This window comes from Pseudomonas sp. MH9.2 (genome assembly GCF_034353875.1).
Taxonomy (GTDB): Bacteria; Pseudomonadota; Gammaproteobacteria; order Pseudomonadales; family Pseudomonadaceae; genus Aquipseudomonas.
Genome location: NZ_CP133784.1, coordinates 173,015 through 229,177 on the forward strand (window position 1 = coordinate 173,015; position 56,163 = coordinate 229,177).

General features: G+C 56.6%; 51 protein-coding genes and 11 pseudogenes (2 of these 62 only partly in view). 30 read left to right on the forward strand and 32 right to left on the reverse strand.

Annotation, left to right across the window (positions count from 1 at the left end):
* Positions 1 to 189, reverse strand: the beginning of a protein-coding gene (locus tag RHM55_RS00790) for a GNAT family N-acetyltransferase (protein WP_322179065.1). The gene continues 240 nt to the left of window position 1, outside the view; the window shows 189 of its 429 coding nt (coding positions 1-189); it begins with the start codon at positions 187 to 189; the stop codon falls past the left edge of the window.
* Between the two features lie 255 nt (positions 190 to 444).
* On the opposite strand from RHM55_RS00790, the gene RHM55_RS00795 reads away from it, so the two are divergent.
* Entirely contained in the window at positions 445 to 885 is a 441-nt protein-coding gene (locus RHM55_RS00795) for a GNAT family N-acetyltransferase (RefSeq protein WP_322179066.1), read from the forward strand.
* An 83-nt stretch (positions 886 to 968) separates the two neighbouring features.
* On the opposite strand, the gene RHM55_RS00800 is transcribed toward RHM55_RS00795, so the two are convergent.
* Both RHM55_RS00800 and RHM55_RS00805 read right to left on the reverse strand, forming a co-directional pair.
* Positions 969 to 1,361, reverse strand: coding sequence for an NUDIX domain-containing protein (locus RHM55_RS00800; protein WP_322179067.1), 393 nt, complete (start codon positions 1,359 to 1,361; stop codon positions 969 to 971).
* 128 nt (positions 1,362 to 1,489) lie between these two features.
* Complete coding sequence (locus tag RHM55_RS00805) at positions 1,490 to 2,278, reverse strand: glycosyltransferase family 2 protein (RefSeq protein ID WP_322179068.1); 789 nt, start codon at positions 2,276 to 2,278, stop codon at positions 1,490 to 1,492.
* A 296-nt stretch (positions 2,279 to 2,574) separates the two neighbouring features.
* Between RHM55_RS00805 and RHM55_RS00810 the strand changes: the two are divergent.
* Together RHM55_RS00810 and RHM55_RS00815 are read left to right on the forward strand one after the other, a co-directional pair.
* Positions 2,575 to 2,771, forward strand: a pseudogene (locus tag RHM55_RS00810) (IS5/IS1182 family transposase); the annotation flags it as partial.
* 118 nt (positions 2,772 to 2,889) lie between these two features.
* A pseudogene (locus RHM55_RS00815) lies at positions 2,890 to 2,991 on the forward strand (AAA family ATPase); the annotation flags it as partial.
* 234 nt (positions 2,992 to 3,225) lie between these two features.
* Here RHM55_RS00815 and RHM55_RS00820 read toward each other — a convergent pair.
* From RHM55_RS00820 to lldD, 3 genes and pseudogenes are all read right to left on the reverse strand, one after another.
* Positions 3,226 to 3,567, reverse strand: a pseudogene (locus RHM55_RS00820) (transposase); the annotation flags it as partial.
* Between the two features lie 121 nt (positions 3,568 to 3,688).
* Entirely contained in the window at positions 3,689 to 4,705 is a 1,017-nt protein-coding gene (locus tag RHM55_RS00825; RefSeq protein WP_322179069.1) for an FUSC family protein, read from the reverse strand.
* A gap of 8 nt (positions 4,706 to 4,713) precedes the next feature.
* Positions 4,714 to 5,856 carry an FMN-dependent L-lactate dehydrogenase LldD gene (lldD, locus tag RHM55_RS00830; protein WP_322179070.1) on the reverse strand — a complete coding sequence of 381 codons (1,143 nt, stop codon included), beginning with the start codon at positions 5,854 to 5,856 and terminating at the stop codon, positions 4,714 to 4,716.
* A 132-nt stretch (positions 5,857 to 5,988) separates the two neighbouring features.
* Between lldD and RHM55_RS00835 the strand changes: the two genes are divergently transcribed.
* Positions 5,989 to 6,873 carry a LysR family transcriptional regulator gene (locus RHM55_RS00835; RefSeq protein WP_322179071.1) on the forward strand — a complete coding sequence of 295 codons (885 nt, stop codon included), beginning with the start codon at positions 5,989 to 5,991 and terminating at the stop codon, positions 6,871 to 6,873.
* 59 nt (positions 6,874 to 6,932) lie between these two features.
* Here the strand turns inward: RHM55_RS00835 and RHM55_RS25765 are convergent.
* Together RHM55_RS25765 and RHM55_RS00840 are read right to left on the reverse strand one after the other, a co-directional pair.
* Positions 6,933 to 7,007: pseudogene (locus RHM55_RS25765) on the reverse strand (hypothetical protein); the annotation flags it as partial.
* 301 nt (positions 7,008 to 7,308) lie between these two features.
* A pseudogene (locus RHM55_RS00840) lies at positions 7,309 to 7,848 on the reverse strand (electron transfer flavoprotein subunit alpha/FixB family protein); the annotation flags it as partial.
* A gap of 71 nt (positions 7,849 to 7,919) precedes the next feature.
* On the opposite strand from RHM55_RS00840, the pseudogene RHM55_RS00845 reads away from it, so the two are divergent.
* Positions 7,920 to 8,210: pseudogene (locus RHM55_RS00845) on the forward strand (IS630 family transposase); the annotation flags it as partial.
* 246 nt (positions 8,211 to 8,456) lie between these two features.
* Here RHM55_RS00845 and RHM55_RS00850 read toward each other — a convergent pair.
* From RHM55_RS00850 to RHM55_RS00890, 9 genes are all read right to left on the reverse strand, one after another.
* Positions 8,457 to 9,497 carry a GGDEF domain-containing protein gene (locus tag RHM55_RS00850; protein WP_322179072.1) on the reverse strand — a complete coding sequence of 347 codons (1,041 nt, stop codon included), beginning with the start codon at positions 9,495 to 9,497 and terminating at the stop codon, positions 8,457 to 8,459.
* Between the two features lie 182 nt (positions 9,498 to 9,679).
* Positions 9,680 to 11,359 (reverse strand): APC family permease, encoded by a 1,680-nt coding sequence (locus tag RHM55_RS00855; protein WP_322179073.1) that lies wholly within the window; start codon positions 11,357 to 11,359, stop codon positions 9,680 to 9,682.
* A 216-nt stretch (positions 11,360 to 11,575) separates the two neighbouring features.
* Positions 11,576 to 13,918, reverse strand: coding sequence for a DUF1989 domain-containing protein (locus tag RHM55_RS00860; protein WP_322179074.1), 2,343 nt, complete (start codon positions 13,916 to 13,918; stop codon positions 11,576 to 11,578).
* A 29-nt stretch (positions 13,919 to 13,947) separates the two neighbouring features.
* Complete coding sequence (locus RHM55_RS00865; RefSeq protein WP_322179075.1) at positions 13,948 to 15,315, reverse strand: NAD(P)/FAD-dependent oxidoreductase; 1,368 nt, start codon at positions 15,313 to 15,315, stop codon at positions 13,948 to 13,950.
* A gap of 62 nt (positions 15,316 to 15,377) precedes the next feature.
* Positions 15,378 to 16,244 (reverse strand): formyltetrahydrofolate deformylase, encoded by an 867-nt coding sequence (purU, locus tag RHM55_RS00870; RefSeq protein ID WP_322179076.1) that lies wholly within the window; start codon positions 16,242 to 16,244, stop codon positions 15,378 to 15,380.
* A gap of 39 nt (positions 16,245 to 16,283) precedes the next feature.
* A complete protein-coding gene (locus RHM55_RS00875) occupies positions 16,284 to 17,414 on the reverse strand; it encodes an aminomethyltransferase family protein (protein WP_219059846.1) in 1,131 nt (376 codons plus the stop codon).
* A 53-nt stretch (positions 17,415 to 17,467) separates the two neighbouring features.
* Positions 17,468 to 18,484, reverse strand: a complete 1,017-nt coding sequence (locus tag RHM55_RS00880; protein ID WP_322179077.1) for a DUF3445 domain-containing protein — start codon at positions 18,482 to 18,484, stop codon at positions 17,468 to 17,470.
* Positions 18,485 to 18,493: 9 nt separating this feature from the next.
* Positions 18,494 to 19,435, reverse strand: coding sequence for a PDR/VanB family oxidoreductase (locus tag RHM55_RS00885; RefSeq protein WP_322179078.1), 942 nt, complete (start codon positions 19,433 to 19,435; stop codon positions 18,494 to 18,496).
* On the reverse strand, positions 19,432 to 19,977 hold the full coding sequence (locus RHM55_RS00890; protein WP_322179079.1) for a dimethylamine monooxygenase subunit DmmA family protein: 546 nt from the start codon (positions 19,975 to 19,977) through the stop codon (positions 19,432 to 19,434). The genes RHM55_RS00885 and RHM55_RS00890 overlap by 4 nt, the downstream gene beginning before the upstream one ends.
* A 281-nt stretch (positions 19,978 to 20,258) precedes the next feature.
* On the opposite strand from RHM55_RS00890, the gene RHM55_RS00895 reads away from it, so the two are divergent.
* The 7 genes from RHM55_RS00895 to RHM55_RS00925 all read left to right on the forward strand — a co-directional run bounded on the left by RHM55_RS00895 (position 20,259) and on the right by RHM55_RS00925 (position 28,652).
* A complete protein-coding gene (locus RHM55_RS00895; RefSeq protein WP_407074646.1) occupies positions 20,259 to 21,416 on the forward strand; it encodes a sensor histidine kinase in 1,158 nt (385 codons plus the stop codon).
* Positions 21,385 to 22,050: a response regulator gene (locus RHM55_RS00900; protein ID WP_322179080.1), complete on the forward strand. Its 666-nt coding sequence runs from the start codon at positions 21,385 to 21,387 to the stop codon at positions 22,048 to 22,050. The genes RHM55_RS00895 and RHM55_RS00900 overlap by 32 nt, the downstream gene beginning before the upstream one ends.
* A complete protein-coding gene (locus RHM55_RS00905; protein WP_322179081.1) occupies positions 22,050 to 22,808 on the forward strand; it encodes a PAS domain-containing protein in 759 nt (252 codons plus the stop codon). The genes RHM55_RS00900 and RHM55_RS00905 overlap by 1 nt, the downstream gene beginning before the upstream one ends.
* A gap of 247 nt (positions 22,809 to 23,055) precedes the next feature.
* Positions 23,056 to 24,960: a sigma-54-dependent Fis family transcriptional regulator gene (locus tag RHM55_RS00910; protein WP_322179082.1), complete on the forward strand. Its 1,905-nt coding sequence runs from the start codon at positions 23,056 to 23,058 to the stop codon at positions 24,958 to 24,960.
* Complete coding sequence (locus tag RHM55_RS00915) at positions 24,960 to 26,678, forward strand: ABC transporter ATP-binding protein (protein ID WP_322179083.1); 1,719 nt, start codon at positions 24,960 to 24,962, stop codon at positions 26,676 to 26,678. The genes RHM55_RS00910 and RHM55_RS00915 overlap by 1 nt, the downstream gene beginning before the upstream one ends.
* Before the next feature lie 7 nt (positions 26,679 to 26,685).
* A complete protein-coding gene (locus RHM55_RS00920; RefSeq protein ID WP_322179084.1) occupies positions 26,686 to 27,360 on the forward strand; it encodes a S8 family serine peptidase in 675 nt (224 codons plus the stop codon).
* Positions 27,357 to 28,652, forward strand: a complete 1,296-nt coding sequence (locus RHM55_RS00925) for a tryptophan 7-halogenase (protein ID WP_322179085.1) — start codon at positions 27,357 to 27,359, stop codon at positions 28,650 to 28,652. Before RHM55_RS00920 ends, RHM55_RS00925 begins: the two co-directional genes overlap by 4 nt.
* A 40-nt stretch (positions 28,653 to 28,692) precedes the next feature.
* Here the strand turns inward: RHM55_RS00925 and RHM55_RS00930 are convergent, their stop codons facing one another.
* From RHM55_RS00930 to RHM55_RS00940, 3 genes are all read right to left on the reverse strand, one after another.
* Positions 28,693 to 30,186, reverse strand: a complete 1,494-nt coding sequence (locus tag RHM55_RS00930) for an aldehyde dehydrogenase family protein (protein ID WP_322179086.1) — start codon at positions 30,184 to 30,186, stop codon at positions 28,693 to 28,695.
* A gap of 222 nt (positions 30,187 to 30,408) precedes the next feature.
* Complete coding sequence (locus RHM55_RS00935) at positions 30,409 to 31,518, reverse strand: phage integrase Arm DNA-binding domain-containing protein (protein ID WP_322179087.1); 1,110 nt, start codon at positions 31,516 to 31,518, stop codon at positions 30,409 to 30,411.
* Positions 31,499 to 31,741, reverse strand: a complete 243-nt coding sequence (locus RHM55_RS00940) for an excisionase (protein WP_322179088.1) — start codon at positions 31,739 to 31,741, stop codon at positions 31,499 to 31,501. The genes RHM55_RS00935 and RHM55_RS00940 overlap by 20 nt, the downstream gene beginning before the upstream one ends.
* A gap of 126 nt (positions 31,742 to 31,867) precedes the next feature.
* Between RHM55_RS00940 and RHM55_RS00945 the strand changes: the two genes are divergently transcribed.
* Positions 31,868 to 32,155, forward strand: coding sequence for an excalibur calcium-binding domain-containing protein (locus RHM55_RS00945; protein ID WP_322179089.1), 288 nt, complete (start codon positions 31,868 to 31,870; stop codon positions 32,153 to 32,155).
* 45 nt (positions 32,156 to 32,200) lie between these two features.
* On the opposite strand, the gene RHM55_RS00950 is transcribed toward RHM55_RS00945, so the two are convergent.
* The 6 genes from RHM55_RS00950 to RHM55_RS00975 all read right to left on the reverse strand — a co-directional run bounded on the left by RHM55_RS00950 (position 32,201) and on the right by RHM55_RS00975 (position 35,013).
* Positions 32,201 to 33,094, reverse strand: coding sequence for a phosphohydrolase (locus RHM55_RS00950; RefSeq protein ID WP_322179090.1), 894 nt, complete (start codon positions 33,092 to 33,094; stop codon positions 32,201 to 32,203).
* 68 nt (positions 33,095 to 33,162) lie between these two features.
* Entirely contained in the window at positions 33,163 to 33,552 is a 390-nt protein-coding gene (locus RHM55_RS00955) for a hypothetical protein (RefSeq protein WP_322179091.1), read from the reverse strand.
* Positions 33,549 to 33,830 carry a hypothetical protein gene (locus tag RHM55_RS00960; protein WP_322179092.1) on the reverse strand — a complete coding sequence of 94 codons (282 nt, stop codon included), beginning with the start codon at positions 33,828 to 33,830 and terminating at the stop codon, positions 33,549 to 33,551. The genes RHM55_RS00955 and RHM55_RS00960 overlap by 4 nt, the downstream gene beginning before the upstream one ends.
* Positions 33,827 to 34,096 carry a hypothetical protein gene (locus RHM55_RS00965; protein ID WP_322183142.1) on the reverse strand — a complete coding sequence of 90 codons (270 nt, stop codon included), beginning with the start codon at positions 34,094 to 34,096 and terminating at the stop codon, positions 33,827 to 33,829. The genes RHM55_RS00960 and RHM55_RS00965 overlap by 4 nt, the downstream gene beginning before the upstream one ends.
* A 381-nt stretch (positions 34,097 to 34,477) precedes the next feature.
* Positions 34,478 to 34,612 carry a hypothetical protein gene (locus RHM55_RS00970; protein ID WP_322179093.1) on the reverse strand — a complete coding sequence of 45 codons (135 nt, stop codon included), beginning with the start codon at positions 34,610 to 34,612 and terminating at the stop codon, positions 34,478 to 34,480.
* Entirely contained in the window at positions 34,609 to 35,013 is a 405-nt protein-coding gene (locus tag RHM55_RS00975) for a hypothetical protein (protein ID WP_322179094.1), read from the reverse strand. Before RHM55_RS00975 ends, RHM55_RS00970 begins: the two co-directional genes overlap by 4 nt.
* 95 nt (positions 35,014 to 35,108) lie before the next feature.
* On the opposite strand from RHM55_RS00975, the gene RHM55_RS00980 reads away from it, so the two are divergent.
* A complete protein-coding gene (locus RHM55_RS00980) occupies positions 35,109 to 35,387 on the forward strand; it encodes a hypothetical protein (protein ID WP_322179095.1) in 279 nt (92 codons plus the stop codon).
* A 58-nt stretch (positions 35,388 to 35,445) separates the two neighbouring features.
* Here the strand turns inward: RHM55_RS00980 and RHM55_RS00985 are convergent, their stop codons facing one another.
* Positions 35,446 to 37,260, reverse strand: coding sequence for a DNA cytosine methyltransferase (locus RHM55_RS00985; RefSeq protein WP_322179096.1), 1,815 nt, complete (start codon positions 37,258 to 37,260; stop codon positions 35,446 to 35,448).
* Between the two features lie 48 nt (positions 37,261 to 37,308).
* Between RHM55_RS00985 and RHM55_RS00990 the strand changes: the two genes are divergently transcribed.
* From RHM55_RS00990 to RHM55_RS01010, 5 genes are all read left to right on the forward strand, one after another.
* Positions 37,309 to 37,791, forward strand: a complete 483-nt coding sequence (locus RHM55_RS00990) for a hypothetical protein (RefSeq protein ID WP_322179097.1) — start codon at positions 37,309 to 37,311, stop codon at positions 37,789 to 37,791.
* A 105-nt stretch (positions 37,792 to 37,896) separates the two neighbouring features.
* A complete protein-coding gene (locus tag RHM55_RS00995; protein ID WP_322179098.1) occupies positions 37,897 to 38,175 on the forward strand; it encodes a hypothetical protein in 279 nt (92 codons plus the stop codon).
* A gap of 372 nt (positions 38,176 to 38,547) precedes the next feature.
* Complete coding sequence (locus RHM55_RS01000) at positions 38,548 to 38,682, forward strand: hypothetical protein (protein WP_322179099.1); 135 nt, start codon at positions 38,548 to 38,550, stop codon at positions 38,680 to 38,682.
* A gap of 210 nt (positions 38,683 to 38,892) precedes the next feature.
* Entirely contained in the window at positions 38,893 to 39,267 is a 375-nt protein-coding gene (locus RHM55_RS01005) for a hypothetical protein (protein ID WP_322179100.1), read from the forward strand.
* A 1-nt stretch (position 39,268) separates the two neighbouring features.
* Positions 39,269 to 39,817 carry a hypothetical protein gene (locus tag RHM55_RS01010; protein WP_322179101.1) on the forward strand — a complete coding sequence of 183 codons (549 nt, stop codon included), beginning with the start codon at positions 39,269 to 39,271 and terminating at the stop codon, positions 39,815 to 39,817.
* 1 nt (position 39,818) lies between these two features.
* Here RHM55_RS01010 and RHM55_RS01015 read toward each other — a convergent pair.
* From RHM55_RS01015 to RHM55_RS01025, 3 genes and pseudogenes are all read right to left on the reverse strand, one after another.
* A pseudogene (locus RHM55_RS01015) lies at positions 39,819 to 40,636 on the reverse strand (DUF2303 family protein).
* A 40-nt stretch (positions 40,637 to 40,676) separates the two neighbouring features.
* A complete protein-coding gene (locus RHM55_RS01020; protein ID WP_322179102.1) occupies positions 40,677 to 41,024 on the reverse strand; it encodes a hypothetical protein in 348 nt (115 codons plus the stop codon).
* A 94-nt stretch (positions 41,025 to 41,118) separates the two neighbouring features.
* Complete coding sequence (locus tag RHM55_RS01025) at positions 41,119 to 41,433, reverse strand: hypothetical protein (protein WP_322179103.1); 315 nt, start codon at positions 41,431 to 41,433, stop codon at positions 41,119 to 41,121.
* Positions 41,434 to 41,562: 129 nt separating this feature from the next.
* On the opposite strand from RHM55_RS01025, the gene RHM55_RS01030 reads away from it, so the two are divergent.
* The 3 genes and pseudogenes from RHM55_RS01030 (at position 41,563) to RHM55_RS01040 (ending at position 43,964) form a co-directional block, all read left to right on the forward strand.
* The gene (locus RHM55_RS01030; protein ID WP_322183144.1) at positions 41,563 to 41,820 is read left to right on the forward strand and encodes a hypothetical protein; all 258 of its coding nucleotides are present in this window, start codon (positions 41,563 to 41,565) and stop codon (positions 41,818 to 41,820) included.
* Positions 41,821 to 42,142: 322 nt separating this feature from the next.
* A pseudogene (locus tag RHM55_RS01035) lies at positions 42,143 to 42,292 on the forward strand (DUF2514 family protein); the annotation flags it as partial.
* Positions 42,293 to 43,394: 1,102 nt separating this feature from the next.
* Positions 43,395 to 43,964, forward strand: coding sequence for a YceI family protein (locus RHM55_RS01040; protein ID WP_322179104.1), 570 nt, complete (start codon positions 43,395 to 43,397; stop codon positions 43,962 to 43,964).
* A gap of 392 nt (positions 43,965 to 44,356) precedes the next feature.
* Here RHM55_RS01040 and RHM55_RS01045 read toward each other — a convergent pair.
* A pseudogene (locus tag RHM55_RS01045) lies at positions 44,357 to 44,473 on the reverse strand (IS110 family transposase); the annotation flags it as partial.
* Between the two features lie 21 nt (positions 44,474 to 44,494).
* Between RHM55_RS01045 and RHM55_RS01050 the strand changes: the two are divergent.
* From RHM55_RS01050 to RHM55_RS01075, 6 genes and pseudogenes are all read left to right on the forward strand, one after another.
* A pseudogene (locus RHM55_RS01050) lies at positions 44,495 to 44,716 on the forward strand (transposase domain-containing protein); the annotation flags it as partial.
* A gap of 463 nt (positions 44,717 to 45,179) precedes the next feature.
* A complete protein-coding gene (locus RHM55_RS01055; protein WP_322179105.1) occupies positions 45,180 to 45,614 on the forward strand; it encodes a hypothetical protein in 435 nt (144 codons plus the stop codon).
* Complete coding sequence (locus tag RHM55_RS01060) at positions 45,611 to 47,071, forward strand: ATPase domain-containing protein (RefSeq protein WP_322179106.1); 1,461 nt, start codon at positions 45,611 to 45,613, stop codon at positions 47,069 to 47,071. Before RHM55_RS01055 ends, RHM55_RS01060 begins: the two co-directional genes overlap by 4 nt.
* Positions 47,072 to 47,080: 9 nt before the next feature.
* Positions 47,081 to 47,263, forward strand: a complete 183-nt coding sequence (locus RHM55_RS01065; RefSeq protein ID WP_322179107.1) for a hypothetical protein — start codon at positions 47,081 to 47,083, stop codon at positions 47,261 to 47,263.
* Positions 47,264 to 48,083: 820 nt separating this feature from the next.
* Positions 48,084 to 48,476 (forward strand): helix-turn-helix transcriptional regulator, encoded by a 393-nt coding sequence (locus tag RHM55_RS01070; RefSeq protein WP_322179108.1) that lies wholly within the window; start codon positions 48,084 to 48,086, stop codon positions 48,474 to 48,476.
* A gap of 1,290 nt (positions 48,477 to 49,766) precedes the next feature.
* Positions 49,767 to 50,051, forward strand: coding sequence for a hypothetical protein (locus RHM55_RS01075; RefSeq protein WP_322179109.1), 285 nt, complete (start codon positions 49,767 to 49,769; stop codon positions 50,049 to 50,051).
* A gap of 675 nt (positions 50,052 to 50,726) precedes the next feature.
* Here the strand turns inward: RHM55_RS01075 and RHM55_RS01080 are convergent.
* Positions 50,727 to 52,747, reverse strand: a pseudogene (locus tag RHM55_RS01080) (acyltransferase family protein).
* Positions 52,748 to 53,775: 1,028 nt separating this feature from the next.
* On the opposite strand from RHM55_RS01080, the gene peaA reads away from it, so the two are divergent.
* Together peaA and peaB are read left to right on the forward strand one after the other, a co-directional pair.
* Entirely contained in the window at positions 53,776 to 55,356 is a 1,581-nt protein-coding gene (gene peaA, locus RHM55_RS01085) for a quinohemoprotein amine dehydrogenase subunit alpha (RefSeq protein ID WP_322179110.1), read from the forward strand.
* Between the two features lie 107 nt (positions 55,357 to 55,463).
* Positions 55,464 to 56,163 carry the start of a quinohemoprotein amine dehydrogenase maturation protein gene (gene peaB / locus RHM55_RS01090; protein WP_322179111.1) on the forward strand. 731 nt of this gene lie beyond the right edge of the window, so the window shows 700 of its 1,431 coding nt (coding positions 1-700); the start codon lies at positions 55,464 to 55,466; its stop codon lies beyond the right edge, outside the window.

The following is a 56,163-nucleotide window of genomic DNA, read 5'->3' on the forward strand; positions in this document are numbered from 1 at the left end:
CCAGCCCATCCCGAAATGGCCGAACATGCCTCCTATTACCTGGCCGCCGCTATCGCGGGCATAGAGCTGGAAATCCTCGTAGGCGTAGGGGCCTATCTGCTCCACATTGAAGCGTTCCAGACCTTGGCGCACCACAGCCATGGCCTCGGCATCAGCGCCTAAGCTGAAACAGTAAGGGGTATCGGTCATAAGTTCTCCTGTGCGGCGTTGTCGGCAGAAATCAATACGCGGCATGATTGTAAACGCTGGATGGCGATGCTGCTTGCGCGACGACTCGCTTGCAAAACGCCGCGATCTCCAATGGATTGATCGGCCGACACGACTAATCCCCCTCGCAACTGATATTCACCCTGCAACTTTCCCGCAGGTTGCGCTCATGCATCAATAACCATTAGGGTTGACGACAACTGAGTCGCCCGGCGTGAATTACCCAAGGAGAGTTTTATGTCGTTCACCATTAATTCAATAAGTGCCGCCGACACAGACCAGGCAGCGGCGGCCTTATGTGAGTTGTGGCCGCGATACTCACCGGCTGAGATTACTTCGACAATCGACGAGTTACTTCGCCCCAATGGCTACAACCTTGTCGGGCTTTGGGAAGATGGTTCGACCTCAGCTGTAAGTGTATTGAGCTATAGGATTCAGTTTTCTCTCTGGTTAGGAAAGTCTTTCTACATAGTGGACATTGCGACCCTGCCTCAGTGGCGCGGCAAAGGCCATGCCTCGAAATTACTCGATTGGGCTGAGGCCGAAGCAGTGCGCCTGGGTTGCTCGGCCGTGCATCTTGACTCTGGGGTTGGCACGGATAGGAGCGCAGCTCATCGACTCTACATGCAGCGCCACTATCAGATTTCCTGCCATCACTTTTTGAAACGGCTGGCCTGAAACGGCCTGTGTTTTTCTAGCCTTCTGAATGAACCGCACGGGCTGTGTGAAAGCGCACAGCTTGGTGATTGGGGGTAACCCGGTCATTTGATGAGGGGCAGAACGTGATCTCGTGTCAATGGCGCCAGCTCCAGGATCAGGGGTTGGTGTGCATCAACCCACACAGCTTCCTCGATTTCGGCAGCGGGTATGACATCGCCCTCGATCCTGACCTCGAACAGTTCGCAGCGTACTTCGAAGCCAGGTTCGTTGGCGGCGGGCGCGCTGAATCGCCCGAGATACCGGGTGCTTGCAGAATCGATGGTTATTCCCAGTTCTTCATTCAGTTCACGCACCAGGGCCTGCTCCGGACGTTCGTTGGGTTCAATCTTGCCACCGGGTTGCATGAAGGCGGTGGTGCCGCGTTTTCGCACCAGCAGGGCTTTCCCTTGTGGGTTGAGTAAGAGAGCGGCTGCAATGTGGATAACGCTTGGCATGTCATGTCCCCTTGGGTAAGCACGATCAGAGCAACATTGCTCAAGGCGGGTGTTGATTTTAAAAATTGGAGTTTTGCAATATTCAGGGTGAATCGTCGGATTATTATCGTTATCTGAGTTGTAAGTTTTTAAAAAAGAGGTTTCTCTTTAGTCAGTTGATTATACATCTTTACTCTTCGGTGACTGCCCGCATAACCGCCCATGGCTGAAATTGTCCCACCCTGGATATGATCAAGGTAGCTGAATATTTTCCGTGGGGACAAAAAAACAATCTGATATCCCCACGCGGCCATTCTATCTTGTAGTTCATAGCCGGGGTTGCGATCGTCCGTCAGGAAGTGCAGCCCGTGCTTTTTAATCAATCGCACATTCCACAGGGTACAAAAGCTCTTTAAATGTTTTTCTCTGAACGGTTTCGGTTCTTTTGCGTTCAGGCCCAACGCTCGCAAGCTACGCCGAACGTAGTGTTTGATAAAACGGGTAGCCAAGCGCCAGGCCGATCGACCCATGCCTCGATTCAACTGTTCTACACATCCAACAGCCGCAACCTCACGTGGACCCGTACACTGGCCGATCATCATGGAAAAAACATTCAGATCATAAATGAGCGTATCGGTATGCAACAAAAATACGTATTCAGTATCGATCTTATCCAACGCAGTATCCAGCGCCCGACCGTGGGCAACGCTTCCGGCCTCAGGCGTGGTTTTTTTGCGCTCAATCAGGTTGATCCAGTTCAACGTGCGCAGGTACTCACTGCTCGCGTCGTCCGAGTAGTTATCCACGACCCAGACGGGTGTTCCAGAATCTTGCAACCCCTGGCGCAACAGGTCCAAACACGCCTTGGTAAGCTCAAGTGATTTGTAATTAACCAACACAACACTGTAGTTTGTCTTGGTTGGAGTGGAATGGGACATTGTTCGTCAAACCTCTATCACTTTATTTTTTGTTACCGATGGCTTGGCCGTTTTCAATACACCTCTGGCCAACGTGTTTGTCTCCGTGAGTGCATTAAGCGTCACCGCCAAACGCGCATCAAACAGTCGACTCAAGGCAGATTTCCGATACAGCGCCTAACTCCGTTGATAGGGAGTATCAAGCAAGCGGTGAACATTAATGTCAGCGATTGGTAAAGTATCAGTAAAGAGGCGGTCACTTGGAATCGACCACAACCCTGTCCAATGCCCACTGAGGCCATCGCCAAGTCACCTGGGTGCCGGACTGTTTGGACGATTACGTGGCGGAAGAAAATTCGGTGCGTATGGTCGATGTTTTTGTCGATGAACTCACCTTGGGGCACTCGGGTTTGAGGGTGTCGATCCTGCTGCAACTGGTCGTCGGGCTAACCACCCAGCGGTCTTGCTGAAGATCTATATCTACGACTATCTCAATCGGATTCAGTTCAGCCGTCTGGATGCGGTTGTGGCGGTGCTGATTTGTACCAGCGGATAAACCAAGCGGCGAGCGGCGTCCACATTTGCAAAACCATTCGTGGGCCATTGCGGGCAATATTTCAGGGTTCTAAACAGCAATTCTGAGTAGGGGTGTCATTGCTTACCGCATTGAACTCAAAGGCGAATCGATGCGCAGGCGCTCGACGAAATTGACGACAGCGGGTACTTCAGGTTAACAATGCGAACCTGCGTCGCTGCGACTGCCTGTCCACGTGAATGTGGAACGAGTGCCCATGTGGCGTGGAATCCGCAGGTGGAAACCGGGGCCGACTTTTTCAGGCTGCGAGACTTCGAGGTTAGCAGTCACTTCAGAGCTTATTTACCACGTTGAGTGGTTATTCGGTTCTGCGTTGACCGGTGCAGCTTTGTCAGTGGGTTGATTGGAGGTTTTTTGGTAAATTCAGGCACACCTATCCCGTAGTTGGCGGCCAGTGGGATTTCAGTTTGGCCAGCCTTCTCAAGTTTTGTATCGCTGCCGCTAACGTGAACTCATCGCTCGCACCGCTCATACCTCGCAATCGCAAGCGATCCACTTTCAAGATTCGCTCGAGGTGAGCGAACAACATTTCGACTTTCTTCCGTTCGTGGCGGGAGCACACATATTGCGGCGTCGCGGCTATTCGCCGAGCAACATCGCGCGCCTCTTCATTCCATTGAAAGTCGGTACTCGAGAGACTGCCGTTTTTACGCTCGGTTTTGTCCCAAACCGGCACATGTGGCTCGATATCTTTTTCCTCCACCATCCAAGCCAGCCGGCGCCTTGCCTAGCGCTGCAGTGATGAACGGCATTACCTTGTTGTGCGGCGGTGTGCTTCTTGTAGCGCGTATTTTCCGCCAACAGAGGTAGGGTAGTGGTCGCAAGAGGAAGGCTGCTCAGCGCCGCCCACACCACGGATAAACCAACAGTGAAATCCCGACAGCCAGCAATGCCCCACCAAGGCTGTTACAGACCCGAAGAATGCTCAGCCCCAGTTCCGACGCAGACGGCTGGCCCAGCTCTGCAACGAGAATAAAGTGCGGTGTCAGAAACAGTATGTAGGCTCTGTAACTGATGGATCGCCCTGCCAGCGTGCCAATCGAGAGCGGCAGGATCAGCGCTGCCAATAACAGGGGCGAGTGAATGAACGACCCCAGGGCGGCGGCCAACAGGCTGCCGAGCAAGGTGCCTGCGACCCGTTCAAGCGAGGTTTTCAAGGTGCCGGAAAACTTGGGCTGCATGATGAAAAATACCGTCAAGGTCATCCAGTAGCCATGGTCCAGCCTCCAGTATTGGACGAGCCCCACCGAGATCGCCGCCGCCAAGCCGACACGCAGCCCGTGAAGGGTGAGGTCAGACGTAAGCGTGAAGCTCGCTTGGGCAGCCTCTGTTATTGAAGTTGCATGGGGCTTTTCAATGCGCCACAGCAGCAGGGCAAAGCCCGTGGCCCACAGATTGCCGTAGAGAAAGTAAGTGGCGTAGGTCATGCCGTGGGCAAAGTCTTTACCGGGGAAAGCGGTTGAAACCGCGAAGGCCGTCGCCGCCAACAGGGCAGGCAACCCGATTCGCGTTCCGCCGCCTTGGGCCACGGCGCCGCCAAAACCTGTGATCGCGGCGAGCACGATCACGACGGGCGGATAGGCGACCGTCCAGGCGCCGAGCCCCGAAGCCAGGGCGCCCGCGACACCGAATGATAGGGCGAGTGACAGTCGCGTCCAAAAGCCTCCAGTCACCAGCGACAGGTAGGTCCAGAAGGCGGCAATCGCTGACCAGCTGAACAAAGGGTTATGCAGATAAGCCGCCAGCAACGCGGGAGCGGTACAGACAATACCTCCGCACACGACCTCGCCCACAGGGATATCGTGCAGCCTACGCAGTGATTGGAGCGCTTTGGCGGGCAATGAATGCTGCATGGCGGCCTTCAAACGGCTGCTTGAACCAGGGTACTTGCGTCGATCTGCTCAATCGACGTCACCCCGGTCAACGTCATGGCCACACGCATTTCCTTGGCAAAAATCTCCAGCATATTCTCTACACCACGCTGCCCATCGGCGGCCAGCGCATAGACCGTCGAGCGCCCGAGCAACACGCTTTTGGCGCCTAGGGCGAGCATGCGCACCACATCAAGACCCGAGCGAATACCGGAGTCGACTAACACCGTCAGATCACTGCCGACAGCCTGGGCAATCGGCGGCAACGCCTTGACCGTGGACAGCACGCCATCCAGCTGACGGCCACCGTGGTTGGATACCACAATGCCGTCCGCCCCGAAGCTCACCGCATCCTTGGCATCCTGCGGGTCGAGAATGCCTTTGATGATCATCGGGCCTTTCCAGAACTCGCGTATCCACTCCAGATCTTTCCAGCTGATGGACGGGTCGAAGTTGTTCGCCAGCCAGCCCACGTAGTCCTCCAGCGTGGTGGCCTTGCCCAGGTATTTGGAGATATTGCCCAGATCATGAGGGCGACCGAGGAGGCCAACATTCAACGCCCAGTCCGGTTTGGTCATGGCCTGCAAAATGCGCCGAGGTGCGGCGTACGGCCCGGACATACCGGAGTGAGCATCGCGATAACGGGCGCCGGGCGTCGGCATATCGACCGTGAACACCAGCGTTTTGACCCCGGCAGCCTTAGCACGCTCCAGAGCGTTCTTCATAAAGCCACGGTCTTTGAGCACATACAGCTGAAACCAGATCGACTGCGCGCTCTGCGACGCTACTTCCTCAATGGAGCACACCGACACCGTCGACAGGCAGAACGGAATCCCCTTTTTCGCCGCTGCCTTGGCCGCCTGCACCTCACCCCTGCGCGCATACATGCCGGTCAGGCCTACGGGGCTGAGGATAATCGGCATATCAAGTGGTTCACCAAAGAGCGTGGTTTCCAGGCTCAAGTTGTCGACATTCTTGAGGATGCGCTGACGCAAACTGATATCGGCCAAGTCCGAACAATTGGCTCGTAGCGTGTGCTCTGCATAGGCACCGCCATCGATGTAATCAAACAGAAAACGCGGAAGTTTGCGTTTGGCCGCTTCGCGGTAATCAGACGCCGACGAAATAATCATGACGGTTTTTCCTTGGGGAAGAAGTCTACTAAACGAGGCCGCAAGGCATTCGCTGTAGGTTCAGAGTAAGGAAATATCGACTATGATAATAACAACTTTTACAACTACAATTAAGTCGGAAATGGAATGCTCATGAACCTTCGAACATTACGCGCCTTTGTCGAAGTTGTGCGCCAAGGTGGCTTCTCCCAGGCTGCCGAAGTGGTCTCTCTTACCCAATCCACCGTCAGCAAGGCCGTCAAGACCCTGGAAGATGACCTAGGCACGCCGCTGTTGAACCGCATCGGCCACCGAAGCGAACTAACCGCCGCCGGCGCAATCGTATATCGCCGCGCCCTCGTCCTACTGGCCGAACACAACGATCTCATCGCCGAAGTCAACGACCTGCGCGGTCTCAAAGGTGGCGTACTGCGCATCGGCCTGCCACCCGTGGCCAGCGGCGTACTCTTCGCCGCAATGTTCACCGAATACCGCGCCCGCTATCCGAATATCGAAATTCAACTCATTGAACACGGCGCAAGGAAACTGAATGAATGCCTGAAGTCGGGAGAGGTAGACCTGGCTGCGCTGTTAAAGATGAAATCGTTTAACGAAGAGTTCGATTACCAGGATGTGCGCATCGAGCCACTGGTGGTCGTTATGGCAGAGAACCACCCAATGGCCGAACGCAACAGCGTCGACATCGCAGACTTGGCCGATACGCCGTTTATCCTTTTCGAGGAAGGGTTTGCACTGAATACCATGATTCAGGTGGCGTGCGACCGCAAGGGCGTTACGCCCAAGGTGACAGCACGCAGCGGTCAGGTCGACTTTATTGTGGATCTGGTTTCAGCGGGGCTGGGTGTGGCGTTTTTGCCGAGGATGCTGGCGCAGAAGCACTATCACGGCGGGATTCGGTTGGTGGCGCTGGATGAGCCGGATACGGATTGGTATATCGCGTTGGCGTGGCGCAAGGACGCGCATTTGTCGCCTGCGGCGGGGGCTTGGTTGGCGGTGGCTAGGGCAATGAGGGAGTGACCAGACCAGACGAAACGGCCCTGGTTCAAGCGACGAGCAGCCAGCCAAATCCAAAAGCCATCGTGAACCAAGACTTTCAACCGATTGGCGCGGCGGTTGGCGAAAAGATAAGCACTGTGCGGTTTCAGTGCCATCGCGCGCGTCCATGGGTTCGACGGCAAGCCAGATCGCGTCGATGCGAATCATCGCAGCAGGTCTCGAAGGAAACCTGCGCAGGCACCTGGCCTCTCGACTGGCCAACTTACATCTACGGTGCCACGAGCATGTGGAACTTCGATAGTGGCGTCGGGTTCGAGGCACTCCTGGATGACTTGGGCCTTGAATGATTTGAGATAGGAGAGGCGTTTTGGCTGCATGAGGAATCGGCTTAAATAGAGCTAGAAATGGTGTCCACTTAATTTGATCTGACCCCGAAATGTTGGGCGCGTTATAGATTTCTTCATCCCTGTTGATCGCCACTATCACTGTGGAGTCTTTCATACCGGCCAGGTGCTGGATCGCACCGGAAATACCGACGGCGATGTACAGCTGGGGCGCAACGATTTTGCCGGCCTGACCGTTCTGCATACCGCGACCGCCGGAAACGACGATCTTGGCAGCGGTCAGTTCCGGCCGATAGGACTTGGCCAGTTCTTCCCCGACGAAGCTGGAAATTTCCGCGTCGTGAGCAGCCGTCACCGCTTCGACAGCCGCCGAACCACCTTCACCAGCCACCGGGTCAAAACCGGTGGCACGCACGGTGATGACCTTGACCGCTGCGTTGGACTGTACGGTGGCAATGGCGTTACCAGCGTAGATCGGGCGCTTGAAGGTGTCAGTGCTTTCAACCGAGATGATCTCGGATATCTGGTCGACGTCCAGCTGCGCAGCAACGCGCGGCTGGATGTTCTTGCCGTTGGACGTAGCCGAGGCCAGGACATGGCTGTAAATTGTGTGTTGTTCGAGCATCAGGCTAGTCACTAGCGGCGCAACATTCGAAGCATGGCCCGTGCCGCTGGCATCTCGGCGACCACCGTCCACAAGCTATGGGCTGCCAATGACTTGACAAGCATGCAAAGGTGAAGGCCTTGCTCGCGAAACATCCGCGCGTCCATGTGTATTTCACACCGATCTCCAGCTCCTGGATGAACATGGTCGAGCGATTTTTCAGGGACATTACCGTGTTCTTACGCGACGGCAGTTTCGGCTGCGTACGCGAGCTGGAAAGCTCGATTACCACCTTCCTGGCATTACGAAACGCGCAACCGACCCGGTACGTTTGGAACGCAAAGGGAGAGGAGATTTTGAGCAAGATTCGGCGAGCACGCGATGTGATGGAAGCGCAGATGAATGGGTAAGCTATTTTGAAAACAGTACACTAGATAAATGTTTTTCAACGATGTTGGCCGATTGTTGCCTGTAGTGACTGCCTGCAAAGGCTCGAAATCTGACCCTCTCTGGTCACTTCCCGGCAAAGCCGGCTTTGCCGAAATGAACCACTGGATGCTACGCCCTGGCTTTAGCAGACGTGAGCCTGCCAAACAAACTAACCCCGTCGCTCGATATGAGCGTCGCGGCTAAGGCAACCGCTCGCCGAGGGTTGATTACCGGTGCACTCGGTTACGCCCATTGCGTTTGGCTTGGTAAAGCGCGTCATCGGCACGAGTGACAAGGCTTTCCAGGGTGTCATCGGCTTCGAAGAGTGCGACACCAAAGGAGGCCGTTATCGTGTCGAGTACTTTGTCAGCTTTACGAGCCTTGATCCGTAATGACTGGATTTTCAGGCGCAGTTGCTCGGCGAAGGCATGGGCGCTGCCGAGATCGGTGCACTGGTTCAGGATGACGCAGAACTCTTCACCGCCGTAGCGGGCCGCCGCAGCGTGAGGGGGAAGTGAGTCCCGTAGCACCTGGCCGACGTGTTGGAGCACGCGGTCACCTAAAGGGTGACCGTACTGGTCATTGAATTGCTTGAAGTGATCGATATCCAGCATGACCAAGGCCACAGTCTGGGGCGCGTTGCTTAGCGCTTGCTCCAGCAGCCGGGTGAAGGTATCCCGGTTGAACACCTGGGTCAGACCGTCCAGCGTCGCGGCCAGCTGGGCACGTTCAAGCTTGCCTCGCAGGTTCTTGATTTCACTTTGAGCAGCATGCAGCTGGGACAGGAAAAGCTCTTGCTGATCCTGCATGAGCTGGGTGCTCTGTTGCAGCTCGCTGAGTATGCTGGGTAATCGATCATCGATCGGCTCATCAAGCATTTCTAGGCAATACCCAAGGCTCGCCTGAAAGTTGATATTGCCCTTCACGTTATGCGAAACGTCGCGCTCCATGCCGTCTACCAGACTGATCGCTTGTTGCTGACCGATGCGGGCATCCTCCAGTTCGTCGTGGATGATGTATTCGCGAAAAAGCTTGGCAGCGGACTCCGGGGGGAAATAGTCGAAGTCTCGGACAACCCGATCCAGGTGGCGATTGAGTTCTGGTGCCTGGCCTTTGCTGTAGGTGTACCAGAGGGCGTAGTGCACCGGGTTGGGCGCAATGTTATGACGCACCATCAAAGGTACAGCTTGCTTCAGCAGGGCCGCTGCCTCGCGGGTATCTTCTGGATAGAGTGCCAGGGCAGTCGCACGCTTCTTTGATGGGTTCATAACGTCACTGTTGTTGTTTATTTTTGGCGAATATACAGCAAGGTTCCACCGTTCGCGACGACTCACAAAACAAGCAGGGTTTTGTATAAATAAACAGGCCCGGAAGGCTCATCTACAGTACGTAGATTGCACCTCCAGGCCTGTCTCTTCGCCCGTCACTCAAGGTTCAGCGGCTCAGTCCTTCACGCCAACAACCGATGGCAGAAGTACACCACCAGCACACCCGCAGCCAACGTCACATACGGCAATATGCCTGCGCGCCTGGCGCCGTCATCTGCCTGGATATACAGGTCGGTCATCATGGCGGCCGGGAAGCGGCCCTTGTCTTGTACGTAGTGCCGATAGAAGAACACCGGGATGATCAGCAGCGCCAGCAGCACGCCGGTGAACAGGGTGCCTGCGCCCCAGATGTCGGCGCCAAGGCCCATGCACGCGAGGTTGACGAAGCTCAGTACGCCCCCCAGGACCAGCAACACGGTTGGCGCTTTGTACGGGCGCACCCAGTCCGGGCGGTCCATGCGGTGGATCCAGCCGGCGTTGAGGTTGAGGAAGTTGAAGATGATGTAGCTGACGTTGGACGCCGCGAGGACGAACACGTAGTCGGACATCAGCAACAGCAGCAGGTTGAACGACAGGTCGGTCCACATGGCTGCGGTGGGGGCACCGTGTTCGTTGGTGCGGCCCAGGTATTTCGGCAGCCAGCCATCCACGGAGGCCTGGTACAAGGTGCGCGACGAGCCGGACATCGAGGTCATGATCGCCAGCAAGGTGGCGAGGATCAGCATAATCAGGACGATATTGGCGACTAGCTTGCCGCCACCGATGCTGTCGGCCATGGCCTGACCCACGCCCATGCCACTGTAGATAGCCGGGGACAGCAGGCCGCTGTAGACCGCTGGGGTGGTGATTACGCCGTTGGCATCCACCACCGCCGCGCTGACCAGTTGACCGAGACCCAGGCTGCCCTGAAATGCCATGGGCACTAGGGTGAACACCAGAATGCACAGCAGACCGGCATAGAAAATCGCCTTGAAGGTGTCACGCTTAGGGTCTTTGAACTCGCGGGTGTAGCACACGGCGGTCTCGAAACCGTAGGTCGACCACGCGGCCATGAACAAGCCACCGGCCATCAACGACCAACCGGAAATGTCCCAGGCGCCATCAATGACCAGCCCGCCAGCATCGTGAGCCAAGGGATACAGCGGCAGGAAGTTAGCGTGGGTGGCATCGCCGGTCAGCAACGGCACCACGCCGACCAACAGCAGCGGGATCAGTGAGGTGACGCCGAGGATCAAGGTCAGGCGCGCCGAGCGCAGGATGCCGCCGTGTTGCACCGCGAACACCCCGAGCAGAATCACCACGCCCACGAGGAAGGTTGCGTTCAGGCGCAGGGACAACCCGCTTTTGATCCAGCCAAGGTCCAGCAGCGTTAACTGCCACGTATTGATCAGTGCATCGGGTGCAAACAACGCAGTGAGGATATAGCCGGCCGCCAGCCCCGAACCAATGGATAGCACCGGCGACCACGCCAGCCAGTTGCACCACACGGACACCGGGGCGATCAGCTTGCTGTAACGCACCCAGGCCACGGCACCATAGACCGATGCACCACCGGATTTATGCGGAAACAACCCGGCGATTTCGGCGTAGGTGAAGGCCTGGATAAAGCCGAACAGGATCGAAATGATCCAGACGATCCATGCCGGTTTACCCACCGTTGCGGCAATCGCACCAATGGAGAACAAGACCAGTGCCGGTACGCCGCTGGCGACCCAGAACGCACCTCTCCAGTCAATTTTGCGATGCAGGCTGCCGGCCGTCTGGCCTTCCTGCGGTACGGTCTCGAACGTAGTCGCTTCCATTTCTGTTATCCCATGTGTAAGTAGAGTTGTCGGGGGCAGTCGGAAGTTGAACCAGCATCCCCTCCGTCGAGCCGGAACAGCGTATTCGGCAGACGTCAGGGTGCCGGTCAGCGAGTGCTTGCGGTCTTGTTTAAAGACTCTTGGTCTCGCTGGTTGGCAACGCAGTAACAGTGTTCGATTAACAGTGTTCGGTGCTGCAATGACGTGTTCTATCGCTTAACTGCGCACCCGGCTTTTGTCCGGGTCGTAGAAAATCGGTGCCATGACCTGGGCGTCGATACGCTTCTGCAAACCATCGACCTTGCCCACTTGCAGCGTTGTGCCCACGTCGGCACAAGCGACATCCACCCGGCACAACGCGATATTGCTGGCCAGCAACGGTGAGCGGCAGGCACTGGTGACCACGCCGACCTGCGCGCGGCCGCTGTACACGCCATCGCCGTGATGCGCGCCTTCGTTGCCACTCAATTGCAGGCCTACCAGCTTGTGCATCGGATTGGCACTGCGTCGCAGCAGGGCGTCGCGGCCGATGAAGTCGTCGGTTTTGCTCTTGAGTGGCACGCTGAAGCCGATCCCTGCTTCAAAAGGATCGGTCTGGTCGCTGAATTCGTACCCGGCAAATATCAGCCCGGCTTCGATGCGCAGCATGTCCAGCGCTTCAAGGCCCAGCGGGACGATGCCCAGCGGTTCGCCCAGTTGCCAGACGCGATCCCAGACCCGCTCGGCGTCTTGCGGCTGACACCAGACTTCATAGCCCAGCTCGCCGGTGTAGCCGGTGCGGGAAATCATCAACGGGCAACCGTCGTAGTTGTCCAGCCGACCAACCAGAAAACGGAACCAGCCCAGTGCTTCCACGGTCGGCTGAGTGGCTGGGGTCCAGACCATTTGTTTGAGCAACTCACGGCTCAATGGCCCTTGCACCGACAGGTTGTGAATCTGCTCGCTGGCAGACTTGACCCAGACTTTCATCCCGAGTTTTTGCGCTTGCTCACGCAACCAGACCCCGGCGTAATCCTCGCCACAGATCCAGCGGAAGTTGTCCTGCCCCAGACGTAAGAGGGTGCCGTCGTCGAGCATGCCGCCGTGTTCGTGGCACATCGCCGAATACACCACTTGGCCGATGGCCAGGCGCCGGACGTCGCGGGTCAGGCAGTACTGGAGCAGGGCTTCAGCGTCCGGGCCGATGATTTCGAATTTGCGCAGGGCGGTCAGGTCCATCACCGCCACCCGTTCGCGGCAGCCGTAATATTCATCGATGGCGCCGAACCCGTCATAGCGCAGCGGCAACCACCAGTTGCGGTAGTCGGTGAAGCTGCCGGTGAGGGCGCTGGTGCGAGAGTGAAAGCCAGACTCACGAGTCAGCGTCGGGTCGGCATCAGCAGTTTTTCGAGTGGCCATGGCGATAGAAAAGCGCTCCTTGTCGGAATAGACACGAATCTGGATGTCGGTCGGGTTCCAGCCGTTGGCCGGGTCAATGTCATCCGGGCACGACGAACTGGCGCAGACCAGATCGGTCATGGCCCGCAACAAAACGTAATCTCCCGGTCTGGACCAGGGTTCATCCAGGGTCATTTGCTGGTGGGCATCGATCCCTGTGTTGAAGAAAAAGTTGATGGCCGGCCAACCGCTGCGGGCTTGTACCCCGAAGGATTCCAGCGCGCGACTGATGTTGTCACTGCAGTTGTCGTGCCCAAAATAGCCGTGACTTTCGTAGTAGCGAGCGGCGCACGCCAGGGCAAAGGAGTCATGGCGGCCCACGGTGTCGCGCACCACTTCCAGCATGGGCTGCATCTGCCGGTCGAAAAACTTGGCGAACAGGCCCGGAGCGGGGTAGGCGTTACCGTTGAGGGTCCGCGTGACGGTTTGGTCCAGGTCCAGCTCTTGCTGGCGATCCAGTGCCCGGCGATTGAGGGCGACGAAATCCGAGCATTGCCGTCCGGCAACGTCAAGCACCTGGATGTACTGGCCCTGGCGCACGGTGTAGCTGTGCGCAGTGCCCGCGCGAACGGTGAACTCCTGCAGCGGCTCACCTAACGGCTCGGGCAGGGGCGGGACCAGAATCGACGAGGGATTGGCCCGCTGCACGATCAGTCGCAACTCGCTGGCCGTCTGTTGCAGATCGACCGCGCCGGGCTCACTCGGCGCAGCGACGATGACCAATAATGATTCGCCCGCCACGAAGCTGCGGCTGTACCCGGCAGGTGAGTCTTCGTCCCACAGCGAAGCCGAATCGGGAAGTCGATGCGGATCGACGCCGCGCTTGCCCAGCGCTTGCACAATGCGTCGGGTTTGCAGGCTGGGTTCAGCGAGCTGCGTCGCGATAAACCGGCACCCCCATGTAGCCACCAGCCCCAACGCCGCCAGGGTTGTGCGCCCTAGTCGGTCGAACGCCAGCAGCTCGCAGGGTTGCAACCCTTCGATATCGATCACTTGCAGGGTGTCGCCGGGTTCCAGGGCGATCAGCGTCAGGCCGCCACCGGCTACCCGATAGCGCTCAATCGCGGGCGCCCGGGCAAACAACCCCGGTTCCCAAGGGTGCGAAACACTCGGTGCACTCATGCGGATGCTCCTTTATCTGGCGTACAGGCTCAGCCGACGGATTTGATGGCAGTGGGCACATCGCCCAGATACGCGGCCATGGAGTCGTCCAGTGCTTCGAGCCAGGGCGTGTGATGGGGCGGTGATTGGGTGCCGGTCATCAGCGAGCGATAGGACTTGTCGCGATACCCCATGATGTTTTCGGCTTTGTCGTGCTTCCAGTTCAGGAAGGTGTCGTTGACGGCGGGGATATCGAAGCTCGGGTAGTCAGTGGCATCCACCAGTTGCTGAATGTATGAGCCTTGGAATTCGAACATTTGCGGGGTGGTTTCCAGCGCCAGCTCACGCGCTTGCGATTGTTTGCTGTCAGCGATCATGTGGGTCTGATCGGGCAGGTCGATGCGTTTCAGAATCACGTCGCGGGCATACCAGGCCTGAGCGTCGAACATGTTGAACGAGTACCACTGGTCCTGCATGCCGAGGTACATCATCTGCGGGTTGGATTCCCAGAAAATGCCCTTGTACAGGTTCATCGGCCACAGACGGTTGTCGGTCTTGAGGCACAGTTCGTCCGGCAGGAACGGGAAGTTATGTTTGTAGCCGGTGCAGAGGATCACCGCATCGATGTGCTTGTGGCTGCCATCGATGAAGTACGCGCGGTTTTTCTCCAGGCGTTGCAGCAGCGGCTTTTCTTCCCAGTTGGCAGGCCAGTCATACGCCATCGGCTCGGTGCGGTAGCAACTGGTAATGCTGCGGGCGCCGTATTTGTAGCATTGCGAGCCGATATCCTCGGCCGAGTAGCTGCTGCCGATCAGCAACAGATCCTTGCCCTTGAATTCCAGCGCATCGCGGAAATCGTGAGCATGCAGGATGCGCCCGCCGAAATGTTCGAAACCGGGAAAATACGGCATGTTCGGCGTCGAGAAATGGCCGCTGGCGTTGATGACGTAATCGAACTCTTCCGAGGTCCGGGTATTGCTGTTGTGGTCTTGGGCGACGACTGTAAAGCGCTTGCTTTGCGGGTCGTAGCTGACGTGGCGCACCGCGTTATTAAAGCGGATGTAATCGCGAACCCCGGCCTTTTCGACGCGGCCCTTGATGTAGTCCCATAGCACTTCCCTTGGTGGATACGAGGCGATAGGGCGGCCGAAATGCTCCTCAAAGGTGTAGTCCGCGAACTCCAGGCACTCTTTTGGGCCGTTGGACCACAGGTAGCGGTACATGCTGCCGTGGACCGGCTCGCCGTTTTCATCCAGGCCGGTGCGCCAGGTGTAGTTCCACATGCCGCCCCAGTCTTGCTGTTTCTCGTAGCAGACCAGCTCGGGAATTTCTGCTCCCTTGTCCCTGGCCGATTGAAAAGCCCGGAGTTGCGCCATACCGCAAGGGCCAGCGCCGATGATTGCAACGCGTAGGGTCATGTTCGTGCCTCGTGTCTTGGGTCTGTCTGAAATGGGCGATGAGTCGTTTAAGCCTTGGCTCATCAACGAAAAATTACCGTCTTGTCCTGGTTGATGAACACGCGGTGTTCCAGGTGGTATTTCAGGGCTTTGGAAAGTGCGACGGTTTCGGTGTCGCGACCGATGGCGACCAGCGCATCGGGCAGATAGGTGTGGTCCACACGCTGGATTTCCTGCTCGATGATCGGGCCTTCGTCCAGGTCGGAGGTGACGTAGTGGGCGGTGGCGCCGATCAGCTTCACGCCGCGCTCGTAAGCCTGGTGATAGGGCTTGGCGCCTTTGAAACCGGGGAGGAACGAATGGTGAATGTTGATCGCGCGGCCGGACAACTGCTTGCACAGGTTGTCCGACAGAATCTGCATATAGCGGGCGAGGACTACCAGGTCGGTCTCGGTCTCTTCGACGATTCGCAACAGCTCGGCTTCCTGGCTGGATTTGCTGTCTTTGGTCACCGGCAGATAGATAAAGCGGATGCCCTCGCGTTCGGCCATCGGCCTCAAGTCCAGGTGGTTAGAGACAATGGCGGTGATTTGCATGTCCATCTCGCCTTTACGGTGGCGATACAGGAGGTCGGTCAAGCAGTGGTCGAACTTGCTGACCATCAGCAGTACGCGGGCCGGCTTAGCCGAACTGAACAGTTGCCATTGCATGTCGAAACCACCCGCCAGTTCGGTCATGCCCTGGCGTAACGCAGCGGTGTCACCGACCACGTTCTTGTTGAAGCGAAACACCGCACGCATGAAAAAACGTCCGGTGAATTCGTCATCGAACTGCGACAGTTCGCTGATATAGCAAGCCTGTTCGGCCAGCCAGGACGTGACCGCTGCAACAATGCCTGAGGCGGCAGGGCAACTGATCTTGAGGATGTAATGCTCGTGTGACGTGTCCATCAGGGTCTCCCTCGTAGTTGAAGTGGCGCAGGCGGTCGATCAGCCTTTGGCAGTGCGTTTGGTTTTTTCCGGGTCATCGAAGGGCAGGGCGTGGGTCATGGCGCTGGCCTCCAAACTGCCGCGCACCTGTAGGGCAACGCCTGGCGCCGCGCAGTCAACTGCAATGCGGGCGATGGCCATGGAGCGTTTGCTCAGGCGTGAATACATGCCACAGGTGATGACGCCGACCTGTTTGCCGTCGTGCCACAGGGTGTCGCCGGCATCAGCAGCGCGGGCGCCTTCGATCAGCACGCCGGCAATCTTGAAGCGCTCTTGGCCGCGCAGACGGAAGTGTTCGTGGGCGCCGCGGAAGTCCTGTTTCTCCGGGGATACGGTGAAATCCAGACCCAACTCCCACAACGTGTCGCCGGCCTTTTGATCGGCGAAGGGGTACATCTGCGAGTTGTCATAGGGGAAGAACATCAGCGCGCTTTCCACCCGCAACCAGTCAAGGGCGGTGAAGGCGCACGGAATGATGCCCATGCTCGCGCCCTGTTCGAGGATCTCGTCCCACAACAGCGGGGCATCAGCGGCTTTGCAAAAGATTTCGTAGCCACGTTCGCCGGTATAGCCTGTGCGGGAAATCATCACCGGACGGCCGAACAACTTGGTTTGCAGATGGTGGAAATACGGCAGCTGACGGATGCCCGGTACGTGTTCGGCGAGGAAGTCCACTGCCAGCGGCCCTTGCAACGACAGGTCATGCAGGTCGTCGTCGAACAACACCGCGACCTGACGGCCTTGTGCTGCGCGTACCAGCATCTCGTAGCCAGTGCCTGCGCCGTGGACCACCATGAACGCATTGGGGCCGGTACGGTAAACGATGCAGTCGTCGACAAACTTGCCGTCCTCATCAAGCATCGAGGCATACACCGATTTGCCGGGGTAGAGTTTGGCGATATCACGGGTGGTCGCCCATTGCAGCAGGCTTTCTGCGTGAGGGCCGACGTAATGGACCTTTTTCAGTCCCGATACATCCATCAGGCCAGCGCGTGTGCGGATCGCCTGATGGTGGTCGGCGAGGTCTGTGGCATAGGTCCAGGCGGTGCCCATGCCGTTCCAGTCTTCAAGCTGAGAGCCAAGCGCGCGGTGACGTTCAGCCAATGCGGAGATGCGCCATGAATGGGCCATGTGGTGATTCCTTGTCTGGAAAAAGGGCAACGAAAAGTGTTCGGGTCAGCTTTTCAGGAGTGGGTATCGAAGCGGCTTAACCACTCGACCAGGGTTTGCCGATAGCGGGTCATGCCCTTGTAGTCGGCGATGGGGTCGGGCAAATCACGCAACACCCGGTGCAGACGGCAGCCCCAGCCGGGGTGGCTGACCAGTTCGTTCATGCTGATCAGGTAGGTGCGAATGCTGAACATCAGGCCGTTGCTGCGGGGCAAACGCGCCATGAATTGCAGTTCCACACGCAGGTGCACGAGTTGCCCGACGTTGTCGGCAGTGACACTGCCGCGTTCGGCACCCCATTCGTGAAAGGTCTCGGGCGAAGAGTCCAGGCGCGGATTGATGGTCAGCGTCCAGTTCAACCGACGCACGGGGTGATCCACTTGAATGTTGAGCAGATGCTTCAGCGCCCGCTCGAAAATACCCATTTGGTTGGCCATCGGAACCGGTGAGTGCCATTGCTTGAAGCTCATCCCTGCGTCGAAAGCCAGGGACCAGTCAGCCGGGTTGGTGACCATTCCTGCGTCCATGAACAGATCGCCGTCACGCTGGTCGAGCAAGGCGATGTCGCCTTGTACCTGACGGGTGATGAACTCCAGAGGTTCGCAGGGCAGGGTCGAGGCATCGCCGAAGGTAAACGCCTGATCAATGTCCAGCGCCTTGTTACGCCAATGCCAACGATCCCCGTTGCAGCTCAGTTCGAACCACTGCGGGTAGTCGGCGGACAGATGCTCCATGAACATTTGCAAGGCATCCCAGGCCGCTTCCTGCATATGCGGCATGACCAGATAGCGGGTTGGGTCTCTGTCCAGAACCAGGGCGCGCTCGGCCATTTCCGAACGGTAATGCTCGTCGATGTCGAACCAGTGCTGGTAAACCGACCCCGATTCTTTGGCACGTGCCGGTTCGATGTTCACCGAGTACATGTAGCTGTCTTCGATGAACGGAAAGGGGAATCGCTCGATGGCGAATGCACTGTTGCGAAAGCTGAACGTATCCCGGTAGCTTTCCAGAGGGCTGAATTGAACGGTCATGGTCGACTCCTAGAGGTCCAGCAAAACGGAAGAACCGCAGGCGCGAGAGACGCAGGGCATAAGGAATTCAGCCTGCTCGGCAGCGCTGAGAACATGGTCGCGGTGTTCAATATCGCCCTTGAGGTGGCGCGTGGCGCACTGCCCGCAGACCCCGCCACGGCACAGGTTGGGGATTTCCACACCGGCTGATTCCAGCGCCTCGAGCAGGCTTTGCTCGGCGCTGACCTGAATCCGCCGTCCGCTGCGCGCCAGCTCCAGGCTGAACGGCAGGCCCGGCTCCGCACCGCTAAAGGCTTCCCAATGCACTCGGCCCTCCGGCCAGCCAAGGGCTTTGGCCTGTTCCTTTACGCCCATCAACAAGCGTTCCGGGCCGCAGACATACACATGACTGCCCAATGGCCGCGCGCTGAGCACTGCCGCCAGATCCAGGGTTTCGCCAGCGCTGCGGTCATAGCCATGCAGACACGTACCCAGGCGTTGTTGCAGTTCGTCGGTGTAGGCGTCGGTCAGGCCTTTGCGGTAGGCGTAATGCAGCTCGAAATCGGCGTTACGTTGTTCCAGCGCAGTGATGTAAGCCAGGAACGGCGTGATGCCGATGCCGCCAGCAATCAGGATGTGCTGGCGGGCGGCTGAGTGCAGGGCAAACAGGTTGGCCGGGGGCGAGATGCGCAGGCTGTCGCCGACCTGCACCTGTTGATGCAAAAACCGAGAACCGCCACGGGAGTCGTCCTGCAAACGCACGGCGATGCGGTAGTGGTGGAGGTCGGCAGGGTCGCTGGTCAGCGAGTAAGCATTGCGCAGATTGCGTTCACCTAACGGCAGATGGACCTGCACGTGACTGCCCGCGGAAAACCCCGGCAAGCGTCCGGAAGGATTGACAAACGTGAGCTCGCGAATCACTGGGGTCAGCATTTTTGCGTCGGTTATCCGCACCTCCAGAACCGAGCTCATGGTCGTGCTCCTGACTTGGCTTGCGAGTAGGGCTGATCGGGGTTTTCGCAGACGCCCAGGTAAGCCCCCAGACGTTGGGAAAAATGCTCACGCACACCCAACAGGACGTGGCAGTGGACGCAGGTCACCTGGCCTTCGGGACCACTGTCCTGAAGGCTGGCGCAGTGCACGCAATACACCCGGCGTTTTGTCGGTCCGGATTCGATCAGGTCGATTTCGTCGTCGTGCATTCCCGCCGCGTGAGCTATGCCGTGGATGTGCCAAAGAAACGCTTCGTCTCCGAGGATATAAAGGTGGGTGCCGATCGCTGCAGCATGGAGCAACCCTTTTAGTTGCTGCTCAAATCCATCTACTCCGGCGCAGAGCACTCGGGGGGCGGGCAGCGTGGTGTGATCAAAGTGCTGGATCAAGTGCCCGAGCGCTTTTGAAGTGGCGGACTGCGTCACCAGAATGTGATGCAGTGCATGGGTACGCAGCATCGGTTCGCGGTACACCGGCACACTATGCGGTCTGTACGGCGCAGCGCTTTGTGTCTCAGTCATTGCAGCCCTCCTGGTGGTTCAGTATTTCAAAATCGGTCGATTGAACGTCCTGATCTGGTGCGCAGGCCGGGCGTTTGGCCTTAGCCTGGTGCGCTGCTTTTCGGTGATTTACCGTGCGCAGGATCGGTGTCGTTGTTTCCTGGTGGGGAAGATAGTTTCCCAAAAGGAATTACTGCTCAATCTAGAAAAAGAGATATCTCTTTTGGAGTAGTCCGCCGCTAATCACCGCGAAGGCATGGAAGTTGCTCGGCAAACGCCATAGATTTCCAAAGGGCAGGCGGATGTCATTGAAAGCTCCAATGCGACCCGGGTGGTTGGGCCAATGGTTCCTGCGCACGCGACCACGTCAGGTGGACGACGTGCGCGCCTTGCTGGCCAAACTGCCGCTATGCCTGGCACGCGCAGACGATGCTTTGCCCCATTTTCTCGACCGATTCGAAGCGCTGAACCCTGGTAGCAAGCTGGGGGTGTTGTTGCCTGGCGAAGACTTCGGTCCCAAGCGCCGGGCGATGGTCAGCCCGTGTGATGAGGTCTCCAGTTGCCCGTGGCGCGACGGCGAGATGGCTGAAGCACCGTTGGCGTGTCCGGCGTGCCAGCGCCGCGGGCGTCATCGATTGCTGACCGCTCTGCCGGGCACTGCACCCGGCAAGCGCGGAGTCTTGTTGCTGGACACGCCATACCCTGCCAGTCGCGGGTTTCATGGCTTGTTGGGGGAAACGGCACGGGTGGTGGGGGTGACGATGCAGTTGCTGTGTCACAAGCGTGAGCAGCAACGCAAAGAGGCAACGTTCCAGCACGGTGCATTGGCGCGCGAACTTCACGATTCGGTTGCACAACAATTGGGCTATCTGTCGTTTCAGGCCAGCCTGATGCAGGCAGCACTGCGTGAGCCCGAGCAGGCTGCCGTTCTGCTGACCGATTTACGCGGCGGGTTGAGCCAGCTTCAACGCCAGGTGCGCGAGCTGATCACCAGCGCTCGCCTGACCATGGATGGACGCTCGCTGCGTCAGGCATTGGCTGATTCCGTGGCCGAGTTTTCCCGACGCTGCATCATCGTGTTCGAGCTGGACAATCGTTTGACCGAAGATGCGCTGTACCCGGAAACCGAATTGCAAATTTTACAGATCATCCGGGAAGCATTGGCCAACGTGGTGCGGCACTCCCACGCCCGGCATGTGCGGATCGAACTGCGCCAGACGCCGCAAGGCGAGATTTCGGTGACTGTCGAAGATGACGGCATCGGCTTGAGCCCCGCGTCGCTGGAGGAGAATCATTATGGCCTGGCGATCATTCGTGAGCGCGCCTCGACCATCGGCGCACAGCTGTCCATCGAAACTATCCGTCCTCACGGCGCTCGCGTGCACCTGAGCCTTATCCAGAACAATGACGACCCACTGAGGCGCTTCGATGAGCAGCACGACCTTATTGTTGATCGATGACCATCCCTTGTTCCGCAAAGGGCTGGCGCAATTGTTTGCCGCCAGCGATGACTTCGATGTGGTGGGCCAGGCCGCCAGCGGCAGGGAAGGGATCAACCTGGCCCTGCGCCTGGCGCCCAAGCTGGTCCTGCTGGACCTGCATATGCCGGGCTTGAGTGGTTTGCAGGTGCTCGACGAGATGAAGCAGTTGGGGCTCGAGTGCCAGATTGTGGTCTTGACCGCTTCGATGGATCGCGGCGAGTTGCTGACTGCCTTACGCCTGGGCGCCAGCGGCTATGTCTTGAAGGAAACCGAGCCGGAAGCGCTGCTGGCGTACATGCGCAATTGCAGCAAAGGCGCGATTGTCCTGGATGACTGTCTGGTCTCGCTGCTGGCCGGGCACAACGACATCAGTGCCGATGCAGCGCTGGACGGGGTGGAAGACTGCGGCCTGACTGATCGCGAGGCACAAACGCTGGCATTGATCGCCTCGGGCATGAGCAATAAACAGATAGGTCGTGAGCTGGGTATCAGCGACGGCACGGTGAAAATCTACGTGAAGAACCTGTTGCAGAAGCTCAATCTGCGTTCGCGACTGGAGCTGGCAGCCTGGGTGCACAAGGCTGCATCAATGAGAAAAGAGGAGCGGCATTGATGGCCGAGCACAGCGCGACAACGCTTGAGTCAATATTCACCCGCCAGGCACTGCAGTATCTGGATGTATTCCCCATCGCCTTGCTCGAACTCACTGACAAAGGCGAGATCACCCACTACAACGCCGCCTGGGCCGACCTGATGGAGTTGCCGGGTGATGAACGCAATATGGTTGAATACGTGCATCAGGAAGACCGTTCCCTGTGGCGGCAGGCGTTGTATGAATTACGCCGCCGCCCTGATATTTCCTTCAATCAGCGCCTGCGTTTCGTGCATCCCCAAGGTGAGCTGCGTTGGTTCGACATCAGCCTGAAACGGCGTGATGTCAGGTTTTATCTGGTGGTCAACGACATCACCCAGCACAAGCGCCGGGAGATTGCCTTGCAAGCCAGTCAGCGCAGCGCCCTCAGCCTGCTGGACAGCATGCCCGGCCTGATTTATCGCGGCCGCAATAACCACGACTGGACCATGGAGTTCGTCAGCGCCGGCTGTCTGCAGCTCACCGGTTATCCCGCCGAGCGCTTGATGGACAGCCACGACTGCACCTACAACAGCCTGATCCACCCCGACGATGCGGATTACGTCTGGCGTGAGGTTCAATACGCCTTGTCCCGGTACCAGCCCTACGAACTCAGGTACCGGATTCGCTGCGCAGACAACTCGATCAAGAACGTCTGGGAAAAAGGCGTCGGCATCTATTCGGACAGTCGCGAGGTGTTGGGTATCGAGGGTGCGATTTTTGAAATTGTCACTCCATAGGCAGACCCGACGTGAAGGGCTGTTAGCCGGTACTTGCTATTACCTTTACGTTAACGTAAATAATGAGCTACGTGCTTTTGCCAGTGGCTCAGGTTTTGCTCTTTGCAGAGAACACCTGCCTGACCGGGCAAACTTTTCTTTACTGCCACCTGAACCGGGTGTAGACATTCTCAACAGCTTGCGTGTCTCGTCGCCAGCTCCGGGAGTGGCTCGGGGATGCACTGGGCGGACCGATTCGGAGCGCTGAATGTCGCTAATAAAAACAATAAACGCTGAGTTACAAAGCGAAGCCCGGCTGGCCCGGGAGACACTGCACGGCGAAGGTGAAGTGCCCGATGGGGTGCTGCGGGCCGAAATTGATGCCTCATGGCGGCGCAGTCTTAGCCACGGTGTGCATTTCAATAGCAAGCACGAACTCGCGCTGGAGTCGACGGCCAGTCTTGAGTTGCTGTTGGCGAGCAATCGCTTGCTTATCGACGCTGCGACGCCGGAGATCGACTATCTGGCGGCTCAGCAAGGCAAGGAAGGGCTGATTATTCTGGCCAATGCCGACGCCACCATTCTCGCCCTTGAGGGGCGCGCCGATGACCTTAAAGGCAGCGGCTTGCAAGACATCGCCCTGGGTGCCTGTTGGAGTGAGGCGGCTCGCGGCACCAATGCCTTGGGCACTGCGCTGGTCGATGCTCGTCCGACGTTGATCGATTGTGGTGAACACTTTCTGGATCGCTTGAGCCCTTTCTCGTGTACGTCTGTGCCGATTCACAGCCCCCATGGCGAGCTGCTCGGTGTGCTTGACCTGACCCGCGAAGGCCCTTTAGGGCGCGTTCAGGACAGCACTGCGCTGTTGTGCATGGCTGTCACCCAGATTGAAAGCCGGGTGTTCAACGCGACCTATCCGGATCAAATCGTCCTGGCCTTCCACAGTCGTCGCCAATACCTTGAATCCGCGTGGCAGGGTCTGCTGGCATTGGATTTGACCGGAAAGATTCTGGCGGTCAGCGCGCATGCCTGTCAGTTGCTCGGTGTGCCTCGGGCAGGGTTGGTGGGGCGGCGCTGTGAAGAGTTTCTGGGCATCGATGGTCTGCAACTGCTCGCGCGTCTGCGGCAAGGCAGCATAGGCAGCTTGCAAACCGCCAAGGGCGAGTTTTTCTATAAAGCCCTGCGCGCGCCACAACGCTCGCCTAACGTGGCCAGTGTGGCTCGGGGCGCGCCTAAAGCGGCCCCCGCGCAACCCAATCTCGAGGCGCTGGCGGGAGGTAACAGTCGGTATGCCCGCGCGCTGCGCATGGCACGCCAAGGGCTGGCGAACGAGCTGCCCGTTTTGCTGCTGGGCGAAACGGGGACCGGCAAGGAGGTTATCGCCCGGGCCCTTCACCGGGCGGGTGTGCGCGGTGATAAACCGTTTATCGCGGTGAACTGTGCAGCCATCCCTGAAGGGTTGATCGAGTCCGAATTGTTTGGTTATCGCGAGGGCGCTTTCACCGGCTCACGGCGTGGCGGCATGATCGGTCGCCTGCAACAGGCCCACGGCGGCACGCTGTTCCTCGACGAGATCGGTGATATGCCTTTGGCACTTCAGGCCCGCCTGCTGCGGGTGCTGCAGGACCGTAAGGTCGCGCCATTGGGCGCAGGCGAGGAACAGGATATCGATGTCGCACTGATCTGTGCCACCCACCGCGATCTCAAGCGTCAGGTTGAGGAAAAGCAGTTCCGCGAGGATCTTTTTTACCGGGTGAATGGCATCAGCGTGATGTTGCCCGCCTTGCGTGAGCGTGACGATTTTGATGCGCTGGTGAGCAGCTTGCTGGGCAAATTGGGCAATGTGACGGTCAAACTCTCCAGCGACTTGCAATCATTACTGGCGGGCTACCACTGGCCGGGCAACATACGTCAGTTGGAGATGGTGCTGCGCACAGTGTTGGCCATGCGCGACGAGGGCGAAAGCGAGCTGGGGCTGGAGCACCTGCCCGACAGCATGCTTGATGACCTGAGCGCCTGTGACCGTCCTCAAACCGGCCGTATCCGCGAGAATGAACTCGAGTTGATCCGCAACTCTCTGGACAGTCATCAGGGCAACGTTTCGGCCGCCGCTGACGCGCTAGGCATCAGTCGGGCGACGCTGTACCGCAAGCTCAAACAGTTGCGCAGCTGATGCAGCGGTTGATTGTCAGGCTGGTCGACAGCAAGGACCCGCAGGCACTCCACGACGCGTTGACATGGCTGTACGGCTTCGTCCGTCCACATCGCCTGGCCATTGGCGGTTTGTTGGGCCTGTCGCTGTGCGCTTCCTTGCTGGTGCTGGTGCAACCCTGGCTGACCAAGTTGCTGATTGACGATGGCTTGCTGGCGCGTAACTTTTCGATGCTGACGCTGATCGCCGGATTGATGATCGGTGCCGGGCTGCTGGGCACGGTGTTATCCGGGATCAACCGTTATCTGTACACGCGACTGTCCGGGCGGATCCTGTTCGCCTTGCGTGACGAAATTTATCGGCATTTACAGACACTGTCGCCGACGTTCTATGGACAACGACGCATTGGCGACTTGATGTCCCGGCTTGATGGCGATGTCGCGGAGGTCCAGCGCTTTGCCGTCGATTCACTGTTCTCGGCGGTCTCCAGCATCATTGGTCTGGTCTTCGCCGTGGCGATGTTATTGGCCCTGTCCTGGAAACTGTCACTGCTGGCCGTGGTGTTGATTCCTTTGGACATCCTCTGGCTGCGCTGGATGCGGCGCAAAGTTGCGCATGAGGTCAAACAGTTGCGCGAGCGTTCGGCGGACGTGTCGTCCTTCATGGTCGAAACCCTACCGGTGATGAAGTTCATCCAGGCGTCCGGTCAGCAGCAGCGCGAAGCACGCAGGCTGGAGTCCTTGGGGCAGGGCTACATGACTCAACTGCTGCGCCTGCAAGTCACCGAATTCTTCACCCAGGCGGTGCCCGGCACCTTGACCTCATTGTCTCGGGCCTGCGCGTTCCTGATCGGTGGTTATTGGGTGGTGCAGGGCACTTGGCAGCTCGGCGCGTTGATCGCTTTCTCTACGTACCTGGGCATGGCCGTCGGCCCGGTGCAGAGCCTGCTCGGGCTGTATGTCGCCCTGCAGCGCATGACCGTGAGCCTCGGCCGGGTCATGGAGTTGCGCGGTGAAAAGCCGGGAGTCAGCACGCCGGAGCACCCGCTGCCGATGCCCACCACGGGCGAGGTGTGGTTTCAGTCGGTGCACTTCAGCCATCCGGGGCGTCCGGCGATCCTCAAGGGCATTGATGCGCGTATCCCTTATGGCCTGAAAGTCGCCTTGAGCGGCGGCTCCGGGGTGGGCAAGTCGACGCTGATCGATCTGCTGCAACGCTTCCAGGACCCGCAAGCCGGTCGTGTCTTGCTCGACGGCTGTGATCTGCGTGATCTAGACCTGTTCGAGTTACGTCGGCGCATCGCGGTGGTCAGTCAGGACATTGTGCTGTTTCGAGGGAGCCTGGCGGACAACCTGTCCTACAGCTCGCCAAACGCCAGCCGTGCGGCGATTGCCGAAGTCGCTCATCTGGCTCAATTGGACAGCCTGATCGAGTCCCTGCCCGAAGGCCTCGACAGTCCGCTCGGCGAGCGAGGACAGCAGCTTTCCGGTGGGCAGAAACAACGAATCGCCATCGCCCGCGCACTGTTGCAAGACCCTTTGATTCTGGTCCTCGATGAAGCCACCTCGGCGGTAGACGAAGCCACCGAGCGTGAAGTCATTTGCGCCATTGACCAGCTGTTTGCCGGACGAACACGGATTCTGATCAGTCATCGTCCGTCGACGCTGGCGGATGCAGACCTGCGCTTCCATATGGTAGACGGCGTGCTCACGTCGTCGACAGTCGTCCATGAGGTCTGAGTCTCTTATGCGGCCTGTGCGCATTGGCATCGTTGACAGCGGCCATTCACCCGCGCAACAGCCTAGAGTTGTTGCCAGCCGACGCTTCTTGCTGGTGGAGGAGGGGCTGCTCGAGGACGAGGTGGAGGGGGATGAACTTGGGCATGGCAGTGCGATCATCGACGCTATTTGCCGACGCGCACCCGAGGCTGAATTTTGTGTGGCCCAGGTCTTCGATAAACGTGGGGTCACCAGTGCGATGCAAATCTCAAGCGCGATCGATTGGCTGGCTGAACACGAAGTTCGCCTGATCAACTTGAGCCTGGGGATGCGTCAGGACCGAAGTCTGTTGCGTGAAGCCTGTGCGGCGGCGCTGAAACGTGGGGTATTGCTGTGCGCCTCAAGTCCGGCTCAGGGCGAGGCAGTATTTCCGGCGAGTTACCCGGGTGTCGTGCGGGTTACCGGTGATGCACGCTGTGGTGAGCAGGATTGGTCGTGGCTTAACAGCGCCCAGGCGGATTTCGCCGCGTGCGTGCGTGGCACGTTGGCCGGGCAGTCCGGTGCCAGCCTGGGTTGCGCGGCCTTGAGCGGGCATATCGCCGCGTATCTGGCTGAACAACCGCACGCCTCTAACTCGGAGATCATCGATTGGCTAAGGGCCTATGCCCGTTACCGTGGTCCTGAGCGGCGGGTCGGGCCATGAGTACGATTCTGATTTTAGGCGCCGGGCCTGCGGGCGCGGCGGTCGCATTGGGCCTGCGCCGGCTCGGTTACCCGGTCTCGATAGTCAGCGAGTGGCGACGCTTCCCCGCACTGGAAGGTGTATCGCTGAGGGTGTTGGAGGCGTTGCGTGCGGCGGGCCTGGAGCATGCGCTGGCAGATGCTACGCTGCCGTCCCAGCGTCAGGTGTCCTGGAATGGTCAGCAGCACGCACAAAATATTGAATGGCTGCTGGATCGCCCACGGTTTGATCGCGGCCTGCGCGAGGATCTGCAGCGTGCCGGTGTCGAGCTGATCGAGGGGCGTGTGCTGGCGGTACAGTCGACTGCCTCGGGGCATCGGGTGCAGATTGAAGGCCACGCCGATCTTCAGGCGGACTTTTTGGTCGAGTCACGCGGTCGTCAGGCACCCGCGCTGGGTAAAGGTCTGCGCGGGCCGGAAACCGTCAGTCTGCTCAACCGCTGGCAGGGCGTGCCGGGGGCGACCGCGAGTGCGGTCGAAAGCATCGAGCAGGGTTGGGTCTGGATGGCGCGCCAGGCCGATGGGTGTTGCTATTGGCAACTGACGGTGGACGTGGCCAGCGCCGAATTGCCGGGTAAAGCCCAGCTACTCGACTACTGTCGGGAGAGGCGCCAGGCATCGGCGCTGGCGACGGCATTTTTTGCCGACGGCACCGAGGTTGATGTGCACCTGCATGCCCGCAGCAGCACGGCCATTCTTTGCCCGCAGGTGTGCGGTGACAACTGGATTCGGGTCGGTGATGCCGCCATGGCGGTGGACCCGCTGTCGGGCAACGGTATCTTCCAGTCACTGTCCTCGGCGCTCCAGGCCCCGGTGGTGATCAACACCTTATTGCGAGCGCCTGAACGTGCGGCGTTGGCCCAGCAGTTTCACCGGCAACGGGTCGAGCAGTTGTTTTTACGGTTCGCCAGGATCGGGCGTGATTTTTATGCCGATGAGCAGCGTTGGCAGGATCAACCTTTCTGGAAGGCGCGTCGCCAATGGCCGGACGCTGATCTGGCGCACAAACCGGCTGATTTCGCGGCCATCAGCCTGCAGCGGGCCCCGGTATTGCGCGACGGTCTGGTGGATGAGGCTGAAGTGGTGGTGACGGCGGATCAACCGCTGGGGGTCTGGCACTTGCAAGGCATCGAGCTAGCACCGTTGGTCCTTCGCCTGCAAACAGAGCCCGCGCAGCAGGTGCTGGCGGATTTGTCGAAAGAACAGGAGCATCTAGTGCGCAGTTGGCTGCTCAGCCAGGGCTACCGTCCTTAAACACCCTCCGGCAGTGAGCCTGTCGGAGGGTGTTGCTGGCTTACAGTTTGATCAGCACGGATTTCAATTCGGTGTAGTGCTCGATGGCGGCGTAGCCCATCTCCCGGCCGACCCCGGACATTTTGTAGCCACCGAAAGGCAGCGCCGGATCGAGCGCGCTGTGGCAATTGACCCACACCGAGCCGGACTTGATCCGGGGGATCATCCGGTGCACGACTGCCAGGTCGTTTGACCAGACGCTGGCGCCCAGCCCGTAGGGACTGTCGTTGGCCAGACGCAGGGCATCGGCTTCATCATCGAAGGGAATCGCCACCAGTACCGGTCCGAAAATTTCTTCCTGGACCAGCGGGTTTTTCTGATCGACACCGACGATCACGGTGGGCTTGACGAAGAATCCCGGCCCGAACTGTTCGCCGCCACAGGCGATGGTCGCACCGCCCTCACGGCCCATCTCGATGTAGCGCGACACCCGCTCTTGTTGCCGGGCCGAGATCAAGGGGCCCATGTCCACGCTAGGGTCTAGGCCGTTACCCAGCTTCATCGCATTGGCGATATCCGAGATGTCGGCGACCACGTTATCGAAGTGCTTGCGCTGCACATACAGCCGCGAACCGGCACAGCACACTTGGCCCTGATTGAAGAAGATGGCGCTGGCAGCCCCGGCGGCAGCGGCCGCGAGGTCCGCATCACCCATGACGATGGTCGGTGACTTACCGCCCAGTTCCAGGGTGACACGGGTCATCGAATCCATCGCGATCTTGCCGATCTGCTTGCCGACGGCGGTGGAGCCGGTGAAGGTCAGTTTGTCGACCAGTGGATTGTGCGTCAGGGCGGAGCCGGCAGTGATGCCGGTGCCGGTCACCACGTTGAAGACCCCGGCCGGGTAACCGGCTTCGAGTGCCAATTCCGCGAGCTTCAGGGCGCTCATTGGCGTTTCGTCAGCGGGCTTGAGTACCACGGTGCAGCCCGTCGCGAGGGCTGGGCCGAGCTTCCAGCAGGCCAGCAGCAGCGGGAAGTTCCAGGCAACGATAGCGCCCACCACACCCACGGCCTCACGGCGGATAAAGCTGTGAAACTGATCGTTGGGCATCAAGGGCATCGAAACTTCGACGCTGGAACCTTCGATTTTGGTCGCCCAGCCGGCCATGTAGCGCAAGAAGTCGATGGACAGCTGCACATCCATGACCCGCGCTACCGCCGCGCTCTTGCCATTGTTCAGACATTCAAGCTGGGCCAGTAGCTCGGCATCGCGCTCCAGCAGGTCGGCGAGTTTCCACAGCAGGTTCTGCCGCTCACGGGGCCGGGTCCGGCTCCAGGCCGAGTCATCAAACGCGTGGCGAGCTGCGAGTACCGCGCGATCGACATCGTCCGGCGTCGCGCAGGGCACAGTGCAGAGCACTTCACCGCTGGCGGGGTTATGCAACGTCATGACGTTGCCGTCGGCGGCCTCGACCCACTCGCCATTGATCAGCATGCGGGGTACACGTTTTATAAAGGCAACAGTGGCGGGTAGCAGGGATGAATGGTTCAGCATAGGAGTGACCTCTTGTTATTCGAGTGGATGCGAGGTCTTTCGCAACGGCTGTGCCAAGTCGACTTGACGGGTTAACTGATTGATTTAAATAATTATTATTTGATCGGTTGAAAACGGTGGGCAGTTTGAGTGTCGCAAACTGCGACAGATGATTAAATTTAAGACCCTGATTTTGCTGGGCTTTAGGTTTCTCCCCAAAACCTCCCCAAAACTAAATCCCATCTATGCAACTTCGATCCACTCAGATCCGCGACTGTCTCGGTACAAATCAGTCATGGTTGATGATCGGTGCCCGAGTAGTTTCTGCGGATCCCTTCCTTCAGCAGCATGCAGCCTGGCCGACAGGGATCGCATTTCATGGAAGCTCGGTGGTTGCTTGCCAAACTGGATGCCAAGCCTCAGTGCGGCCTTGTCTCGCGCCTCCGCAAAGGCTGTAGTCAGGGAGGCCAGATTCACCTTTGACCCCGCCCCCACAGTGCTGAAGTTTTTTACATGGTGTACCAGGTGTTTTGAAATAACGTTATTGCGGCACCTTTTTATGACTAATGAAAGATCCAAAGAAACCGCATCAAGTCGCAACTCCGTACTGATGCGCAGTCGTGCACCAGTTTTCGCTTGGACGACATGCAAAAAACCATCAGACACATCCTTGAATAGCATTGACCCGATATCATCCCGCCGCTGCCCGGTCAGCACTGCCAGTTCCATGGCGCGCTTCAGCCATGGCTTGCTTGCCTCTTCGTATGTTGCCTTCCAGAGCTCCAGGGTAAGTCGCTCACGCTTGATCTTGATCTTGGCTGTGCGAGTTATATCGACAGGATTCTTATCACACCACCCCGATGCAATCGCCTCCATGAACACGTCACGAAGAAGCGAACGCATGGCCCTGGCCATCTGCCCTTTACCTTCCGAAGAAAGCGAGGACAGATACGTGGCAATTTCCATCGTCACCATCTGATTGATAGGCCTCGCGCCAAACTGAACATCAAGCCTGTTCAATCGCATGCCCGTGTTCTTCAGTGTTGCAGGGGCAAGCCCGCGTTTTGCATACAGGCTTCTGTACTCTTTTATCCAGTCAGAAAAAGACTTTGTGGGTGCTGATACAGGTAGTGGCGCATTTATCCTGTCGATAAGTGCTGGGCGGGCTTGGTCGGAATAGTTGGCCGCTACCGCTTCGCGAATAGCTGCCTCCTTGTCCTTGCCAAGTCCAAACACATGACCACTCACTGGATCGCGGTAGGTGTAGTAAGTGACGCCGTTTCGGGCGTCGGTTTTGCGGTATAGGTTTGGTGGAAGATCCTTTGACCCGGTATTACGCGGCCTGGGCGCCATATCGTGCACTCGCTATTTTGCTGATCAGGCCCCCGCCGGTAATCCGTTCGGGCTGTTTTTTCGGTTCACTGTAGTGCGCATCGGATTCTACATAATAGCTCCGGCCATGCTTAATAGGCGCTGGGGCGATACGGCCTTCACGCGCCCACTTACGAAGTGTATTAGCGCTTGGAGGCGTCTTGAATTCGGCAGCCGCCCACTCATCAAGTGTTACTTTACTCATGTCTTTCTCCATGCCGCCCTATGGCGGAAGAAGGTGGTAGAGGGTGGTAGAGGGGGATTTGCATCGGCAGGCGGGCAAAGAGAGAATACGGTCTCTCCCTTATTGCGCTCATCACGGATGAATTGAATGAAACGGATTTTGGTATTGATTGTTATCGGCTTGGTCGCGTGGAAAATTTCAACTTGGCCGGTTTTTCTGGGATGGAGTGGAAATTACCTTTCGGGACTGCAAGGGACGTCCACTGCCGCGGCTGTTTCACCGTCTTCTGCTCCGCCATTCAAATGCGATGGCCGTAAATACTGCTCGCAGATGAGCTCGTGCACAGAGGCCAAAGGTTTTCTGCAGAATTGCCCGGGCGTGGAAATGGACGGCGATAACGACGGTGTGCCGTGTGAATCGCAGTGGTGCCAGTGACTAGTTGCCATTCACCGGTAGACTGTGTGGTTCTGGGAGGGGGGGTTATATGGCCAGGATGTGGCCGAACGGAACGCGGAAACCTGCGGCGTTGCGATGACCTCCACCACCGTACTGCAGAGCGATTGCTGAAACGTCCTCGCCGGCGTCAGAGCTGCGAAGGCTGAAGGATCGGCCTTCCGGCGTGTCCCAGTAGCAGGCGGCAAAGGGCTCGCCCGCAGACATCAGGTGCCCGGCATCACTGGTCAGCGTGTACGGCAGGTTTGCCGCTGGCACGTCATGGCCACCGATCATCATCCGGCGCTTGGTCACTCCAACCAATTCCGCGACGTCCTTGTGGTGCTTGCGCTCGATTGCACGGCCATCCGAACGCAAGGCGCTGACGTCGGCGGCGAACAGGCCGTCCCAAACTTCGAAGTCATACGGGTAGCTGAAGACGCTGGCCTGAATCTCGCGAGTGCCTTCCAGCTTGAACAGCCACAAGTCACGGTCCTCAATGTGGCTGATCAGTGCGGGGCGGGGCGAGCCTGGAAAGAAGAAGTCCCAGGCGATTCCGGCGCCCGATCGGTTCATGTCGAAGAGCGCGCCGATGTGGGGTGTGTTGTTGCAGTGGCACTCTGCTTTGCAATCGCTCTGGAAGTTCTTATAGGTAAGACCTGCCCAAAATAAATTCTTCAGGTCTTCGTGCGCAGTTTTGTGGTGGTCAAGGATCAGCAACGATGCCGCTTCGTAGGACATCTGGACGAGGGTGTCATAGGGGTAGGAGAAATCGACGATGACGACATTCTTGCCAGTAACGTCCGGCACCGGCTGGCCGTAGGTCGCTGCATGAAACTCGATGTCGGCGCCCAGGGCTTTGCGAACCACCCAGGCTGCGCCGAAGCCGTCGGCACAGTTGCCGTGGTAAATGCAGATGGTGGAGTGCTGATTTGTGGACATGGGTGATCCTCGGCGGCCGGTATCGGCAGCATTGATTACAAGGGGAAGGAGGAGTGGAGTTATCGGGGTTACGGCGCTGACTTCCACTTGAATGACAGTGGTGTGGGCGGAAAGAACAGATGACGCATGTTGGCGACGTTCACGATGTCGCGATCTGCCGGGAATACCTCAAGCGCGTCCAGATCACCGCGTCCGCATTCGCGCTTGAGGCGCATCAGTTCATCCCACGTTACCTGGTCGACCCAGCGGTCACCATTGTGCGTCGTACGATTCACACTCAAGCGCTGATAGCCGTCGGGCGCGGTGTAGATCTGCACCAGGAAGTCGCGAGAGCGCCAAACCTCGGCTAGGTCTTTTGGTTGGGTCGGCCAGGACCGCATTGGTACTTGCTGCAGCACCTGTGGGTGCTGTGCGTTTTGCTTATCCATCAGGCGCCGCTGGTTTCTGGTTGGCGTCATGGCGTTACCTTCAGGCCTGCGGCTTCGATGGCCTTGAAGCAAGCATTGCGCATGCGGATAGCGGCTTCCGGCGCTTCCGGCTCAGTACCAACCGTTGGCAGATCAACCACCAGCGCGGCGCGGGACTCCTTCCAGAAGTGCCAGTAGGCATCGATCGAGCCGTCGTAATAACCATCACCAGACCGGCCCAGGCACTCCACGCGTATCTCGACTTCGAGGAACCCACTTTCTTTCATGCGGGTAATGACAGCGGCTTCGAACTGTTCGCGCAGGCTCATGGCGTCACCACCCGTCGAGCCCACCAACAAACAGGACCGTCGTCAGCGTCGTGGATCGCTAGGCAGAACCAGCCTTCACCATCAGGAGGCTCTGGATCCCAGTAGCTGCAATCCTGGTCATGCGATTCAAAATAGCGATCGGCAATCGCTTGAGATGCATATTCAAGGCTGACCATTTGCACTTCTAGCCCTTGCTCTGCGATCCACGCCTTGCATTTATCTCCATCTTCCTCATCGAAGTCAGGCAGGTCGGGGTGCTGGAACATGCCGTTTTCATCACGTTTGACCGGCCAGTGGCGAATCAAGCCAAGTCGGTCTACGCGCTCGATTTCGGCCAGTAGCAGAGCAGCGGCCTTCACGAGATCCCGGCGCCGGTCCGTGCTTGGCTTGAATGTATGCTGCCCCCAAGGCCATGCGGTACTCATGCTTCCAACTTTACCGGCAAGGCTCGCGTACGTGGATGCCGCTTCGGCCATCTCGCCTTTCACGTACAGATCATCGCGATACAGTGAGTAGCCTTCGGCAGACATTTGGCGCTGGCGCTCTGCAATGACGTCGCGAGCTGCGCGGTTGAGGTGGAGGGGGGGTTCTTCAGGCATGACTTCGTCCTTACCGCTATAGCGGCTGACTTTGAAATGGGGGAGGGGTTACTTGATTCGGTCAGCGCTGGGCGCAGGCATGTACATCCCGTTGCAACGCCATACTCCGAACTGATCGACTGTGCAGGCGTACCAGCCGCCGAGGTTGCCGTATTGCGGAGGAAAGTAGACTTGATGGGTCATAAGCACACCAGTTGCGTCGGCCGCTCATAAAGCATCTCAGCCCACCCCCGTTGCGGCTCGGCGAAACGCGGCCTACCCCATTGCCCACCTTGCGGGATCCTTCCGACTTCACTCGTCTCCGGCTTATTCTCGTAAAACACCCAGTAACCGGTTGCGTCGAGACCGATCCAGCTGGCCCATCCAGGCCATGTCGAAACGGCCGGATAGATAAGCTTTTCTGGCTCACCCAGGCACCGGACGATGCGATCAACAGCCCGATCAATAGCGGCCTGAATGAATGGAGGCGGCGCCGTGTTAGCTGGCGGAACTAGACCGGTGGCGGTGGCTATCATGCCGATCAGGGCCTCGGTGACGATCGCGCGGATATCAGTTGATTCTGTATTACTGTTTTCTGTGGGCATGGGGCGTCCTATGCCGGGTCATGCCCGGACTGGCGTGATTTTACGTTGTGGTCTATTGATGTAATTCAGATTGGATCCATATTAGGGAGATCGATATGCATTCAGATGCAGCAAGGCCTTATCCAGTGGATTACATCCACCCAACTGGAGAGCAAGCAAGGATTGACTTCACTTGGGGAGCACCACAAAAAGTGGCGCCTATCGGAATTATTATTTGGGTCAAGGATGGAGAGGGTTACGCAAAGCTCGGCGAAACGACTGGCGAGTGGCAGACCTTCAGAGATGCAAAGCTGCACGGTATTGAGCTGGCATCCAAGTTGATTAGTCTCTATGCCGGTCTTTCTGATGTGCTTAGCTGGGTAGAGGCTAGGTAGTTGCGTGATTCGTTGAAGCGGTAGTGCTCCGGCGTTCAGCGCAATAGGTGAGGTCGGGTTAGGCGGCGAGTTTTCGGTACAGTTCGATCAGTTCTGCGGCATTGGCACCAACAAGCGCCGCCGCCTCGTCTGGACAGACACTATTACCGATCAGTCGAACTTGGTCCGTCTTATTGATCGCACGCCACTCCTCGGCGCCGGTTGCAGGGTCAACGAATAGACCTCGGTCGATGATGTAGCTTTCCGGGAAGCCCTGAGCTCGCTTCAGCTCCGGCGGCTGCAACATGCGCAGCGTGATGTCGGTCAGCACGTAACCGCCAACCATCACCATCTCGGCCGGGTCTTTGAAATGCTCGGGCAGATATTCATGCATGAAGACGGCGCAGCGGCGGGCGCCTTCCATCTGCTCAGGTGTCAGCATGTCCGGTACCTGCACCACTTCGATCAGTGCTACTCGATCCTTGGTCGGAAGCGTGTGCATCGGCTCGGTCAGCGATATGCCGTCCTTCTCGTTGCCGTAGTACTTCACTAGGTAAGCGCTGACCAGTCGTTGATTGGCGCCTGATCCGCAGATGGTCGAGATCGGCACATCAGCAGCGCGGCCGTCACCTTTATAGAACCCGCCATTGGCTTGCTCGAAGAAGGCCGAGACAAGCGCCTGTTCTCCGCGATGAGCGCCGGTAATAGTGCGCATCGCCTCATCTGCCGGGTAACCGCTGCGGTCGCCGTGATGCGTCAGATGCGTGATGTGCGCCGAGACAACGGCGAAATGCCCACCCTTAACCTGTGCAACCTGCGTGCGCGGCGGCTCCTGTACGTCGAAGTTGCGTTGTGATGATCCGTTGGCACACTCGGTCAGGAAGGGCGCCACCGCTGGAGTGACGAGGGCGTGATGCGTGCCGCCTGCGCTGATCGTCGACAAGGCCTCATCTACACCGTGCGTACTGGTGTGTGATTCCGACGTTCCGCGCATTGGGACAATGAAAGGCTTGGCGCTGGTCAGTACGTGGCGCCACAGCCCTTTGGCAACCCGTCGCATCGTGTTGGACGCCATCGGCTTATCTCGGAAGATCGTGCGACCAAGATTGCTCCAGTCGATACATTCAGCCGCGCCGCGCCAAGGGAGTTGCTTGCCGATTGGTTTCTTATAACGAACCGGCTCAGGCCAGACGATCGGCTGACCGTCGCTGCGGGCTACCAGGTACAAGCGCTTGCGAATCGTCGGTGCGCCTGCGCTGGCTGCGATGCGTTCACTCCATTCGACGTTATAGCCAAGCCCGCGAACCAAGGCCGCGAGCGGTACGAAATCGCCGATTGAATCCTGAATCTCTTGCATGTCCGGGTGGTCAGCGGGCAATCCGGTACTGAGCGCGGCAATGAACGCCCGAAAGGTACGCCCTTCTTCTGACTTAATGGGGTAGCCCTCGTCGTCAACTGGCCCCCACTTGCAGAACTCTTCGACGTTTTCGAGGAAGAGCAGCCGCGGGCGAGTGGCGAATGCCCAGCGGATCACGACCCATGCCAGGCCGCGAACCTTACGATCACGTGGCGCGCCACCCTTTGCCTTGCTGTGATGGCGGCAATCTGGCGATGCCCAGAGAATGCCTACCGGCTGACCACCCGTTGCCAGTACCGGATCAACCTCGAACACGTCAGCGACGTAATGCTCGGTGCCTGGGTGATTAGCACGGTGCACGGCCAGTGCAATCTGATTGTGGTTTACCGCAACGTCCGGTTCCCGGTACACCCGGGCAATACCGGTACTGGCGCCGCCGCCACCCGCAAACAAGTCGACCACCAGTTCTTTCTGAAAGGGCAGGCCCATGCTTGGCTGGCCATGGATGAACTGGGGTTTCTTCTGTTGTGCGGACATAGGGGATCCTCGCCGGTATAGTTCCGGGATCTTCAGGGGAGTGGGTTTATGAGCTGGACAGTCGTGTCTTGCTGGATCGAAGGGCATCCTGGCTTGGCGTCATGGGTTCAGGCTTTTGGCTCAATTGCCGCTCTTGGAATTGCTATCTGGATTGCATCGTCACAGCGGCGCGTTCAGCTGAAAGCTGATAAAGAAAAGTCCCGGTTGCTTCTTGGTCTGGTAGTTACGCTGGCTGGGCGCGCTGAGCGCGCGGTGGTTTTCGAAAGCAAAGAGGCAAGCAGTATTCGAGCAAATCTCAATCTGATTAAAGGGTTGTGTCATACCCTTGATGCGGTTGATCTGATGCAGTTGCCTCGGGTCGAATTGATCGAGCCGATATGTACTTTGCGAGATTCTCTAAGGGCGTTGGAGGCCGGAATGAGCGACGCTGATAAGCACCAATACCTTCCGACCTGGCTGACGCTTTCGGAAGCCACGTTATGGGTCGTGCTTGTAGTCTCATCTTCTAAGCAAATATCTAAGCTCGGCTGAGTTTTGAATTTGCGAGCATGCACGCCTCCTCGTCGGCTGGCGTGATTCGTTGAAGTGGGGTATTTGTGCTTGGCCTGACATGGGGTCGGGGTTAAGGAGAGTTGTGTGGGTTACGCGCCAGTTTTGAATGCTGCTTCCTTTGTTGCTGGGTTTATTTCTGCGGCATGTTGGGTAGTTGCTGCAGTGGTGAAGGTTGAACCGCCGGAAGAGATGAAAGGAAAACCGGACGGTTTGTATTTCGGGTACATCATTTCCAGCGGTGCGGATTTGATACCTACTGTGAAAGCTCAGGCTAAATGGAACAGTGCAGCTGCAATCACTGCGGCTGTGACAGTTCTCCTGCAAATTGCAGCGAATTTTCTTACCGTGAGTTCAGCGCAATAGATGAGAGGATAGCAGGTGACCGCTAGGCTTGAGCACCCGAAACGCTTCGGACGCCCACTCAAGACTGAATGCCTGGAAGGCGCGCATGCCGTTGGGTGTGAGGTCATATTTGCCGGACTCATGGGCCCACAGGCACTTTCGTAGGAGGACATGCTGGCGCGGTAGGCGGCACGATCTTCGATGTCTTGATCGTCCCAGCTCTTGCCCATGAAGCGAATGCCATAGGGCGGATCAGTGACGACGCTGACGATGGAGTCGGCAGGCATGCCGCGCAGCACCTCGAGGCAGTCGCCTAGGTGTAGTTCATATGTCATGGACGGATTCCATGGGAGAGGATATTGGCCTACGCTTACCACTCCACTGGAGGGAAGGATGAGCGAAGACAGGGAAAAGATGATGGCGCTGAAGGTGGTGCTGATTGCAGCGCGTGACCAGAGCCTTGACGCTGATGCGTTGTGCAAAGCGGTCGTTGGATCGATACTCATCGACATCGTGTATGACATCTAGCGATGTCGTTGAGGCTGTCAATGCTATTGAGGTGGCGGCTGATACGCTGGTGTAGCTTTGATCGGTTTAGAGAAAAAGCGCTTTGCTGATTCGTAGCTCAGAGCCTAGGAAGGCTGGTATCGTATCGAGCCGACAAAATTTTTAGTCTCGGTATCTTATAGAAATTATAGTTTTCTATCTCGGCCGCTGACATTCCAATGGAGCAGAGTTATGGCATTAGATACAGGTAAATTATTAGCTGCCTTGGCTGGAATTAGTGAGGGCGCTGTTAGTGTTCCTCCGCCTCCAACAAGCTTGCCAAGCGCTCCGCCGCCACCGATTGTAAAAGGACTTTGGTACCAAAATAAAACTATAAAATTAGATGGATGGACATTTGAATCATGCCGTTTTGATAGTTGTGTGCTTGTCGTAAATTCACCGTATTTTACGATCAAAAATTGCTTCATTGATAAGTCAAGTGTCATTCAATACGGTGAACTTATCATCAAAGTTGTCCAGTTGTTCAATCATCATGCGAGCGCTAATGTAACGCCAGATTTCACGGCGATTAAAAATCCTGACGGCACTGTGTCGATAGGTCTATAAAATGGACCTTAACGTAGGTGCGAAAGTCGATGTAAGCCCAAAGGGCGGTCAGTTAGTTCCAGTAATATTAGCTATTTCATCCACATTTTTTTTCGGGGCAGCAGTCTGGCTACAATCTCAAGGAAAATCATACGAACTTGCAGGGGGCGTTGGCGTTGCATTCTTCGGCGCAGCTATAGCTTTGTATCTCGTATCGCATAAAAATTCAGATCTTCAAAGATCGCATGCATTCGGATTGACGGTCGGATCTGGGGGGAATCAGGTTGTTGTTAAGGCTGATCCTAGGTCTATGCCCAGCCTTGATTACATAAAAGGAATGCTCTCGCATATTAATATAATATTCAGTCGCGAGCCGCTTCCGGAAGCGAGCGGGATGATCGATGAACTCGGTAAGCCCATTGAAAATAGCGTAGACCAAGCTAGAGATGTTACCGATAGAGCAAATGTAGCTGCACAGGCGCAAGTAGACATTTTGACTGCCCATCTTCACATACGTGAGGCCGAAAACCTTTCAGCCTCCCCGGTTGTAAGTGATCAGAAAATTATATAAATCATGACGCAAAACTACCTAACGATAGTTTTGCGGCCGAACCGATTTTATTTTCAAGCACTAACTTGAACTCCTGCGCGATTGCCTCACGCTGAACCTCTTCACCAACCCAACCCAGCGCAGTTTCAGCGCCGGCTGTGGACCGCTGGTAATAACCGAGATACGCAGCACGATTTCGCGCACGCTGAGGCCTTCGAATGGCACCACTGAGAACACCAGTGAAGTAGGCAGCGTTTCTTTGCTGCTGGCCTCGATAGCGTCCATCGCGCTACGGCTTGCGCCGGTCTCACGAACGGTGTGATCGCTTTCCGACGACGCCTTGATGGTGATGGTGCGCACCGCCGCGATCGCTTTGACGATGCTGATGTCCTGCAGGTCTTCACCAACAGCTTTCAGCGATGCGTTCCAGTCCTCGATCCAGTCGCTCAACTCCTTCTGCGACAGGGTGCGCCCGCCAATCTCCCGCACGGCCTTGTAACCGGCAGTGGGTTTCAGCTTCAGCGCAGCGCGATCATCTGCGTGACCAGGGTTCGCGGCGTCGCCGATGTTGAACATCACCAGGCAGGACATTTCGTCCTGATCAATGAAGCCTTGAGCATTTACCACTGCGCGGTCGGTGACGTACTTACCGAAGTCCAGCAGAGAGTTAGTGGAGAAGGTGCCACGGAAGCGGCTGCGGCCGACGGCGAAGCGCTCCAAGTCAAAAATCTTAGCGCCTTCTGGAAGAATGGCTGTTGGCATGAACGTGTTCAGCGGCTTGCCGGTTGCGATCAGCGCGGTGTTGGTGATCAGTTGAATTGCTTCAGGGGTGAGGGACATTCGTCAAATCTCGATGGGGAAGGGATGGTGTTGCAGGTGATCAGGTACGGGGAATGACTGGCGCCTGTTCCTTGGTAAAGATCTGCGCGTGCTTCTCAGGAAACAGCGTTATCTTGCCGCCGCTGCCAACGTGCATCGGCGTGTCTAGGCTGGTGTTTTCGCTGCGGGTACCGCGCTTGGTTGGCACCTTATAGTCGAGCTTGTGCTTGATTTTCACCTGGCTCGATTCGCCGATCTGGGCGAAGTCCAGGGTGATGACCAGCTTCCCGACCTTGCCGTGGTCAACAACGCCGGCGGCGACTTCGGAAAGAGCGTGGCCGATCTGGCTGGCGAAGGCGCCGCCGTTCAGCTCCTCGATGAACTCGGCGGTATCGGTTGCGATGGGCATGGGTGATTCTCCTGGAGGGCTTTAAGCCCGCTGGGTGGAAGATTGAGTTGGGGTTGTCGACGACGGCGGTGCACTTTGGTATTGATCCGGCGCATCAGGTCTTCTTGCTGAAGGTGAAGCCGTTTTCTCTGGCAATGAGGGCAACGCTTTTTACGTGAATGCCTATAGCCTTTGCCGCTTCAGCAACAGTCAGCCCGGCATCGGCATGCTTTCTCAGTTCAGGCGCCTTGGCATCACGCCGGGCCCGAAGTTTTTCTGAGTGGGTAGTGGTGCCGAAGAACGGGGCATCGGCACTGACACCGCGCGGGATGTCCTGAATCTTCTTGCCTGTAGCCAGGAAGTAGTCGATCTGAGCACTGAGGTCGGCGATGGTCTTGTGCCGAGGGTCGGCCATTGGTACGCCGATCATTGCCGCGCACCTTCAGGCAGCATGACAGCGACACCGTCGGCTTTTGCCTCAAGTAGCTGAGCGAAGTTGACTGCTTCCTTCCAGCTGAACCGGAAGCCCTTCACCTTGTCCGTCGACAGCTCGACGATTATGAGACTGCTGCTGGTGGGGGTGGTGTTTTTGCTGGCGGGATGCGCCGGGCAGGAACCCGAAATACGCACTGTGCGAGTGGAGGTTCCAGTGCAGGTTCCGTGCAAGGTACCAGTCATTGCGGCACCGGCGTTCGCTGCGGCAGGTTTGAAGAAGGCGGATTCACTCGAGGTGAAGGTGAGGGCGCTGCTGGCTGAGCGTCGGCAGCATATTGGCTATGAAAAGGAGTTGGGGGCTGCCGTGGGCGCTTGTCAGTGATGCCCATTGCATGGCGCAGCCTGGTCGTTACGACGCCTAGTAAGGTGAATCTATCACCCTGCGTTCCATTGGATTTGTCGGAAGGCAAGCTAAAATCGTTGCGGTTAAATAGATTAGGTCCATGCTGTAAACGTGTCCAAACGAGCTAACTCCCATGACCAATAAAGGATTTATCGTACTGCTATTTGTCTTGGGTGCTCTTTGGCTTGTTACTGTGTGGGCGGTAGTGAAGTACGTAGGGCTGGAGGAATCGGTAACTGAGCCCACGCATATAGTGATCGAGGGATAGATAGCATGCCACTGCAGCACTGGAAGCCCGCCAGCCAATCATGCCGCCATGGTGCTATCCGACTTGCTCACGCGGGCTGATAAACGAGCAGCAGACCTAGCTGCCCTTGCTGACAAATCCAGGATCGCGGGGCTGGCGTGCGAGGCTTCGTACAATGGATTGCGAGTCGGCCAGGCGGAATAAGCAAACCCGGGGCTGGACTATGCCTACATGCTAATTTTTCGCGCCTACACTGTAGGCCGTAAAAATTAAAATGCAGCCCGCGCGGGTCCGCAGCCTGTCGATCTTTACGACATTACACCTAGTGTAAAGCTGGTCGTTCTGACCGAATCCCGCTATCTGGAACTGTAGAAAAAACCCGTTAAGAAAGCAAAGCCCCGAAGGTTCGCGCCTTCGGAGCTTCTATTTTCGCTTCCATCCCTTAATGGGCGGCGAACGTGGGCGATATATTGCCAGTGGCGTGGGGATTGTGTTCGGTCGGCAGGACGCCGGGGGATGGGATTTACTGCTGGAAAGTCTTCCCCAAAACGCAACCGTTTGGACCAATGTTTATTGGGATCTAAATACTCGCAAAAAACGCTGCATTTCCCGCCTATTTTTAAGCTCAAGGTCTTGATTAATAAGGCCTTAGTTATAGTTCACTCGCTGTCCCATCCTATTGGTTTGCCATCATGATCACACGAGTTTTCATAGGAGTGTTGTAAGTGTCTGGTTAAACCAGGTTGACGACGGGATTGGTCGGCGGGTCATCATGGCTGACTTTTTCATTCGTGTCGTAATTTCTAAATGCTCACCCGAGCAGCAGTTTGAATCCTGACATCAGAAGAATCGCTCCAAGTATCTTCTGCACCGCATTGGTCGGTAGGAACGTGGTTCCGAGGTGGGAGCCGATCAATGCTCCTAAGAGTGCAATCATCGCTAACCCCCAGACGTTCTCGGGGAGTTGAGTGGTGCTGCCCCAATGTCCTGTCAGTACTGCTAGAGAGTTGAGATATCACCAGACCAGAAGAATCAAAAGACCTCCACAGAGAGGGCGTATGCCTATGACGAGCAATATCCAGAGCAGCTTTCGGTGACGTCGACGCCAGGTGAGTGTACCTTCTGTTCTAGCCTATGAATCCAACAGTTTCAAGGCATTCAGCTCCCCCTAGGAACAAATCAAACATGGTGTCTAATCACGCAAGGTTGCTAGTCAGAAGGTAACGGGACTGGTCACGTCCATGGAATATAGTGTTTTTGTGTATCGTCGACACTTCAACCATGAGCGCCAGCCCAGGAAAGGTCCATGAATCCTCGATTTCTGCGTTTCACCGTACTGGCTGCCGTCGTCGCGCTCGGTTTCCTTCCCAATGCCCATGCCGTCGAATACACCGACGTAAATCCCACGGCCAGTACCATCAACTTTACCTACAACCAGATGGGATCGAAGGTGCATGGCACGTTCAGTCAGTTCGTCGGAGCCCTTGATTTCGACACCTCACACCCCGAGGCGGCTCATGCAAAACTGACCATAGAGCTTGGCAGCATCGACGCCGGTAGCGAAAACGCCAACACCGAATTGAAAAAAACTGCCTGGTTTGACACCACCGCTCATCCAGTGGCGACCTTCGAGTCGAGCCGTTTCAAAGACCTAGGCGGCAGCCATTACCAGATCACCGGCAACCTTACCCTCAAGGGTGTTACTCGGGAGGTGTTAGTGCCAGTGCTACTGAAATCGGAGGGCGCCATCGGCATCTTCGATGGCGAGCTGCTCCTCAAGCGCGGTGACTTCAACGTTGGCGTGGACGAATGGTCTGACAGTGTTGTTTCCGACAACATCACTATACGGTTCCGGATGGTTGCACCAGAACGCTGAGGCGACTGAAGGTATGCAGCGCCTGATATCGGGCGTTGAAGCTTATTTCTAGCGCTTCAACATCGGCAAAGAATCGGTCGCGGTAGGAATGGCAGTCACCTGCCACCCCCCGCACATACATGGACGCCCCCGGGTTGCCAAGCTTTCAATCTGTGACGGCTCGATGGTAGAGATTGCACTCATACATCCGGACTTTCGGTGCGGCATTGCCGCTGTCCCTGATGGAATCCGCTGGCCGAGTTCTCAATAGATCCGTGTGCTCATGGCACGCTGTGCGGGTCAGATTTTCTTGGCCACGGTCTTACCAGTTTTGCCATCAATTCATGATCACCTGAGCAATCAATAGTGTTGGTCTACTACAGGGTTGAGTTGACGTCTTCAAGCCACTTCGATTACGCGATGACGGTCGTGTAATCGGAGCGGAACTCGCGGTCACCGGCCAACAAGGCCCATATAATTCGGGCGTTTTTATTAGCCAGTGCAACGGCTGCCACATTGGCGTTACGCCGCTTAACCGCGTCTGACTACCCGACAACCAAATCCGGCCTTGGGCTCTGGGCCGCAAAAACTGGCTGTTCGCAGGCTCACTGCGCAGCGGAAAACGTCCAGCGGCGATCATGAGTTTGATCCGGTCGGCAAGGCTAAACGGGCATGATCCGTATGCCTATCTGAAGGACGTCCTTACGCGCCTACCGACGCAACGCGCGAGTGAGATTTCCGAGTTGCTGCCGCATAAATGGCGACCCGTTTAGTTACGCAATACGGGATGCCCGGACGCATACGGCGTGTTGATCGTTTTTGGGATGATTTGGCTGGGCCTTGTGTGGAGCCTGATTGCTTGGCTCGTTATGCCAGGATAGGAAGGCGTCTCCTAGAACGCGTTGAGCGCCCGTCATGGAATGGAGCAATCTGAAGCTCGTAATCCTCTGAAGTTGTAGTGAGCGTTCCAGGCGCATGAAGGGCGTTCTATGGGTTCAACCTAGATAGAGGAGAGGCGCCTGGATTTGCTAGATAAGAAAGTAAAGGCCCTGCTGACATAACGGGTCAGCGTATCCTTACGGGAAGGAGTTGGTAGAGACAGTGGACTGGTCAAGCCATTCACTGGCCAGTTACGCTACCTAACATGATAGCCGGTCATCGGCTGCCTCCTAATGAGCCTTGATAACGCGTTACAGGATGTATAATTAATATCTGTCCATCAGATATCAGCTAGCCATGTACAGGGAAAGCGAAGAAGACCGCCAGGTCGTAGCTGCTCTGACGCGCCGGGTTGGTGACATTGTTGACCTTGCAAATGTCGCTGAAGCGATCATTTCAACATTGCGGGATATGGACGCAGCCCTCACGCCCATCATCGGCCAGCAAGGTGCTGCTGCGCTGTACCGACGCAGCCTCCATTTAAGCATCTCTATCCATCCGCATATGGCCGGCACCTATGGCAGTGTGCAGGCTGCGCTGGATCTGACTGCTCTCAAGTCCGTACTCGTTGAGGCGAGCGAAGCTGATGCGTTATTGTTCGGTGAGGTGTTGTTGAACACCTTCTACGAGTTGCTGACTACACTGATCGGGCCTTCGCTCACAGCACATTTGCTTCGTTCCGTGTGGGAAAATTCTTTGACTGGCACCCCAGCGCAGGATACCTCGCCATGACCACCAAAGTGACAATCAACCGCCTGGCCACCGGTGTGCCAGGACTGGACGAGGTGCTTGGCGGAGGATTGCCGGAATTTTCGTTCAACCTGATCGCCGGACCGCCTGGTTGCGGCAAGACAACGCTGTCCCACCAGATAATGTTTGCGCTGGCAACGCCTGAGCGTCCAGCCCTGTACTTCACCGTACTCGGCGAACCGCCGCTGAAAATGCTGCGGTATCAACAGCAATTCGACTTTTTCGACAGCGAAGCGATTAACCATTCGATCCGCTACATCAACCTGTCCAACGACACATTGGCGGGTAATCTGGATGAGGTGCTGCGGCGCATCGTCAGCGAAGTCGAAACCCACGGCCCTGCATTGGTATTCATCGATTCTTTCCGTTCAGTGGTGCTAGCCAGCCGGGCCCAGGACAATCCGAATAACAACCTGCCACAGTTCGTTCAGCAACTCGGTATGTTGATGACCACCTGGCAGGCAACGACCTTCCTGATTGGTGAATATTTCACCGAAACCGACAGTAATCCGATTTTCACCGTGGCCGACGGTTTGATCTGGCTGCGACAGAGCCTGCAGCGCAACTCCATGGTACGCAAAATGGAAATAATGAAGATGCGCGGCCAGCCGACATTACCAGGGTTGCACACCTTCCGCATCGCCACGTCGGGGATCAAGGTCTTCCCGCCAGAGGCGATCAACCCGGTTAAAACACCGCTGGAACTACCGATCAAGCGCCTGAAAATGGGTGTGCCACAACTCGACGACATGCTCGGCGGTGGCCTGCCCCGTGGCTATTCCTTGCTGGTGGCCGGCCCATCCGGCTCCGGAAAAAGCATTCTGGCGGCGTCCTTCCTCGCTGAAGGCGCCCGCACAGGCGAGACCGGCGTGATTGCGATGTTCGAGCAGCGCCCCAACCATTCACAGAACGCCACGCTGGCACGCCTGATCAAGAGCGATAAGGTAGGTCTGGTAGACAGTCACGCGCCAGACATGTCAATCGACGAAATCGTCCAGTTACTATTGGCCGAGATCAAGCGCCTGAAGGCCACCCGTGTGGTCATTGATTCGCTGTCGGGCTTCGAGCTAGCGCTGGCACCGACCTTCCGTGAGGACTTCCGCGAATCACTGTCACGCATGGTCACTGCGCTGACCAGTGCCGGTGCCACCGTGCTGATGACCACCGAGCTTGAAGACCGCTATACCGACCTGCGTTTCAGCCCCTACGGTACGGCCTTCCTGACCGACGCAATCATTGTCCAGCGCTACATCGAAGTCGAAAGCCGCCTACTGCGCATCATGGCCGTGGTTAAGCTTCGGGCCAGCGCCCACTCGGATGAACTGCGTCGATACCACATCGATGATAAGGGCCTGCAGATCGGTCAAATGTTGTCGGATCAGGAAGGTTTGCTCGGGGGCCGGCCAACTCAACATCATCTTGAAAACGACAATGCGTGAATCGAGGGCATGAGCAAGGCCGATAGCAAGAACGAGGAAGCACGGCCCCTGCCGCTCTTGGACTGCCTGCTCGGCCAGAAAACCGTTGAGACGGCGGCGGTGCTGGCGGCACGGAAAAAAGAGCTGAGCGACACGCTTTTCAGCAAGTGGAATAGCGTCCTAAAGGCATGGCTGGCACGCTACTCCCCCTAAAATCATCTCGACACGCAGTGCCCAGCATGCGCTCCCGCCGGCATCTGTCGATCCGCGCTACTCAACCCACAGCACAAGCTCCGTGATGGCTGCCTCTAGGGCAATCTGGTTTTCGTTGAGCTTGAAAAGTAGGGAAGGGAGAAGATCTTTGTCTGCCATGGCTTGAGCCTCCACTGAAAAAGGAAAACGTGTCGGTGAAAGCGCCTTTTTAGCACGCATCTACGTGAAATCTCAGCCCGAAAACCTCTGAGAAAATTCAAGTTTTCAATCTCAAACGCGTACTTTTTTGCCATGGAAACCAAGGCCGATTTTTTCAACAGAATCGGCAGTTCTCTACCGATCATGGCTACGAAGCGTGTTGGTCAGATTGAATGCAAACAGGTGGCCGCGGAGTGCAATGTCGCACTGAGTAGCGTGGAAGAGATCGACTGCTTTTTTTATGCGCAGTCGTGGTATTGCAAGTCGCGTGATTGAGATTATGTTCGGTCGGCAGGACGCCGGGAGAGGCTGCATTGGCTGATACCAATTCTGATACCAACCAATGCGTTTTGGTGCGTATTTGAAAGCGCTAAGTCCTTGAAATATATACTAATTACCCCGCAACAAACCGCCTTTTAGACTGCGTGGTGATGTTAGCTGTGGAGATCAAGGACGTTTTTGGTTGAGAGGATGCTAGGCATCAAGCCACTTTGACATGGGGGGGTTAAACCGCCGGTGCCCAAAGATCAGGCACAGGGAGACAGTGCAGCTACATTTCTTAGCGGCTCAACTGATCTGATATGTGTAGTCATTATTTCATCCAAATGGATATTGATCAGCAATGTCACTGCACCAGTATAATGACGCCATTGTTATATCCAAGGGAATGGCGTTGATGAGTCTGGGCATTCGATTAAAACTCGAGCGTGAAGCGTGTCGCCTGACCCCGAGCGCCGTTGCTGCCATTGGTGGCATACAACCCAATGCGCAATTGCTCTATGAAAACGGAACGAGGTGTCCGAGGGCTGACTACCTGAGCCGATTGTCTGCTACGGCTATCGATGTGCTGTTCGTCGTGACGGGTAAACGAACGCCATGTGCTGTTGCTGAACTTTCTGCTGATGAGTATGCACTTATTAAGTTTTTACGGACTGCAGACTTTTCCGAGAAACACGCCGTAGAACATATTATAAATAGATTAGCCGTGACCTTGCGAAATAAGAGTCATGACTAATTTTAAGTTTCACATGTTCCAGGTGTTATTGGCTGGGTCGTTCCTGGCTGTGCTGTGGGCTATGGCCAATTTCCTTTAGAAACCCTCAGAACTGACTTCAAGGTCAGCGATGGGGCTCATTGATGGCTTTATGCGTTGGTGACACGGATTCAGAGGCCCCGTACAGCATATCGGGCGTGGGCATCATGTTACCGGCGCTTTGGAGCTGGGTCATGCGCTTACAATAACCTTTTCCGAGTGCCTATAAAAAATAGGGGTTGTGTTCGGTCGGTAGGACGCCGGTGAGGGGCTACTACTGTATGAAAATACAACGCTAAGCTATTGATTCTTATAGCGTGTATTTGGGCTTTTTGGCCAGTTGATACAATGGATATTTTATTTTATATTCAATGGGTTAGGTGTGGCTAGAAGTCACCTTGACGTGGTGGGGACCTAAACGACCCGGTGCCTAAAGATTAGGCACCGGTAGAAACCGCAACTACTTCACCTTCGGATCCGCATTCCCGCGGCGGACGCCAGATATTTTCCCTGTTTTGCTTGGCAAGTTTGGGACGATAGGGGCTTTAGCTCCGCCACCTCCTTTTCCAGTTGCTCCCGATCCGATTTTGGTTCCACCAGATTTCGGCATGATCTTCTCCAAGGTGTGCGACACAGTTGAAATGTAAACATAGATGCTCAGTCAAAATGAGCCAGGGTGTTCGTCGGCAGGGCGCCTAAGACAGGGGGCAGATCTCTGTTGATTGCGCAAAACCACCGCTGCAGGCCACAGCTTACCGTTTGCATATGCACAAAAAAGCGGATGATTTGCCACCCGGAATGTGGTGTTTATTCCTTGTAAAACAATAGTTTAGGCGTGTTTAATCCCCAGCATGGGGTGCTAGGGGTCGAATTTTCGAATCACTCCATCATCTATGTCCAGTCAGTTCGGTGTGAAGCGTTGAACCGGAATGTCGAGATAGCCATGGTCAGAAAGAGCAATCCGGTTGGTCCAGAGCCGCTCAACCCACTGCTCGATGCCAGGCTGTCAGGAATGGCTACCGGTAGATTCGTGCTCAGTTTGGTAATTGCACTGACTGCCCACCCGTTAACATTGGATCTGACCAGCCTTTTGCATCGGACTTGACCAGCACGCTTCGTAACCATGACCGATAGAGAACGACCCGTAGCAGCCGGTAAGCATGTGCAAGGTGAAGCTACGTGTCATTCGGTGTAGCAATCGGAGGAGACTGGCGGTCGATGCAAGGTATTGTTTTGTACCTACGACGTACTTCACAGGAATTGAGACTCTTAATGAAATGGATCCTGTTGCTCCTCCCTGCCTTCGTAACTGAGGTGAATGCCGCCGAACCGGCACCCTACGATTACAAGATTTTTCAAAGAAAATTCGACTCTGTGTATGTCTTGCCTGCGCAGTGTGATCCCCGTCGCATGAAATGGAGTCAGACGGACTGCTCCAACGACAAAGTAAGTGCAGCTAGGCGGTTCAGCGAGGAGTGGAAGGCACTGTCATATTGGGATGGCCGCAGCGTGATCGACAATCCCGATGCGGATGGACGTGTAAATACTCGCCCTTGAGCAGCCGAATCTGGTCGATTGCTGCCTGTTGCCATCGGCAGCAACCGACAGGTTTCTACCAATCATGGCTACGAAGTGTGCTGGTCAAATCCGAAGCAATCGTTGGTCAGATCAAATGCAAATACGGGGTCAAGTGGAGTGCAATTTCGCACTGAGTAGCGTGGAAGAGATCGACTGCTTTTTTAATGCGCAGTCGTGGTAATGCAAGCCGCGTGATTGAGATTGTGTTCGGTCGGCAGGACGCCAGGGATGGGATTTACTGCTGGAAAGTCTTCCCCAAAACGCAACCGTTTGGACCAATGTTTATTGGGATCTAAAGGCTCGCAAAGGACGCTGCTTTTTCCGCCTATTTGTAAGCTCAAGGTCTTGATTAATAAGGCCTTAGTCATTGTTCACCCGCTGTCCCAAACTGCGACAGGTGATTAAATTTAAGACCCTGATTTTGCTGGGCGTCAGGTACCTCGGTAGTGGTCAACTGATACTGGACACAGTTTTAAGTTTTTCTTCGGTTTTCGCCGGGGCCAGATCTGGCGGGTATTTTCGCCTAAATGGGGGTGGCCATAGATTTCATTAGACCACTGCAGTCAGGGGGTGACGGCATATTCCAGGATGCGTTCGGAGTTTCGCTCGCACGCGCTTTTTTATGCCGATATTTTAATGCTAGTCACGTCTTCGTTACTGGGCGAGAACGTTACTGATTGCATTAACCGCCAATTGTGAGCCTTTGGCATTCAAGTGATTGTAGTCCATGTAATAGGAATGGGTGTCGCCTATCAGACACACCTGTTGTTGACAGAAAATATTGTCCAGCGTGACCAGTCTTATTTTATTTTGCTCGCTGTCTAGCTCGAAAAGATGACGAGTGAATTGCTGAAGTTGATTGTGTTTTGACAGTGGCACGGACAGCTCGCTTACCCTCTGTAGTATGTTCTCGTCGCTCGATCCTGTTCCGCGGGCGAGTTGGTAATAAAGGTTTTTCGGATCGACCATCTGCTGCGGAACCTGAGCCACTATGTAAAGATGGGTGCCTAGCGCCTGGTAAGCCTCGACGGTTTTATTCAGGGCCTTCTCAAACACAGCCCTTGATGCTTCTTTGGTTTTTTCCTGGGTGTCTTGGGACACAAGAAAATAGCTGCTCTTTTTCCACTTGTCGTAATCGCCATCCGTATAAAGCGTCCAGCGTGAGACAAGAATTACCGTCTTGATGCCGTTCATTTTTACATAGTCATATTCGCGTCTCGCGAGGGCTTCGCACACGCCCACAACATAATTGCCAGCGAGAACATCCACACCCAACAGTGGAGGGCAGCCAGCCAGACCGATATGCACAATGGTTTTCCCCCGCTCTTTGCCTGCGGTGTCGAAGGCGGGCAATAGCACTTCTGCGTGGCTGTCGCCAAATACAGCAACCTCCGGGGTAGCGTTTTTGTCGACCGCCCCAAATAAGCAGAAATCGATGCTCCAACCGTTGCCATCGTAATTTTTATCGCAGGGAAAGCGTATTTTTGTGAAGGTAAATGATTCCAGCGCTACCGGATCTAAATCAAACCGGCTGGCGAAACCTTCGTTGGTATATCCGGTCAGCCCAACGCCTATGAACATCAGTGAAAAAATGGCCCCCAACGTGAATATATGATGTCTTTTTATCGAGCTTTTTTTCGGAAAGCCTGTTCTATAAAGCGCCAGCTCAAATAAGCTAATACCAGCGACAATAGGGTAAGCGCAAGCATGATCGTTGAGCTCGGCTCGACCAGGTAGCTCTCACGCGCGAAGGCGAAAATGGGTTGATGCCATAGGTAGGCGCTGTAACTGATCATTCCGATCAGCACGAAGGCGCGAGTGCTCAGCACCCGCCCTACTAGGGTATGAGCGTTGGCAAAAATGATAATCAAGGCTGCGCCAATTGTCGGGATCAAGGCATGCAACCCGGGGAATGAGGTGGTACTGTCGAAGGTAAATATGGCGTAAAGAATTAACGAAGTACCGAGCATTGTTGCTGCTTGATTAATGGCTTTCGGGCCATTCTCCAAGCGAGGCCGCCAGGAAAAATAAAAGGCGATGAAGGAGCCCACCAATAACTCCCATGCACGGGCATGCAATAGATAAAAAGATGCGGAGGATTCATGGGTCGCACCGTGTTCGGAAATGACCAGGCTCATCATTGCACCGATCATCAGAATGGCGACGATCCTTTTTCGACCCAGTCCCCAAGCGGCCATCAGGATCAGTGGGAAGACCAGGTAATACTGCTCTTCCACCGCGAGGGTCCAGGTATGCAGTAACGGTTTCAGCTCCGAGGTCACATCGAAATATCCACTCTCGCGCCAGAACAGCACGTTAGACGAAAATGTTGGCACCGCGATTAAACTCTTGGCAAAAAACTTGAAGTTCAGGGGGTCAAGCCATACCCAGGCCATGGGCAGGCAAGTGAGCATCACTACGAATAATGAAGGTAATATCCGCCGTGCTCGGCGTTCATAAAAGTTTACCAGCGAAAATTTACCAGCCAACATCTCGGCCAAAATGATCGACGTAATCAAATACCCAGAAATCACGAAGAACACATCGACACCGATAAAGCCTCCGGAAAATAACTGAAAGCCTGCATGGAAAAGAATAACGGGGACGACCGCCATCGTGCGCAGTCCGTCGATTTCTGGGCGGTAGTTCAAGGCCGGGTTGTGAATAGTGCTCATGATGAGTCGACTCTTCCACGTTGAGTTTAGGTATTAAAACTTGATTCATGCATGAGGACGTTCATGTCGAGTGAGCGTGCACAAAAAACGCGCAGGCAAATGCTACCGCCAGACGCAAAACGCCTAAGGGGGCGGCGAGGATAGATAGCCAGTGCACTGACGCCCCTTCAGCGCTGCGTGCCAAAGCCCACTACAGAGCCCTGATCTACACAGTCATTTGAACGGAATCTGAACGTTGCTGTGTTAAAGCGGTGGTGTTGTTTTATTGGGGGGCACGGTAGCTCTCTGCCGGGCCATTTTTTCCATTGGGTCTGAGGACACCCAAACGATGATAGCTCAGATTTTCATCATGACTAGCCCGCTCCTTTATCGACAGGGGGAGTCCACTCCCTCGCCCATCAGCAGCATACGGGGGCCGTAACCGTCCAGACAACACGCTTACATTGGCCTCTGCCTGTTGATAATAGGTTTGATTACAAACAATCCTGGACGTGACTTTTTGGTAGAGCCGAAATCAAATGAGTATTCGGCAATCAGGTAAACGATTTTATCTAGCGTCGTGTTTAAACAGCTTGCAACGTGTGCGGCATAACGCCTCGATCTCGCTCATCTTCTGCGTCGGCAGCTGCGTCAGTATGTCCTTCAAGCACTCGAACAGATCATGCCCATCGAGCTTGGCCGACTAGATCAAACTCATCAGCGTGGGGGGTTGTTACCTATGGGTACCGTGCCGTCATCGAGAAGGCCTTATCCGGTACCCACTGTCAAAAACCGCAACATACTTGAGGCGCCAGCGCGGGTAAGCATCAGGCGCGACTCGGTGGTCAGACGTGCCATGCGAACTATGCTCGTCTCAGAGTGGAACAGTTGTCGCGAAATTAAACGCAGCCAGGGTTGGGCCAGGCATTAACGAAGTTAACAATAAGGTTTAACTGTTTGATTTAAATAAGTATTACTAATCTGGCACGCTACGTGTATTGGACATCTCCAACTAAAAAACAAAAAGCACCGTGGGAGGTTCGACGTTGATGAAGAGAAAACTCCGAGCAGGCATGACGAGCGGTTTGCTGGCGATGGCCGCTTGCGTCGCTCTGCATTCGCCTCCAAGCATGGCGGCACGTGATGCCCAAGGCATCCTCAGGGAAACGTGTCAGGGCTGTCACACGCCTGAGGCCGATAAAGGCCTGAGCCGCATCAGCCATCAGCGTAAAACGCCGGAAGGCTGGCTGATGAGCATTGCGCGCATGCAGACCATGCATAAGCTGCAGATCAGCGACGAAGACCGTCGCACGCTGGTCAAGTACCTCGCTGACACTCAGGGCCTGGCGCCCAGCGAGACGGATGGCGTGCGTTATGCGCTCGAACGCCGACTCAATACCGTCGAGCACTTTGATGATCAGTTCAGCCAGATGTGTGGCCGCTGTCACTCCGGTGCCCGCGTTGCGTTGCAACGGCGTCCGGCGGAGGAGTGGGAGCGTCTGGTGAACTTCCACCTGGGGCAATGGCCTTCACTGGAATATCAGGCGCTGGCCCGTGACCGTGACTGGTTCGATATTGCCCGCAAAGACATGGTGCCACTGCTGGCCAAAAAGTATCCGCTGGAAAACAAGGCCTGGACGGACTGGCTAAAAGCCCGGCCGCACGCAGATGCGCTGGTCGGAGAGTGGAGTTTTAGTGGTCAATTGCCCGGCAAGGGTGAATTGTCGGGAACCATGAGCGTCAGCGCCGATGGCAGTGACCAGTTCAAGGTTGCGGTCAAAGGTCAGTACACGGACGGTAGCCCGTTCAATGGTGACGGCAGCGCGATTCTCTATAACGGTTACGAATGGCGCGGCAACCTGAAAATCGATGGTGTGGCCATGCGTCAGGTGTTTGCGGCCAAAGACGGCGAACTGCAAGGGCGGATGTTCGAGACCGCGCATGATGAGCGTGGGCTTGACTTCATTGCGGCCAGACAGGGTTCCTCTCGTTTGCTCGCGGTGCAACCGGGGTATCTGAAAGCAGGCAGTGAAACCGAGGTCAGCTTGATCGGCAGCGGCCTTAAAGGCACGCCAGACTTTGGTCCTGGGGTTCAGATTGTCGAAGTCCTGGAGCAAACTCCGGAACGCCTGCGGTTCAAGCTCAAGGCGGCAGACAGTGCTAAACCCGGCGTTCGGCAAGTCACGCTGGGCGTACTCAAGGGCGTGACCCTGGCGGTTTATCAACGCATTGACCAGGTCAAGGTTGTGCCCGAGTTCTCAGTGGCGCGCATCGGCGAGAACGGCGGCTCTACGCCGAAGGTTCAGGGCCGCTTCGATGCCGAGGCCTGGGGCAAGGGTGCTGACGGCAAGCCTTACCGGATTGGCGTGTTCCCGGCGCAGTGGAAGGTCGAGCCGTTCGACGACCGTGCCAAAGAGGACGAAGACGTCAAGTTCGCCGGCAGCATGCAAGCCGACACCGGTGTGTTCACGCCGGGCGGTGCGGGACCTAACCCCGAGCGCAAAATGTCGACCAATAACGCTGGCAACCTCAAGGTCATCGCGGCCGTGGATGATGCCGGTAAATCGTTGACCGGTGAAGGCCACATGATCGTCACCGTGCAGCGTTGGAACAATCCACCCATTCCCTGATCCGGTGTCGCGTCTGGCTGCTCAGGTCGGGCAAAACCAAAGGTTGAGGCATTGTTCAGGAATGACCGGGATTCTCCCCGCAACGGAGGGTTCCAGAGGAGGTTGCAATGGGCGTTATTTTGAATCTGGTCGAACGAAATCTGCATGAAGTGCATGTCGATTCCGACCGCATGCTGTTCCATATTCCCAGCAGTTCCCTGTTTGCCAGCGATGAGCTGACCGGCAGTATCATTGATACCTTGCGTGGCGAAGGCTGCTCATCAGACGATCTGATATCGCAGTTGGCCAACCGCTACGGTGGCGAAGAAGTTACCGAGACCCTGCGTGAGTTGATGGCCCTGGAACTGGTCAGCGATGGTTCGCCACTGACCCCGGACATCGGGGTCAAACGGGTTGAACGCACGGCGATCAATACCGTGGTCTTGAACGTCAACACCGGCTGTAACCTGAGTTGTACCTATTGCTATAAAGAAGACCTCGACAAGCCGTCTGAAGGCAAAAAGATGGACGTCGCAACGGCAGTGGCATCGGTTGAGATGTTGCTCAAGGAATCCCCTGACGAAGAGCGCTACACGGTGGTGTTCTTTGGCGGTGAGCCACTGAGCAATCGAAAACTGCTCGAATACATGGTTGATTACTGTGAGAAACGCTTCTCTGAAGCCGGCAAAATGGTCGAGTTTGTGATGACCACTAACGCCACGCTGCTCACTGAAGAAATTGTCGATTACCTGAACGCCCATCGCTTCGGTCTGTCGGTCAGCATCGACGGCCCCAAGACTGTCCATGACCGCAACCGCATCACCGTTG

Coding starts and splice junctions, on each gene's coding strand:
- RHM55_RS00795 (WP_322179066.1), top strand. CDS start 445: ATGTCGTTCACCATTAATTCAATAAGTGCCGCCGACACAGACCAGGCA.
- RHM55_RS00800 (WP_322179067.1), bottom strand. CDS start 1,361: ATGCCAAGCGTTATCCACATTGCAGCCGCTCTCTTACTCAACCCACAA.
- RHM55_RS00805 (WP_322179068.1), bottom strand. CDS start 2,278: ATGTCCCATTCCACTCCAACCAAGACAAACTACAGTGTTGTGTTGGTT.
- RHM55_RS00825 (WP_322179069.1), bottom strand. CDS start 4,705: ATGCAGCATTCATTGCCCGCCAAAGCGCTCCAATCACTGCGTAGGCTG.
- lldD (WP_322179070.1), bottom strand. CDS start 5,856: ATGATTATTTCGTCGGCGTCTGATTACCGCGAAGCGGCCAAACGCAAA.
- RHM55_RS00835 (WP_322179071.1), top strand. CDS start 5,989: ATGAACCTTCGAACATTACGCGCCTTTGTCGAAGTTGTGCGCCAAGGT.
- RHM55_RS00850 (WP_322179072.1), bottom strand. CDS start 9,497: ATGAACCCATCAAAGAAGCGTGCGACTGCCCTGGCACTCTATCCAGAA.
- RHM55_RS00855 (WP_322179073.1), bottom strand. CDS start 11,359: ATGGAAGCGACTACGTTCGAGACCGTACCGCAGGAAGGCCAGACGGCC.
- RHM55_RS00860 (WP_322179074.1), bottom strand. CDS start 13,918: ATGAGTGCACCGAGTGTTTCGCACCCTTGGGAACCGGGGTTGTTTGCC.
- RHM55_RS00865 (WP_322179075.1), bottom strand. CDS start 15,315: ATGACCCTACGCGTTGCAATCATCGGCGCTGGCCCTTGCGGTATGGCG.
- purU (WP_322179076.1), bottom strand. CDS start 16,244: ATGGACACGTCACACGAGCATTACATCCTCAAGATCAGTTGCCCTGCC.
- RHM55_RS00875 (WP_219059846.1), bottom strand. CDS start 17,414: ATGGCCCATTCATGGCGCATCTCCGCATTGGCTGAACGTCACCGCGCG.
- RHM55_RS00880 (WP_322179077.1), bottom strand. CDS start 18,484: ATGACCGTTCAATTCAGCCCTCTGGAAAGCTACCGGGATACGTTCAGC.
- RHM55_RS00885 (WP_322179078.1), bottom strand. CDS start 19,435: ATGAGCTCGGTTCTGGAGGTGCGGATAACCGACGCAAAAATGCTGACC.
- RHM55_RS00890 (WP_322179079.1), bottom strand. CDS start 19,977: ATGACTGAGACACAAAGCGCTGCGCCGTACAGACCGCATAGTGTGCCG.
- RHM55_RS00895 (WP_407074646.1), top strand. CDS start 20,259: ATGTCATTGAAAGCTCCAATGCGACCCGGGTGGTTGGGCCAATGGTTC.
- RHM55_RS00900 (WP_322179080.1), top strand. CDS start 21,385: ATGAGCAGCACGACCTTATTGTTGATCGATGACCATCCCTTGTTCCGC.
- RHM55_RS00905 (WP_322179081.1), top strand. CDS start 22,050: ATGGCCGAGCACAGCGCGACAACGCTTGAGTCAATATTCACCCGCCAG.
- RHM55_RS00910 (WP_322179082.1), top strand. CDS start 23,056: ATGTCGCTAATAAAAACAATAAACGCTGAGTTACAAAGCGAAGCCCGG.
- RHM55_RS00915 (WP_322179083.1), top strand. CDS start 24,960: ATGCAGCGGTTGATTGTCAGGCTGGTCGACAGCAAGGACCCGCAGGCA.
- RHM55_RS00920 (WP_322179084.1), top strand. CDS start 26,686: ATGCGGCCTGTGCGCATTGGCATCGTTGACAGCGGCCATTCACCCGCG.
- RHM55_RS00925 (WP_322179085.1), top strand. CDS start 27,357: ATGAGTACGATTCTGATTTTAGGCGCCGGGCCTGCGGGCGCGGCGGTC.
- RHM55_RS00930 (WP_322179086.1), bottom strand. CDS start 30,186: ATGCTGAACCATTCATCCCTGCTACCCGCCACTGTTGCCTTTATAAAA.
- RHM55_RS00935 (WP_322179087.1), bottom strand. CDS start 31,518: ATGGCGCCCAGGCCGCGTAATACCGGGTCAAAGGATCTTCCACCAAAC.
- RHM55_RS00940 (WP_322179088.1), bottom strand. CDS start 31,741: ATGAGTAAAGTAACACTTGATGAGTGGGCGGCTGCCGAATTCAAGACG.
- RHM55_RS00945 (WP_322179089.1), top strand. CDS start 31,868: ATGAAACGGATTTTGGTATTGATTGTTATCGGCTTGGTCGCGTGGAAA.
- RHM55_RS00950 (WP_322179090.1), bottom strand. CDS start 33,094: ATGTCCACAAATCAGCACTCCACCATCTGCATTTACCACGGCAACTGT.
- RHM55_RS00955 (WP_322179091.1), bottom strand. CDS start 33,552: ATGACGCCAACCAGAAACCAGCGGCGCCTGATGGATAAGCAAAACGCA.
- RHM55_RS00960 (WP_322179092.1), bottom strand. CDS start 33,830: ATGAGCCTGCGCGAACAGTTCGAAGCCGCTGTCATTACCCGCATGAAA.
- RHM55_RS00965 (WP_322183142.1), bottom strand. CDS start 34,096: ATGTTCCAGCACCCCGACCTGCCTGACTTCGATGAGGAAGATGGAGAT.
- RHM55_RS00970 (WP_322179093.1), bottom strand. CDS start 34,612: ATGACCCATCAAGTCTACTTTCCTCCGCAATACGGCAACCTCGGCGGC.
- RHM55_RS00975 (WP_322179094.1), bottom strand. CDS start 35,013: ATGCCCACAGAAAACAGTAATACAGAATCAACTGATATCCGCGCGATC.
- RHM55_RS00980 (WP_322179095.1), top strand. CDS start 35,109: ATGCATTCAGATGCAGCAAGGCCTTATCCAGTGGATTACATCCACCCA.
- RHM55_RS00985 (WP_322179096.1), bottom strand. CDS start 37,260: ATGTCCGCACAACAGAAGAAACCCCAGTTCATCCATGGCCAGCCAAGC.
- RHM55_RS00990 (WP_322179097.1), top strand. CDS start 37,309: ATGAGCTGGACAGTCGTGTCTTGCTGGATCGAAGGGCATCCTGGCTTG.
- RHM55_RS01000 (WP_322179099.1), top strand. CDS start 38,548: ATGAGCGAAGACAGGGAAAAGATGATGGCGCTGAAGGTGGTGCTGATT.
- RHM55_RS01005 (WP_322179100.1), top strand. CDS start 38,893: ATGGCATTAGATACAGGTAAATTATTAGCTGCCTTGGCTGGAATTAGT.
- RHM55_RS01010 (WP_322179101.1), top strand. CDS start 39,269: ATGGACCTTAACGTAGGTGCGAAAGTCGATGTAAGCCCAAAGGGCGGT.
- RHM55_RS01020 (WP_322179102.1), bottom strand. CDS start 41,024: ATGCCCATCGCAACCGATACCGCCGAGTTCATCGAGGAGCTGAACGGC.
- RHM55_RS01025 (WP_322179103.1), bottom strand. CDS start 41,433: ATGATCGGCGTACCAATGGCCGACCCTCGGCACAAGACCATCGCCGAC.
- RHM55_RS01030 (WP_322183144.1), top strand. CDS start 41,563: ATGAGACTGCTGCTGGTGGGGGTGGTGTTTTTGCTGGCGGGATGCGCC.
- RHM55_RS01040 (WP_322179104.1), top strand. CDS start 43,395: ATGAATCCTCGATTTCTGCGTTTCACCGTACTGGCTGCCGTCGTCGCG.
- RHM55_RS01055 (WP_322179105.1), top strand. CDS start 45,180: ATGTACAGGGAAAGCGAAGAAGACCGCCAGGTCGTAGCTGCTCTGACG.
- RHM55_RS01060 (WP_322179106.1), top strand. CDS start 45,611: ATGACCACCAAAGTGACAATCAACCGCCTGGCCACCGGTGTGCCAGGA.
- RHM55_RS01065 (WP_322179107.1), top strand. CDS start 47,081: ATGAGCAAGGCCGATAGCAAGAACGAGGAAGCACGGCCCCTGCCGCTC.
- RHM55_RS01070 (WP_322179108.1), top strand. CDS start 48,084: ATGTCACTGCACCAGTATAATGACGCCATTGTTATATCCAAGGGAATG.
- RHM55_RS01075 (WP_322179109.1), top strand. CDS start 49,767: ATGAAATGGATCCTGTTGCTCCTCCCTGCCTTCGTAACTGAGGTGAAT.
- peaA (WP_322179110.1), top strand. CDS start 53,776: ATGAAGAGAAAACTCCGAGCAGGCATGACGAGCGGTTTGCTGGCGATG.